At 59.9% G+C, this 48,260-nt stretch carries 47 protein-coding genes, 2 pseudogenes and 1 other annotated feature; of the genes and pseudogenes, 35 read left to right on the forward strand and 14 right to left on the reverse strand.

Annotated elements, in window-relative coordinates; all coding sequences use genetic code 11:
* Positions 1–424: 424 nt before the first annotated feature.
* Positions 425–480, forward strand: a sequence feature (sul1 is cis-regulatory element that is thought to sense ions involved in sulfur or methionine metabolism; They are found in Alphaproteobacteria).
* 75 nt (positions 481–555) lie between these two features.
* Together GTK01_RS18060 and GTK01_RS18065 are read left to right on the forward strand one after the other, a co-directional pair.
* Positions 556–2,040: a SulP family inorganic anion transporter gene (locus GTK01_RS18060; RefSeq protein ID WP_024587315.1), complete on the forward strand. Its 1,485-nt coding sequence runs from the start codon at positions 556–558 to the stop codon at positions 2,038–2,040.
* 16 nt (positions 2,041–2,056) lie between these two features.
* Positions 2,057–2,908: a universal stress protein gene (locus GTK01_RS18065; protein ID WP_024587316.1), complete on the forward strand. Its 852-nt coding sequence runs from the start codon at positions 2,057–2,059 to the stop codon at positions 2,906–2,908.
* A gap of 302 nt (positions 2,909–3,210) precedes the next feature.
* Here the strand turns inward: GTK01_RS18065 and arsJ are convergent, their stop codons facing one another.
* The 3 genes from arsJ to GTK01_RS18080 are packed head-to-tail and all read right to left on the reverse strand — an operon-like array spanning position 3,211 to position 5,950.
* On the reverse strand, positions 3,211–4,467 hold the full coding sequence (arsJ, locus tag GTK01_RS18070; protein ID WP_029660409.1) for an organoarsenical effux MFS transporter ArsJ: 1,257 nt from the start codon (positions 4,465–4,467) through the stop codon (positions 3,211–3,213).
* A gap of 14 nt (positions 4,468–4,481) precedes the next feature.
* Positions 4,482–5,492 carry an ArsJ-associated glyceraldehyde-3-phosphate dehydrogenase gene (locus tag GTK01_RS18075; RefSeq protein ID WP_024587318.1) on the reverse strand — a complete coding sequence of 337 codons (1,011 nt, stop codon included), beginning with the start codon at positions 5,490–5,492 and terminating at the stop codon, positions 4,482–4,484.
* A complete protein-coding gene (locus GTK01_RS18080) occupies positions 5,489–5,950 on the reverse strand; it encodes a low molecular weight phosphatase family protein (RefSeq protein ID WP_244437420.1) in 462 nt (153 codons plus the stop codon). The genes GTK01_RS18075 and GTK01_RS18080 overlap by 4 nt, the downstream gene beginning before the upstream one ends.
* Positions 5,951–6,428: 478 nt before the next feature.
* Here GTK01_RS18080 and arsH point away from each other — a divergent pair, with 478 nt between their 5' ends.
* The 17 genes from arsH (at position 6,429) to phoB (ending at position 25,013) form a co-directional block, all read left to right on the forward strand.
* Entirely contained in the window at positions 6,429–7,160 is a 732-nt protein-coding gene (gene arsH / locus GTK01_RS18085) for an arsenical resistance protein ArsH (RefSeq protein WP_256483952.1), read from the forward strand.
* Between the two features lie 67 nt (positions 7,161–7,227).
* Positions 7,228–7,560 (forward strand): helix-turn-helix transcriptional regulator, encoded by a 333-nt coding sequence (locus GTK01_RS18090; RefSeq protein WP_024587321.1) that lies wholly within the window; start codon positions 7,228–7,230, stop codon positions 7,558–7,560.
* A gap of 55 nt (positions 7,561–7,615) precedes the next feature.
* Positions 7,616–9,019 carry an FAD-dependent oxidoreductase gene (locus GTK01_RS18095; RefSeq protein WP_024587322.1) on the forward strand — a complete coding sequence of 468 codons (1,404 nt, stop codon included), beginning with the start codon at positions 7,616–7,618 and terminating at the stop codon, positions 9,017–9,019.
* Positions 9,016–10,230 (forward strand): MFS transporter, encoded by a 1,215-nt coding sequence (locus tag GTK01_RS18100; RefSeq protein ID WP_029660412.1) that lies wholly within the window; start codon positions 9,016–9,018, stop codon positions 10,228–10,230. The genes GTK01_RS18095 and GTK01_RS18100 overlap by 4 nt, the downstream gene beginning before the upstream one ends.
* 50 nt (positions 10,231–10,280) lie before the next feature.
* Positions 10,281–11,129 carry a PhnD/SsuA/transferrin family substrate-binding protein gene (locus GTK01_RS18105; protein WP_024587323.1) on the forward strand — a complete coding sequence of 283 codons (849 nt, stop codon included), beginning with the start codon at positions 10,281–10,283 and terminating at the stop codon, positions 11,127–11,129.
* The gene (locus GTK01_RS18110) at positions 11,126–12,574 is read left to right on the forward strand and encodes a sensor histidine kinase (RefSeq protein ID WP_252928726.1); all 1,449 of its coding nucleotides are present in this window, start codon (positions 11,126–11,128) and stop codon (positions 12,572–12,574) included. The genes GTK01_RS18105 and GTK01_RS18110 overlap by 4 nt, the downstream gene beginning before the upstream one ends.
* Positions 12,564–13,895 (forward strand): sigma-54 dependent transcriptional regulator, encoded by a 1,332-nt coding sequence (locus GTK01_RS18115; protein ID WP_024587325.1) that lies wholly within the window; start codon positions 12,564–12,566, stop codon positions 13,893–13,895. Before GTK01_RS18110 ends, GTK01_RS18115 begins: the two co-directional genes overlap by 11 nt.
* Before the next feature lie 139 nt (positions 13,896–14,034).
* Entirely contained in the window at positions 14,035–14,565 is a 531-nt protein-coding gene (locus GTK01_RS18120; RefSeq protein ID WP_024587326.1) for an arsenate reductase (azurin) small subunit, read from the forward strand.
* Positions 14,566–14,576: 11 nt separating this feature from the next.
* The gene (locus GTK01_RS18125; RefSeq protein WP_024587327.1) at positions 14,577–17,096 is read left to right on the forward strand and encodes an arsenate reductase (azurin) large subunit; all 2,520 of its coding nucleotides are present in this window, start codon (positions 14,577–14,579) and stop codon (positions 17,094–17,096) included.
* A 68-nt stretch (positions 17,097–17,164) separates the two neighbouring features.
* A complete protein-coding gene (locus GTK01_RS18130) occupies positions 17,165–17,551 on the forward strand; it encodes a cytochrome c family protein (RefSeq protein WP_024587328.1) in 387 nt (128 codons plus the stop codon).
* On the forward strand, positions 17,548–18,819 hold the full coding sequence (gene glp, locus GTK01_RS18135; RefSeq protein ID WP_024587329.1) for a gephyrin-like molybdotransferase Glp: 1,272 nt from the start codon (positions 17,548–17,550) through the stop codon (positions 18,817–18,819). Before GTK01_RS18130 ends, glp begins: the two co-directional genes overlap by 4 nt.
* Positions 18,820–18,959: 140 nt before the next feature.
* Complete coding sequence (locus GTK01_RS18140) at positions 18,960–19,997, forward strand: substrate-binding domain-containing protein (protein ID WP_024587330.1); 1,038 nt, start codon at positions 18,960–18,962, stop codon at positions 19,995–19,997.
* Positions 19,998–20,078: 81 nt separating this feature from the next.
* Positions 20,079–21,461 (forward strand): phosphate ABC transporter permease subunit PstC, encoded by a 1,383-nt coding sequence (gene pstC, locus GTK01_RS18145; protein WP_252928728.1) that lies wholly within the window; start codon positions 20,079–20,081, stop codon positions 21,459–21,461.
* A gap of 4 nt (positions 21,462–21,465) precedes the next feature.
* Positions 21,466–22,764, forward strand: coding sequence for a phosphate ABC transporter permease PstA (pstA, locus tag GTK01_RS18150; RefSeq protein ID WP_024587332.1), 1,299 nt, complete (start codon positions 21,466–21,468; stop codon positions 22,762–22,764).
* Between the two features lie 22 nt (positions 22,765–22,786).
* Positions 22,787–23,593, forward strand: a complete 807-nt coding sequence (pstB, locus tag GTK01_RS18155) for a phosphate ABC transporter ATP-binding protein PstB (protein ID WP_371924392.1) — start codon at positions 22,787–22,789, stop codon at positions 23,591–23,593.
* Between the two features lie 19 nt (positions 23,594–23,612).
* The gene (gene phoU, locus GTK01_RS18160; RefSeq protein WP_024587334.1) at positions 23,613–24,314 is read left to right on the forward strand and encodes a phosphate signaling complex protein PhoU; all 702 of its coding nucleotides are present in this window, start codon (positions 23,613–23,615) and stop codon (positions 24,312–24,314) included.
* 12 nt (positions 24,315–24,326) lie between these two features.
* On the forward strand, positions 24,327–25,013 hold the full coding sequence (phoB, locus tag GTK01_RS18165) for a phosphate regulon transcriptional regulator PhoB (protein ID WP_024587335.1): 687 nt from the start codon (positions 24,327–24,329) through the stop codon (positions 25,011–25,013).
* 530 nt (positions 25,014–25,543) lie between these two features.
* Here phoB and GTK01_RS18170 read toward each other — a convergent pair.
* Positions 25,544–25,876, reverse strand: coding sequence for a four-helix bundle copper-binding protein (locus tag GTK01_RS18170; protein ID WP_024587337.1), 333 nt, complete (start codon positions 25,874–25,876; stop codon positions 25,544–25,546).
* 390 nt (positions 25,877–26,266) lie between these two features.
* Here GTK01_RS18170 and GTK01_RS18175 point away from each other — a divergent pair.
* Positions 26,267–26,557 (forward strand): annotated as a pseudogene (locus GTK01_RS18175) (iron dependent repressor, metal binding and dimerization domain protein); the annotation flags it as partial.
* Between the two features lie 13 nt (positions 26,558–26,570).
* Here the strand turns inward: GTK01_RS18175 and GTK01_RS18180 are convergent.
* A complete protein-coding gene (locus tag GTK01_RS18180; protein ID WP_152529594.1) occupies positions 26,571–26,924 on the reverse strand; it encodes a hypothetical protein in 354 nt (117 codons plus the stop codon).
* A 209-nt stretch (positions 26,925–27,133) separates the two neighbouring features.
* Between GTK01_RS18180 and GTK01_RS18185 the strand changes: the two genes are divergently transcribed.
* From GTK01_RS18185 to GTK01_RS18205, 5 genes are read left to right on the forward strand one after another with little or no spacing between them, the layout of a single operon-like run.
* Positions 27,134–27,625, forward strand: a complete 492-nt coding sequence (locus tag GTK01_RS18185; protein WP_024587339.1) for a copper chaperone PCu(A)C — start codon at positions 27,134–27,136, stop codon at positions 27,623–27,625.
* Positions 27,622–28,257 (forward strand): SCO family protein, encoded by a 636-nt coding sequence (locus tag GTK01_RS18190; protein WP_024587340.1) that lies wholly within the window; start codon positions 27,622–27,624, stop codon positions 28,255–28,257. The genes GTK01_RS18185 and GTK01_RS18190 overlap by 4 nt, the downstream gene beginning before the upstream one ends.
* Positions 28,254–28,712, forward strand: a complete 459-nt coding sequence (locus GTK01_RS18195; protein WP_024587341.1) for a DUF411 domain-containing protein — start codon at positions 28,254–28,256, stop codon at positions 28,710–28,712. The genes GTK01_RS18190 and GTK01_RS18195 overlap by 4 nt, the downstream gene beginning before the upstream one ends.
* A gap of 17 nt (positions 28,713–28,729) precedes the next feature.
* Positions 28,730–28,867: a hypothetical protein gene (locus GTK01_RS18200; protein WP_162531379.1), complete on the forward strand. Its 138-nt coding sequence runs from the start codon at positions 28,730–28,732 to the stop codon at positions 28,865–28,867.
* An 8-nt stretch (positions 28,868–28,875) separates the two neighbouring features.
* Entirely contained in the window at positions 28,876–29,787 is a 912-nt protein-coding gene (locus GTK01_RS18205) for a cation diffusion facilitator family transporter (protein WP_024587342.1), read from the forward strand.
* Between the two features lie 21 nt (positions 29,788–29,808).
* Here the strand turns inward: GTK01_RS18205 and GTK01_RS18210 are convergent, their stop codons facing one another.
* Positions 29,809–31,980 (reverse strand): heavy metal translocating P-type ATPase, encoded by a 2,172-nt coding sequence (locus GTK01_RS18210; protein WP_029660417.1) that lies wholly within the window; start codon positions 31,978–31,980, stop codon positions 29,809–29,811.
* 105 nt (positions 31,981–32,085) lie between these two features.
* Between GTK01_RS18210 and GTK01_RS18215 the strand changes: the two genes are divergently transcribed.
* Positions 32,086–32,598: a hypothetical protein gene (locus tag GTK01_RS18215; protein ID WP_024587344.1), complete on the forward strand. Its 513-nt coding sequence runs from the start codon at positions 32,086–32,088 to the stop codon at positions 32,596–32,598.
* 13 nt (positions 32,599–32,611) lie between these two features.
* Here GTK01_RS18215 and GTK01_RS18220 read toward each other — a convergent pair whose 3' ends face one another.
* Together GTK01_RS18220 and GTK01_RS18225 are read right to left on the reverse strand one after the other, a co-directional pair.
* Positions 32,612–33,025: a helix-turn-helix domain-containing protein gene (locus tag GTK01_RS18220; RefSeq protein WP_024587345.1), complete on the reverse strand. Its 414-nt coding sequence runs from the start codon at positions 33,023–33,025 to the stop codon at positions 32,612–32,614.
* 34 nt (positions 33,026–33,059) lie between these two features.
* Entirely contained in the window at positions 33,060–33,440 is a 381-nt protein-coding gene (locus GTK01_RS18225) for a hypothetical protein (RefSeq protein ID WP_252928730.1), read from the reverse strand.
* Between GTK01_RS18225 and GTK01_RS18230 the strand changes: the two genes are divergently transcribed.
* The 8 genes from GTK01_RS18230 (at position 33,424) to GTK01_RS18265 (ending at position 39,488) form a co-directional block, all read left to right on the forward strand.
* Positions 33,424–34,416, forward strand: coding sequence for a murein L,D-transpeptidase family protein (locus tag GTK01_RS18230; protein WP_024587347.1), 993 nt, complete (start codon positions 33,424–33,426; stop codon positions 34,414–34,416). The two genes, GTK01_RS18225 and GTK01_RS18230, sit on opposite strands and share 17 nt — an antisense overlap.
* 7 nt (positions 34,417–34,423) lie before the next feature.
* Positions 34,424–34,744 carry a hypothetical protein gene (locus GTK01_RS18235; RefSeq protein ID WP_252928732.1) on the forward strand — a complete coding sequence of 107 codons (321 nt, stop codon included), beginning with the start codon at positions 34,424–34,426 and terminating at the stop codon, positions 34,742–34,744.
* Positions 34,745–35,024: 280 nt separating this feature from the next.
* Positions 35,025–35,576 carry a L,D-transpeptidase gene (locus tag GTK01_RS18240; protein WP_152529596.1) on the forward strand — a complete coding sequence of 184 codons (552 nt, stop codon included), beginning with the start codon at positions 35,025–35,027 and terminating at the stop codon, positions 35,574–35,576.
* Between the two features lie 71 nt (positions 35,577–35,647).
* A complete protein-coding gene (locus tag GTK01_RS18245) occupies positions 35,648–36,280 on the forward strand; it encodes a DsbA family protein (RefSeq protein ID WP_024587350.1) in 633 nt (210 codons plus the stop codon).
* A 4-nt stretch (positions 36,281–36,284) separates the two neighbouring features.
* Complete coding sequence (locus tag GTK01_RS21130) at positions 36,285–37,166, forward strand: peptidylprolyl isomerase (RefSeq protein ID WP_252928742.1); 882 nt, start codon at positions 36,285–36,287, stop codon at positions 37,164–37,166.
* A gap of 9 nt (positions 37,167–37,175) precedes the next feature.
* Positions 37,176–38,279, forward strand: coding sequence for an NAD(P)/FAD-dependent oxidoreductase (locus GTK01_RS18255; protein ID WP_024587352.1), 1,104 nt, complete (start codon positions 37,176–37,178; stop codon positions 38,277–38,279).
* Entirely contained in the window at positions 38,276–38,779 is a 504-nt protein-coding gene (lspA, locus tag GTK01_RS18260) for a signal peptidase II (RefSeq protein ID WP_024587353.1), read from the forward strand. Before GTK01_RS18255 ends, lspA begins: the two co-directional genes overlap by 4 nt.
* Positions 38,772–39,488, forward strand: coding sequence for a heparan-alpha-glucosaminide N-acetyltransferase (locus GTK01_RS18265; RefSeq protein ID WP_024587354.1), 717 nt, complete (start codon positions 38,772–38,774; stop codon positions 39,486–39,488). Before lspA ends, GTK01_RS18265 begins: the two co-directional genes overlap by 8 nt.
* A gap of 436 nt (positions 39,489–39,924) precedes the next feature.
* Here the strand turns inward: GTK01_RS18265 and GTK01_RS18270 are convergent, their stop codons facing one another.
* The 3 genes from GTK01_RS18270 to GTK01_RS18280 form a co-directional block, all read right to left on the reverse strand.
* Entirely contained in the window at positions 39,925–40,338 is a 414-nt protein-coding gene (locus GTK01_RS18270; RefSeq protein WP_024587356.1) for a hypothetical protein, read from the reverse strand.
* A 628-nt stretch (positions 40,339–40,966) separates the two neighbouring features.
* Positions 40,967–42,364, reverse strand: a complete 1,398-nt coding sequence (locus GTK01_RS18275; protein WP_252928752.1) for an AAA family ATPase — start codon at positions 42,362–42,364, stop codon at positions 40,967–40,969.
* 95 nt (positions 42,365–42,459) lie between these two features.
* On the reverse strand, positions 42,460–42,990 hold the full coding sequence (locus tag GTK01_RS18280) for a DUF6634 family protein (RefSeq protein WP_024587358.1): 531 nt from the start codon (positions 42,988–42,990) through the stop codon (positions 42,460–42,462).
* Between the two features lie 91 nt (positions 42,991–43,081).
* On the opposite strand from GTK01_RS18280, the gene GTK01_RS21135 reads away from it, so the two are divergent.
* The gene (locus GTK01_RS21135; RefSeq protein WP_024587359.1) at positions 43,082–43,342 is read left to right on the forward strand and encodes a helix-turn-helix transcriptional regulator; all 261 of its coding nucleotides are present in this window, start codon (positions 43,082–43,084) and stop codon (positions 43,340–43,342) included.
* A gap of 419 nt (positions 43,343–43,761) precedes the next feature.
* Here GTK01_RS21135 and GTK01_RS18285 read toward each other — a convergent pair.
* The 3 genes and pseudogenes from GTK01_RS18285 to GTK01_RS18295 all read right to left on the reverse strand — a co-directional run.
* Positions 43,762–43,875 (reverse strand): annotated as a pseudogene (locus GTK01_RS18285) (DUF2312 domain-containing protein); the annotation flags it as partial.
* 250 nt (positions 43,876–44,125) lie between these two features.
* On the reverse strand, positions 44,126–44,905 hold the full coding sequence (locus GTK01_RS18290; RefSeq protein WP_252928754.1) for a hypothetical protein: 780 nt from the start codon (positions 44,903–44,905) through the stop codon (positions 44,126–44,128).
* A complete protein-coding gene (locus GTK01_RS18295; protein WP_252928756.1) occupies positions 44,895–48,161 on the reverse strand; it encodes a VPA1269 family protein in 3,267 nt (1,088 codons plus the stop codon). Before GTK01_RS18295 ends, GTK01_RS18290 begins: the two co-directional genes overlap by 11 nt.
* Between the last annotated feature and the right edge of the window lie 99 nt (positions 48,162–48,260).

Genomic DNA, 48,260 nt, shown 5'->3' on the forward strand with positions numbered 1-48,260 from the left:
TGCTGGAGCCTATCGGCAACATCCCGCCGGCCGAAGCCGAGGAACGCTACTACGCCATGCTGGAGCAGCCAGACATGGCAGCGTAACTTAATTCAAACGGCCTCCGGCAAACCCGGGGCGATTCAGCTTCATTCCCGAGGCAACCACCAAGTAGACCTCTACTGGGGCGTGTTGCTGCCCAGATTCGGGGGCGAATGAACGACCGTTTTACCAGATTGATCGTCCAGAAGCGGGCAAGCAAAAAACCACCCCGGTCTAGCCGTTCGCAGCTCACGAAGGGGACGCATAGCTGTTTGGCTGGAAGCGACCCCCTTCGCGACATAGCCGACAACGTTACCGTCAACCGACAGCAGACCTCTCGCTTCACGGCCCGCCACGCGGGTGTTGCGTGTTTCCTTGGTCATAGGCTAAAGAGCGCCATCCATCAGGACCCGGTGCAAATCCGGGTGGCTCTTCCGGCCGCCGATCCGCCGGACAACTGAATCAAATACCGTTCTCCCGGTGCGACCCTCCTATGTCAGGGCCGCTGGTTTGGTTTTTCTCATCTGGAACTTCATGACCTCCTTGTCCGCTTACCGCGCGCAATGGTTCGGGAATGTGCGCGGTGACCTGCTCTCCGGGCTGGTCGTTGCACTTGCGCTCATTCCCGAAGCCATCGCATTTTCGATCATCGCCGGCGTTGATCCCAAGGTCGGCCTTTATGCCTCCTTCTCGATCGCCGTCCTCATCGCCTTCGTGGGCGGTCGCCCCGGCATGATCTCGGCAGCAACAGCCGCAACCGCCGTTCTCATGATCACGCTGGTCCGCGATCACGGCCTGGAATATCTGCTCGCCGCAACGGTGCTAGCGGGGCTTCTGCAGATCGCCGCAGGCTTCCTGAGACTGGGCTCGGTAATGCGCTTCGTTTCGCGCTCGGTGTTGACAGGCTTCGTCAACGCCTTGGCGATCCTGATCTTCATGGCGCAGATTCCCGAACTCGTCGGCGTGCCGAACCTGACCTATGTGATGGTCGCAGCCGGCCTCGTGATCATCTATCTCTTTCCCTATGTGACAAAGGCGGTCCCGTCGCCACTCGTCTGCATCATCGTCCTAACCTCGGTCGCCATCCTGTTCGGCTTCGACGTCCGCACGGTCGGTGACATGGGCGAGTTGCCGTCCACTCTTCCCATCTTCCTGATCCCGGACATTCCACTGACCGTCGATACCTTGCTGATCATCTTGCCCTATTCGGCAGCGGTCGCCGTCGTGGGCCTACTCGAATCCTTGATGACGGCACAGATCGTTGATGACCTCACCGACACGCCATCGGACCGGCATCAGGAATGCATCGGCCAGGGCATCGCCAACACGGCGACTGGCTTCATCGGCGGCATGGCCGGCTGCGCGATGATCGGTCAGTCGATCATCAACGTGAAGTCGGGCGGACGCGGACGACTGTCGACCTTTGCCGCTGGCGTCTTCCTCCTGTTCATGATCCTGGTTCTGGGCGATCTCGTAAGTCGGATTCCGATGGCTGCGCTCGTGGCGATTATGATCATGGTTTCGATCGGCACATTTTCATGGTCTTCGATCCTCAACCTGAGGGATCATCCCCGGTCCTCCTCCATCGTCATGCTGGCGACGGTCGTCACCGTCGTCGTCACCCACAATCTGGCCTATGGCGTGCTGAACGGCGTTCTTCTGTCAGGCATCTTCTTTGCCTGGAAGATCGCGCAGCTCTTTCGCGTCTCATCCAGCCTCAGCGCCGACGCGCGTCATCGGATCTACGTCGTCGAAGGCCAGCTCTTTTTCGCATCGGCGGAAGATTTTATGGCCGCTTTCGATTTCAAGGAGGTGCTCGAAAAGGTCACCATCGACGTGTCGGGCGCGCATATCTGGGACATTTCCAGCGTGGCCGCGCTCGACATGGCGGTACTGAAGTTCCGCCGGGATGGAGCCGAGGTGGAAATCGTCGGCATGAATGCGGCGAGCGAGACCATCGTCGACCAGCTCGCCATTCACGACAAGCCCGGCGCGCTCGACAAACTGATGGCGCATTGAGGAAAGGGACATACGAATGACCGAAAAACTCATCGCCCTGATCGACGGCTCGATCTATTCCAAGAGCGTTTGCGACAACGCCGCTTGGATTTCGCGGCGCACTGGTGCGCCCATCGAACTCCTACACGTTCTCGGCCGGAGGGAAACGGCGAGTTCGGACCTGTCCGGCTCGATCGCACTTGGCGCTCGCACGGCCCTGCTGGAAGAACTGTCGAGCCTCGACGAGCAGCGTTCCAAGCTGGCTCGGAAGCGTGGCCGTGCCATCCTCGAAGACGCCGAAGAAATTCTCCGCTCCGCTGGCGTCGAGAACGTAACTTCACGGCTTCGCCATGGCGATCTCCTGGAAGAGGTCGCGGCAGCCGAGTCGGATTCGCGCGGCATCGTCATAGGCAAGCGCGGGGAGGCTGCAGATTTCGCCAAATTGCACCTGGGCTCCAATCTTGAGCGCATCGCGCGATCTGCGACGAAACCGGTCTTTGTCGCCGCACGAGCATTCCGCCCGATCGAAAAGGTTCTCATTGCTTATGATGGTGGGCCGAGTGCGATGAAGGCGGTCGATCATATTGCGCGAGCGCCGCTGTTCTCGGGACTCGATATCCGACTGCTGACCGTGGGAAGCGAGAGCACCGACCTGGGTCGGCGGCTGGAGGACGCGAAGGCCATCCTCAAGGCAGGCGGGCATAACGCATCGGCCGAAATAGTTCCTGGCCAAGTTGAAAAAGCGATCTCGGGCTTTGTGGATCGCGACAGCATCGACCTTCTCGTCATGGGAGCTTACGGTCACTCACGCATCCGCGCGATGATTATCGGTTCCACGACAGCGGAGATGATCCGCTTATGCAAAGTGCCGGTTGCGCTGTTTCGGTGAGTGAGGCGTCCGCCTTCTGCAATATGACCCTTGAAGCTGCTGGTCCGCTTCCCACCCCGCCGAGCCATTCCGGCGTGCGCAGCGCACACTGCCCGTGGACCGACAGGAGTCGACCCCATTGTGGTCATTTAGCTCGCATCGGCGGCGTCCCGAAAGCTGCCCTTAAACACCTAAGTCTGCGCTGAGGGCACGAGTCCCCAAATCTGCAACTGTTTATCCCGTATGGGCGGACGTAGCGTTGGCAACCGAGGAAATGCAAACCGTAGCGTCTGCAGCTACCTTCAGCATAAATCCAGCGTTTGCTATGCCACCCCCAGCTCAGTTTTCCGCCCGGAATCAACGTCCAATCGCCGAGCCGCCCACCAGCTTAGGCCCGCCATGGTGCCTGCCGTTGCCAGGCATAAAGTCAGTCCGCCCATCTGATAGCTGATGCCAGACAAAAGCGTCCCAAGAAGGCGTCCGGCGGCGTTAGCCATGTAGTAGAATCCGACATCGCGGGTGATCCGACTGGCGTCGCCGTAGGCGAGGATCAGGAACGAGTGAACGGCCGAGTTGATAGCGAACACGAAGCCGAACACGAACAGTCCGCCGATAAGGAAGGCCGTCAACCAAGGAGACGGATTGCCCGAAGCAAACGCGGTCGCAGCCAAAATGAATGGGATAGGAACCAGCACACCGGCCCACCAGATGGCTTTCCTGGCAACTGCATTTTCATCGAGACTCGCGGCCTTCAGAATGCGGGGAGCCGAAGCCTGGACCGCTCCGTATATAATGATCCACGCAGCGAGGAAGCCACCGATCACGAAAAAGGCCCAACGTCGCCCTTCCTCGGTGCCGTCCGACAGGACGGCTTGGAAATAGATCGGCACGCCAACCACGAACCAGACGTCGCGGGCCGCGAACAGGAACATGCGGGCGAGGGAAAGTCGGTTGACGCGCTGATCCGGCGAACGCCAGGCAGAGAACTTCGCTCCTTTGTCCTTGGCGGGCAGCCCTGCCGGCAGGAAGAGGGCGACCGCAATCAAAATGGCGAGCAAAATCGCGGCCATTCCCCATATGGCCGTTTCGAACCCCGCCAGAGCCAGCAAAGCAGCACCTAGAAAAAATCCTAGACCCTTTACCGCATTCTTCGAGCCGGTCAGCAGTGCAACCCAGCGGAATAACGTGCCATCCCCTTGGGGCGCGAGCAGCTTGACCGCGGATTTCGAGGACATTTTGGCAAGGTCCTTCGCGACGCCGGAAATACCTTGGACTGCCATGACAAACACAACGGATGCGACGACACTCCATGTCGGATCGAGTTGCGCAAGCGCCGCCAATGCCGCGATTTGCAACGCAAGCCCGCCGTAGAGCGTAGCGGCTAATCCGAACCGCGCGGCCAGCCAGCCCGCGTATAGATTGGTCACGATCCCGGCTACTTCGTATAAGAGGAACAGCCAGGCGAGCTGGATCGGCGTGAAGCCGAGGCCATTGAAATGAAGCAACACCAGCATGCGCAATGCGCCGTCCGACAGCATGAATGCCCAGTAGGAGGCCGTGACGGCAACATAGGCGCGCATAGGGCGGGTGGCACTCACAGCGCACCCGCTATCATGCGGACGATATCGGCAAGACGGCAGGCATAGCCCCATTCATTGTCGTACCATGCATAGATTTTAAGCTGCGTGCCGTTGATCACCATGGTCGATGGGCCGTCGATCACAGCCGAGCGGGGATCGTTGGTGAAGTCGCTGCTTACAAGGGGACGCTCTTCGAAGCCCAAGATGTTCTTCAGCGGCCCTCTAGCCGCAGCCTTGAACAATTCATTGACCTCTTCTGCCGTCGTGGCTCGCTCAAGCTCGAAGACGCAATCAGTCAGTGAAGCGTTCAGCAAGGGTACGCGAACAGCGTGGCCGTTGAGACGGCCCTTCAGCTCGGGGTAGATAAGCGTGATTGCCGTTGCGCTGCCGGTCGTCGTCGGAATGAGATTCGTCAAGGCGGAGCGGGCGCGCCGCATGTCCTTGGCCGGACGGTCAACTATCGTCTGGGTGTTTGTGACGTCGTGGATCGTCGTGATCGATCCGTGACGGATCCCGAGATTTTCGTGAACGACCTTCACCACTGGGGCAAGGCAGTTGGTCGTACAACTCGCCGCCGTCACCAGCCAGTGGCGGTCAGGTTCGTAGAGCTCATGATTGATTCCGTAAACGAGATTGAGTGCGCCGCCGTCTTTGACCGGGGCTGATACAATCACCTTCTTCGCACCGCCGGTTCTATATGGTTGCACCTTCGCGGCGGTCTTGAATACGCCAGTGCAGTCGATCACCACGTCGACGCCGAGTTCAGCCAGTGGAAGCGCCTCGATCGTTCGTTCGCGAGCGAGGCGAATGCGTTTGCCGCCGAAGGTCAAGCTGTCGGCATCATGGCCGATTTCACGTTGCCATCTTCCGTGGATGCTGTCGAATTCCATGAGCAGCGCATGTTGCTCCGCATCTCCAGTTGCATCGTTCAGAAGAACGATGTCGCCTCCGGAGCCGTTGTCGATCAAATCCCTCAGAACGAGCTTCCCGATCCGGCCAAGACCGTTCAATGCGATGCGTGTCATGAGGATAGGGTTCCGATCCGGTCAAGTTGTCGTTGGAGGTCACGCGCTTCGAGCGCGTCAAAGGGGAGGTCTGAAAAAACTTCTATTCGTCGCCGTAGTGTCGCGTAGGTTTCCCGGAAAGCCTCGTTCTCATCGGGGCGGCCGACCGGGTCCGGTACGCCCCAATAGGAAGCAACAGGTCGACCTTTGTGGGGGATGCTGTCCGCGACTGCCGCGCGGTCGCAAACGGTCAGCACGATGTCCATAGGCGGGCCGTCGACCAGCGTCCTCACACTCTTGGAGGCCAATCCCGACGTTTCGTGTCCGTTGCGGCCAAGGATAGCGAGCGTTCCGGAATGGATACGGCCCGTAGGCGAGGTGCCGGCCGAGAATGACCGAAACCGCTTTCCGCCAATGTCGCGCAGAAGCACTTCCGCGCAGATCGAGCGGGCGGAGTTCCCCGAGCACAGAAACAGCACATTCAACCTGTCATCCGATCGCCGCCGCTTCCCTTTCGTAATCGGTCCGCACAAATCCGGCCGTCCTCGACAACAATCGTCGACGAGAAATTGGACCAGGTTCTCGGTTGCCGCGAGATCTACGGAGTAGAATAGCGACCGGCCGCTTCTTTCAACCGACACCAGGCCTTGTTCGAAGAGTTCGGAAAGGTAGTGCGACAACGTGTTGGGCTTGAGACCCAGTTCAGCCCCGATCTCCGTAGGCCGCATTCCGTGTGGGACGAACCGCATGAGGAGGCGGAATACCCCCATACGGCCGGGATGGCCCAACGCGGCAAAACGCGAGACTGCTCGACTCGTTTCCATATTTCCCGAATATGGGAAATGTTATGCCGGGTCAACCATCTGACGTATGGCCTCGCGGAAGTTGCTGGGGTTGACGGCACGGCGATGCATGAATATCTATAATTCTAGTTATATCGAATAATAGGAATCAGTGTTGCCCCGCAACCATATCGAAATTGACGATCTGCCCAACATCTCCGCCGCTGAGTTCAAGGGCATCGACCGGGATGCCCTGTTCGGCGGGGGAGCATCAAGTCATGCCCCTCGTATCCTGATGCTCTATGGGTCCTTGCGTGAGAGATCCTTCTCGCGGCTTGCGACTGAAGAGGCTGCCCGCATCTTGAGACGCCTCGGCGCTGAGGTTCGGATCTTCAATCCATCCGGACTACCGCTCCCGGATTCGACCTCGCCCGATCATCCCAAGGTAAAGGAACTGCGTGACCTGTCACTTTGGTCGGAGGGCCAGGTCTGGTGCTCGCCCGAACGTCACGGCTCCATGACGGGAATAATGAAAGCCCAGATCGACTGGCTTCCGCTCTCGTTGGGTGGCGTCCGGCCAACTCAGGGCCGAACGCTGGCGGTCATGCAGGTATGCGGCGGCTCGCAGAGCTTCAACGCGGTCAACCAACTGCGCGTTCTCGGCCGGTGGATGCGGATGTTTACCATCCCCAATCAGTCCTCGGTCGCAAAAGCTTTCAATGAGTTCGACGATAGCGGCCGCATGAAACCATCTGCCTATTACAACCGCATCGTCGACGTCATGGAGGAACTGGTGAAGTTCACGCTCCTCTTGCGGGATCGTACCGACTATCTGACGGATCGTTATTCCGAGCGCGTTGAAACCGCCGCCGAGGTTTCTAGGCGGGTTAATCAAGGATCGCATTGACGAATGCTAATTCGATGATAATCGAAATTCATTTGACGGTGCCATTTTGCCCGCATAGGCTTTGGCCATGAACCTCGATCAAGCAGCACGGCAACTGGAGGCGCTCGGCAATCCGACGCGTCTCAACATCTACCGGATCCTCGTCAGGGCGGGGGCCGAAGGACTGCCCGTAGGCAGCATCCAGGATAAGATCAAGATCCCGGCATCGACGCTTTCGCATCACTGCAAGAGGCTTGTCGATACCGGTCTGGTCACGCAAGAACGGCAGGCAACGACACTCATCTGTCGCGCGCAATATCCGGCAATGCAGGCTTTGATAGGGTATCTGGCGGATGAATGCTGCGCAGATGGATCATGTCCTCCGGTATTGGCGTCGCGACGATTGAAATCCGAGGCTTAATTTTTTTACCGTGCTATTTCGAAATTTCGAGAATAACCAAATGAGGACGGCCGCTATGTTGGATTTTCCAGTCGCGATCATCGGTGCCGGACCGGTCGGGCTTGCGGCCGCTGCCCATCTCGTCGAGCGCGGATTGAAACCGGTCATCTTCGAGCGCGGCGAGGATGTCGGGGCGTCGATGCTTGAGTGGGGCCATGTGAGGGTGTTTTCGCCTTGGCGGTACAATATCGACCAAGCTGCGAAGCGTTTGCTGGAAAATGAAGGCTGGGTCCATCCTGATCCCGATGCCTATCCCACCGGTCGGGAGATCGTCGACTGCTACCTGCGCCCGATCGCACTGACGGCACCAATCGCCGCGGGCCTTCACCGGGGTTCCGAAGTCACCGGAATAACGCGGCGCGGCCACGATCTGATGTCCAGCAGTGGACGCGAAGCCGCCCCGTTCGTCGTCCGCTACACTTCGCAGGGTGGGGCGCGTTCGTTCCTCGCACAGGCCGTTATCGATGCGTCGGGTACGTGGAGCCGTCCCAATCCGATCGGCGTCGATGGGCTCCCGGTCGATGGGGAACTCGAGAACGCAAACCGCATCGCCTACGGAATTCCAGATGTGCTTGGGCGGAATCGCCAAGCGTATGCCGGACGCCGGGTCCTGATTGTCGGAAACGGCCATTCGGCCATCAGCACCGCGATGTCCCTTGTCGAACTCCAGAATCACGCTCCGAATACGGAAATCTTCTGGGCCCTTCGCCGCAATCGCGTCGAAAAGTTGATTGGCGGCGGATTGAACGATCAGCTGCCTGAACGAGGCGCTCTTGGTCTGGCCGCAAAACGGGCAATCGATGCTGGGCGGGTTACCTTGTTGGCTCCGTTCTCGGCCGAGCGTATCGCACGCATCGGCAATGGGCTGCAGTTAGAAGCGATACTTGGGGGCAAGCCCTATACCCTCGTCGTCGATCAGATCGTCGTCGCGACCGGGTTCCGTCCCGACTTCTCGTTGCTGCGTGAACTGCGCATCGGGCTCGACCCTGTCGTGGAGGCCCCGCCCGCACTGGCTCCATTGATCGATCCCAACGTTCATTCCTGCGGAACCGTCCGTCCCCATGGGGTCGCGGAACTGCGCCATCCCGAACTCGGCCTTACGATCGTCGGGTCGAAGTCCTATGGTCGGGCACCAACATTTCTAATGACTACGGGATATGAGCAGGTTCGGTCCGTGGTTGCAGACCTGGTGGGAGATCACGAGGCGGCACGCGATGTCAGGCTTATCTTGCCCGAAACCGGGGTTTGCGGCGTGCCTGCCGACAACCCGGCGTCCACGCAGTGCTGTGGTGAACCCGCCGTAGCCGTGGATACTTGTTGTGCGGACGACGCCGCCGCGAAAGCGGCAGGTCAGTCGGGCTGCGGCTGCAGTATCGCAATACCGTCCCGCACCAAAAATGCGGTCGGTTGCTGCCCATGAAGGGCGCGCCAGTGCCGGAACCGACCGGCTGGTTCATCAGCGCGCTCGGTATTGCGCAAATCTGCTCATGGGGCACGCTCTTCTACGGTTTCCCCCTGATCGCGGAAGCCATGCGCGCCGATCTGGGATGGTCCAAGCCGACGCTCTACGGTGCCGCGACGGTGGGAATGCTGCTCGCCGGGTTGGCCGCATATCCCGTCGGTGCCGCAATTGACCGCGGCCACGGACGTAGCCTGATGGCCGGTGCTTCGGTGGCGGCAGGGATTCTCATGGTGGCTTGGTCGCAGGTGCAGGGCCTGACGATGTTCTATCTGGTCCTGGCGGCACTGGGATGCATGCAGGCCGCGACGCTCTACGAGCCCGCCTTCGCAGTGATCGCGCGCCGCGTCGGACCGCTCAACGCCCGCAAGGGAATCACGGCACTCACCTTGTGGGGCGGCTTCGCGAGCACTGTATTCATTCCCGCAATCCAGATGACCATCGAGTGGTATGGATGGCGGGGCGCGCTGCTGGCGATGGCGGCGGTCAACGTCGTTGTCTGTGGCGGGCTCTACTTCCTCGCTATCGATCCGTCCCGCGATGCCATAATCCGTGCCGTCGATCCGGAAGGCCAATCGCCGCCGACCGGCAGGTCGGCCGTTGCAGCGGCGATGAGGAAGCCTGCATACTGGGGATTGTTGATCGCATGGGTATCCTATGCGGCCGCTTTCGCCTCGCTCACCTACCACTTGTTCCCGCTGCTGCTTGAGAGAGGGCTGGATTCCGCTGGCACAGTGATCGTTCTGGCGGTCATCGGTCCCGCGCAGGTTGTCGGGCGCATTCTCGTCCGCGCATTCGCAGCCGAGGCACCAGTTCGCAGACTGGGCTCGATCATCGTCGTCGTCTTCCCGCTCGCTGTGATCGGCTTCGCGTTCGCACCTCCGGAGGTTACGACTATTGCTGCCGTGGCGGCCTTTTACGGCGCTGCGAACGGGATGATTACAATCGTGCGCGGAATGGCCGTGCCGGAGATGATTTCGCGGGAGGGATATGGCGCAGTCAACGGCTCCCTGGTCGGGCCGATGAACATCATGACGGCGCTGGCACCCTTGACTGCTGCGCTCATCTGGCAGGCGAGCGGCGGATACGGGACCGTTCTGGTCGCAATCTTCGCAGGTTCAGTGACCCTGTGCGCGGGATTCTGGTTCGCGGCTTGGCAAACCCGAGGATGAGCCTTGGCGCGCGACGTTCCTAAGCGGTAATCTGCAAGCTGGAGGTCCGAATGAAGCGTCGCGAGTTCCTGCAAATGACGAGCGCTGCGGCGCTATTTCCTCGCACGGCCCACGCGGGTTCGACGCCGTTCCGCTTCGGCCTGACGCCCGTCTTCTTGTCGAACGATCTCGAGGTCACGGAACGCCTCCGCAGCTACTTTGCGGCGAGGCTCGGGACTGACGTGGAGCTCGTCACCCGCCGCACCTATCAGGAGATCACGGCACTCGTCGTTTCCGGGCAGATCGATGCAGCCTGGATTTGCGGCTATCCTTACGTCCAGTATCGCGAAGAACTCGAGCTTCTTGCGGCTCCGGTATGGCGCGGCCGGTCACTTTATCAGTCCTATCTGATCGTGCCGGCCGGTCGCCCGGTTGATGACTGGACGGACCTGCGCGGCGACGTCCATGCCTTCTCGGATCCGGATTCCAATTCCGGCTACCTCGTCACCCAAGCCCTGCTCGCCGAGAGCGGCCTTCGCGAACAGGACTTCTTCCCGCGGACAATCTTCACTTACGGCCATCGCAACGTGATCCGCGCTGTCGCTGCAGGCCTTTGCACGTCGGGGAGCGTCGACGGTTATGTCTGGGAGGTCATGCGGGCAACCGAACCGGCGCTGGTCGACCAGACGCAGGTCTTGCGCAAATCGGAGTGGCTTGCTTTCCCTCCGCTGGCAACTTCGAGGGGATTGCAAGACGACAAACGGGTTCGTGACTTTCGCGATGTACTCCTGGCCATGGCTGACGACCCTGAAGCGGCGTCGATCCTGTCCCAACTCCAACTCGATGGATTCGCCCATTGCGATCCTGCGGAGTTTGACGCGATCGCAACGAAGTTCGCAACCTACCGGAGGTTCGGTTGATCGCTCGTTGGCGAGAGATACCTGTCACCTACAAAGTGCCGTTCATCGTGGCGCTGTTGATGGTCGCGATCAGCGCCGTCCTGTCGGAGCGTGTTCTCGATCGTTTGTCGAGAACGCAGGAAAGCCACATTCAAGGACTGGCCAGCACCTACCTGGATGGTCTGTCGTCGACGGTTTTGCCTGCGGTGTTGCGGCAGGACGTCTGGGAAACGTTCGACGCGCTCGACCGGTCCGCCGATGCCTACGAGGCTTTGAGGCCGATCGACGCCGTCGTGACCGGCACCGACGGCAATGTCCTTGCTTCCAGCGACCCGGCGATGATCCCCTCGTTCCAACCACCGCCCGAAGGCTTTTTGGATCGGTATGTCGGCACGGGAATCCAGATCGAAAAGTCTCAGGAAGTCGGCTACGCCAGGCGGGATCTCGTGTACCAGGGACTCCCGGTGGGCGCGATACACGTCTCTTTCGACGTTTCTCATCTGTTCGAGGAACGTCGCGAGATCCTCATGACCTTGTTGCTCACCAATGGCGTTCTGGCGCTTCTCTTCGGGGTGGCCGGCTTCCTCATCGTTCGTCAGATGATCGGGCCCATGCGGATTCTGGAAGACCATATGCGTGCTGCCGCATCCGGAATCGCCAAGCCAATTTCCGAGGGACTGGCAGGTCGCACGCCGTCAGAGGCCCGGAGACTCTTCGAGGGTTACAACGCACTGGTCGAAGCCGAGCGCGAGCGCAAGAATCTCGCGATGCGGCTTGTCGAAGAAGAGAAGGTGGCTGGTCTCGGGCGGCTCGCCTCTGGCATGGCGCATGAGGTCAACAACCCCCTCGGGGGGCTCCTGAACGCAGTCGACACACTCAAGACCCATGGAGAGAGCGAAAAGGTTCGCCGTACGTCGATCAGCCTGATCGAACGCGGGCTGCAAGGGATTCAGGCGGTGGTCGAAGCGATGCTGTCCACCTATCGTCCGGAACGACAGGGCCGATCGCTCTCCCGTATAGATTTCGATGACATCGCCCTTTTGGTGGCACCGGAGCTGCGTCGGCGACAGCAGCGTATCGAATGGAGCTTCAACTGGGCCGGGCACCCTGAGTTAGACATTCCGAGCGGGCCTGTCCGCCAAGCTCTGTTGAACCTCGTGCTGAATGCCATTGCCGCCTCGCCTGAACGCTCCGAGGTGCAGATCAACATTGGCGTGGATACCAGACGGATCCACATCGAGGTGATCGATGCCGGGGAAGGCATTCCGGCCGACATGGCCGTGATCCTGACCGACAGGAATCCTGATCCTATTCTGCAGTCCGGCAGGGGGCTGGGGCTCTGGATGGTGCGCCGCATGGTTGACGAGGTCGAAGGATCGGTCTCAATTTCGTTTTCGCAGGAAGGACACACGACAGTGTCGCTGGAATTGCCGTTTGGACGGGAGGAGAAAGCCGATGCAGCCTGACCGGCCGTTGATCGGCCTTGTCGAGGATGACGCGGTCATGGGCGGATCGCTTGTCCAGCGGCTTGATATCGAAGGTTATCGAACGGTCTGGTGGCAGAGCGGCGCAGACGCTTTGGCAGCATTGTTGGCGAGAGCCAGAGAGTTCGATCTTGTCGTGTGCGACATTCGCCTCCCTGACATGACGGGTGAAGACGTCTTCGAACGCCTCGCCAAGGAGCCGGAAGCGCCTCCAGTCATGTTCGTTACGGGATTTGCGGAACTGGATCAGGCCGTCCGGCTGATGCGCGCGGGGGCTGTTGACTTCATGACGAAGCCCTTTGCGACGCCAGACTTCCTGCAACGGCTTTCGAACAACCGCCGGAACAAAGTCCAACGCGAGCCGACCTCCTACGTGCTTGGCGAGTCGCCTGCAATTCGACGTGTCGAAGATCTGGTGCGCAAGTTCGCGGCGCACGACCTTCCGGTCCTCGTTACAGGTGAAACCGGGTCTGGCAAGGAAGTGGCGGCCCGTCTATTGCATGACCTGTCTCCGCGTGCAAATGCGCCCTTCATTGCCGTCAACTGCGCCGCCATTCCCGCAGAGCTGCTCGAGAGCGAACTGTTCGGCCACGAAAAAGGCGCGTTCACGGGCGCGGTCCAGCGACACCTGGGGTACGCCGAGCGTGCGGGAGACGGAACGCTTTTCTTGGACGAGATCGGAGATATGCCGCCCTTGATGCAGGCTAAGCTCCTGCGACTGATCGAGGCCGGTTCCTTCTCGCGCGTCGGCGGAGAGGTGGAACTTCCCTTCCGCGCACGCGTGGTCGCAGCGAGCCATCGCGATCTTTCCATTGGCGGCGGATTCCGTGAGGACCTCTACTTCAGGATCGCCGTCTTGCCGGTCTCGATCCCGCCGCTGCGATCCCGCCCCGAGGACATCACCTGGCTGATGGATCGGTTTCTAGACGCAGCGGCAAGTCGGAGTGGCGGGCCCGGGTTTCGTATCAGTGCGCTCGCGGAGGACATGGCCCTGGAGCACGACTGGCGGGGAAATGTCCGTGAGCTAAGGAACCGGTGCGAACGGGCGGCCGCCTTGGCAGTGGATGACTGGATTATGCCGGGCGACCTCTTTCCCGAAAAGTCCTCAATCCAGGGAGCAGGCGACTTCCTGCCATTGGCGGACGCTCGTGAGGCCGCAGAACGAAGGCAGATCGAACGCGCCTTGCGTGAGACATCCGGCCACATATCCAAGGCTGCGACCTTGCTCGACGTGTCCCGAACGACACTGTTCAACAAGATGTCGAGGCACGGTATCGGAGAGCGTGAACGTTCAGAAACGTGAACATCGCCGGTCACGGACTGTTAAGTTTCTTGCACATTAGGATCGACAAAAAGCTTCGCGAACCGTTGGATCTCCGGGCTTTCACTATCTGGCATGCAGGATGCAGTGATCTTCCCGACGAACAGTGTGGGAGGACACCATGTCAGGTTGCGAAAGACTCATCGACGCTGGGCGACGGCAATTCCTGCGGGGCAGCGCTTTTGCTGCCGCGGGCGCGGCCGCCTCGGCAACTCTTCCGGGCAATGCTGTCGCGCAGACTGCATCTCCCGCCATGGCACGGGTGGTTTACCCGTCGAACCGTCTCGCAAACGTCGCCGATCTGACGGTCAACGAACCGTTGGACGTCGCCTACCCGGACGATACGGCCACGGGCGTCCTGTTGAAGCTGGGAACCAAAGTCGAAGGCGGCGCGGGTCCGGACGAAGATATCGTCGGGTTCTCAACGGTGTGCCCGCACAAGGGCTATCCGCTGGTGTACAGCGCCGATGACCGGACCCTCAATTGCCCCGGCCACTATTCCCGCTTCGACTGTGAGGCTGGCGGCCAACAGATATGGGGCCAGGCAACCCAGAACCTGCCGCAATACGCACTGCGAGTGGACGAGAAGGGCGACATCTATGCCGAGGGCGTGGATGAACTCATCTACGGCCGCTTGTCCAACGTGCTCTGAGGGAGGAAGTCATGGCATACAAGAGACAGATCGATCGCCTGCCGATCATCCCGGCCGATGCGACCCGGCAGAATGTCACCTGCCACTATTGCATCGTCGGTTGCGGCTACAACGCCTACTCGTGGCCGATCAACAAGCAGGGCGGCACGGCTGCGGCGGATAATGTTTTCGGGGTTGACCTCGCGGAGCAGCAGTACGCCGATTCAGACGCTTGGTATTCGCCGTCGATGTACAACATCGTTAAGCAGAACGGGCGCGACGTCCACCTCGTGATCAAGCCTGACCAGGAATGCGTGGTCAACTCGGGACTGGGATCCGTGCGCGGCGCGCGCATGGCCGAAATGAGCTACTCGCGTGCGAGGTCCACCCAGCAGCAGCGTCTGACTGATCCGCTTGTCTGGCGGTATGGCCAGATGCAGCCGACATCCTGGGACGATGCCCTCGATCTGGTAGCGCGCGTCACTGCCCGCGTCGTCGCCGACAAGGGTGAGGACGCGCTTTTTGTTTCCGCCTTCGACCATGGCGGAGCAGGCGGCGGTTACGAAAACACCTGGGGCACCGGCAAGCTCTATTTCGGCGCGATGAAGGTGAAGAACATCCGGATTCATAATCGTCCGGCCTACAATTCCGAGGTCCATGGAACGCGCGACATGGGCGTGGGCGAACTCAACAACTGCTACGAGGATGCCGAACTCGCGGACACGATCATGGTTGTGGGCGCGAACCCGCTTGAGACCCAGACCAACTATTTCCTGAACCACTGGGTACCGAACCTTCGTGGCACATCCCTGGACAAGAAGGACGAGCAACTCGGGGGCGAGCCTCACGACCGCGGACGCATCATCATCGTCGATCCGCGCCGCACCGTCACCGTCGCGGCCTGTGAGGCCGAGGCTGGAGCCGAGAACGTCCTTCATCTCCAGATCAATTCCGGCACCGACCTCGCCTTGTTCAACGCGATATTCACTGAAATCGCAGAACGCGGGTGGGTCGATCATGAATTCATCGATGCGAGCACGGCGACGGAGCTAGGCACAGGGGACGGCACCGATCCCGCCCGCCCGGCAGTATTGACGAACTTCGCCTCGGCGCGCGACGGCAACCGGATGACAGTGGAAGAAGCGGCAGAGATAACCGGCATTTCCGCCGACGAAATCCGCAAGGCCGCAAGCTGGATTGCCGAGCCCAAGGAAGGTGGTGCGAGACGCCGCACCATGTTCGCCTACGAGAAGGGGTTGATCTGGGGCAACGACAACTACCGCACTAACGGAGCGCTGGTGAACATTGCGCTGGCGACAGGCAATGTCGGTCGTCCGGGAGGCGGCGTAGTGCGGCTTGGCGGCCATCAGGAAGGATATGTCCGTCCGGCCGATGGTCACGTGGGACGTCCGGCCGCTTATGTCGATCGCCTCCTGATAGAAGGCCAGGGCGGCGTCCATCACATCTGGGGTTGCGACCACTACAAGACGACGCTCAATGCTGCCGAATTCAAGCGGGTCTACAAGCAGCGCACCGACAAGGTGAAGGACGCCATGAACGCGGTCCCCTATGGCGACCGGGAGGCAATGGTTGACGCCATCGTCACTGCGATCGACGACGGCGGTCTCTTCGCGGTGGACGTGGACATCGTCCCGACGAAGATCGGCGAGGCATGCCATGTGGTCCTTCCGGCGGCGACTTCGGGAGAAATGAACCTGACTTCGATGAATGGCGAGCGCCGAATGCGTTTGACCGAACGCTATATGGACCCGCCCGGACAGGCCATGCCGGATTGCCTGATCGCGGCACGCATCGCCAACAACATGCAGCGCGTGTTCGGGGAGATCGGGAAATCGGAGATCGCTGGGAACTTCAATGGCTTCGACTGGCGGACCGAGGAAGACGCGTTCATGGACGGATACAACGCCAACGCAAACGGCGGCGAATTCGTCACCTATGAGCGCCTTCGCGAGATGGGCAACAACGGCTTCCAGGAGCCCGCGACAGCGTATGAGAACGGCCGGATCGTCGGAACGCAGCGGTTGTACGCCGACGGCAAATTCGGGACGGAAGACGGCAAGGCTCGCTTCATGCTGGCTGAATGGCGCGGACTGCAGGCACCTGGCAAGCAGGAACAGAAGGACCGGTTCCCGTTCCTCATCAACAACGGGCGGGCAAACCTGGTCTGGCAGTCGGCATATCTCGACGTCGAGAATGATCTAGTGATGGATCGTTGGCCGTTCCCCTTCATCGAAATGCATCCCGACGACATGTCGAAGGTCGGGGTCAAGGAAGGTGATCTCGTGGAAGTCTTCAATGAGGCCGGATCAACGCAGGCGATGGTCTATCCGACGCCCTCGGCCCGGCCGGGGGAAACCTTTATGCTGTTCGGCTATCCGACGGGCGTGCAGGGCAACGTTGTCAATGCCGGAACCAATGAACTGCACATCCCGAACTACAAGCAGACCTGGGGCGACATTCGGAAGATTTCGGATGCCCCCGCTTCGGTTGCCCACCTCTCATTCAAATCCAAGGAATACAGGGCGGGCTGAGGGCCGATTTTCGGACCGCCGTCATCATCCGGCGGCGGTTTCCCTTTCGACAGCATTTCGGAGAGATGATGAAATACCTTATCAAGTTTTTCGCCCCGGCGATTTTCGCAGCAGGTATCGGTCAAGCGACGGCCCAAGATGTGGAAGCAGGCAAGAAGCTCTTTGCCCGCTGTGTCGCGTGCCACAACATCGATACTACAGCCAACAAGATGGGACCTCATCTTCAAGGGATTCTGGACCGCCCGGCGGCCTCCGTCGAGAGCTTCAAATATTCACCCGCCATGACCGAGGCTGCCGACGCGGGACTTGTCTGGGACGAGGCATCCTTGCGCGAGTATCTTGCTGATCCGAAAAAGAAGGTTCCAGGGACACGGATGGTTTTCCCGGGATTGAAGAAGGATGACGAGTTGTCGAACATCATCGCTTACCTCGAAAGTGTTCCGGCAACCGAATGAATACGCGGGCGGCAATCGCTTCCCACGATTGCGAAGCAGCCGCTGGAAAAGCGCCGGCGGTCAGCGTGGATGCTGCTCGAAGAATGGCTGTGGAGGCTGCCGACGCGGTCGCGCAGACGACAACGCTCGACCTGGGTTCGGCGATCGGGCGCGTGATCGCCGCTGATTATTCGTCGCGTCTGGATTTGCCTCCGTTCAACGCTTCCGCAATGGATGGCTACGCCGTTCGCGGCCCCTACGGGTCGAACGAAGGACCAAGTCGGTACCGTATCGTTGCGGAGACCCGCGCAGGCGATGCTGCCGCTTCCTGCATCGATAGCGGAGAGACCGTACGCATCTTCACCGGCGCGTCGGTGCCGACGGGCTGCGACGCCGTCCTGGTGCAGGAGCAGTGCATTCAGGTCGAGGATTCGATCGAGCATTTCGGTCGGGTTCGTGCTGGGCAAAATGTTCGGAGGCGCGGCGAAGACGTCAGGCTTGGCCAGAGCCTCGCACAGTCCGGCATCACCCTGACGGCAGGTCGAGCGGCATTGCTGGCGGCTGGCGGCCACTCTGCGGTCTCTGTCTTTCGAAGGATAAAGGTCGGGCTGCTCTCCACCGGAAACGAGCTGCGCGAACCTGGAGCGGACTTGTCGTTCGGCCAGATTTACAACTCGAACCGCATGTTCCTGTCCGGAATGCTGGCAACCCATGCCTGGGTCGAGATCGTCGATCTTGGAACCGTCCCGGACGATCCTGCATTGCTGCATCGCGTCTTCCGCGAAGCGGAAGACTCCTGCGACGCCCTGCTCACGACGGGCGGTGTCTCCGCCGGATCGGCTGACCATGTGACACGCGTCATGCGAGAAGCAGGCGCACGATTCGACGTGATGAAGGTTGCCATGCGTCCGGGAAAGCCTTTGAAGATCGGGCGGCTCCGGAAGCTCATGGTGCTGGGGCTTCCCGGTAATCCGGTAGCTGCCTTGGTCGGGTTCCGCCAATTTGCACTGCCGGCCCTTAGAAAGATTGCCGGGCATGTATCTACCGGGCCTGTATGGAGAACAGGTGTTGCCGCCTTTTCCTATGCCAAGCGAACGGGACGGACAGAATTCTTACCGATCAATTTGGTCGGCGAGGACGATGACGGACGGCCGCTAGCGCACTTGGCAGGCAGCGGATCGTCGGCCAGCGTTTTTGGTTTGGGCAGCGCGGAGGCGATCTGCATGCTGCCTTCGGGTACCGACCGTCTTGTGCCGGGGGATCGTGTATCCTTCGAAGCGCTGTACTGAAGGTTTGGCCCGTCCACTGCTGGCTGAAGGCGCTCGGACCGCAATCTAACTGTCATCCACTTGTTACATGGACTCGGTACTCCAAGACCGTCGCCTCGCAAGGCGTCAGCAGAAGAAAATTCTGAACAGGAGTGGGCTCCATGAACAAATTCGTCTTGACGGCCTCTGTGGCCGCCATCGCAATCGGCGCGGCCGCTGGCATCGCCAACGCTCAATCGCGCGACCAGATCCGCATCGTCGGCTCGTCGACAGTGTTTCCCTATACGCAGGCGGTTGCCGAAGAATTCGCCAACATGGGCAACACGGCACCGGTCCTGGAATCGACTGGCACGGGCGGTGGCATGCAGATTTTCTGCGGCGGAGTCGGCACGGAACATCCGGACATCACGGGTGCCTCGCGTGCCATGACCGAGGGCGAGTACGAGACCTGCGTCGCAAACGGCGTCGACAACATCACCGAAGTCCTTATTGGCAATGACGGCCTCGCAATCGCCATCTCGCAGGATGGTCCGGACATGGACCTGACCAAGGCCCAGATTTTCCAGGCGCTCGCGGCTGAAGTCGAGGTCGATGGCGAAGTCGTCGCCAACCCCTATACGCGCTGGAACGAGATCGACGCGTCGCTCCCCGACACCGCCATCAACGTTTTCGGCCCACCGCCCACATCCGGCACGCGCGACGCATTCGTCGAGCTTGTGATGGAAGAAGGCTGTGAATCCTTCGAGGCCATCGCCGCTCTGGAAGAAGAGCGGATGGAAGAGGTCTGCCAGCGCATGCGTACCGACGGTCCGTTCGTCGAAGCTGGCGAAAACGACAATCTCATTGTCCAGCGTCTCCAGGCCGACGACAATGCGGTCGGCATCTTCGGGTACTCGTTCCTGTTCGAGAACCAGGACACGCTGAAGGCGGTCGCCGTAGATGGCGTCGAGCCGAATGCCGACACCATTGCCGACGAATCCTACGGTGTCGCGCGCCCGCTGTTCTTCTACATCAAGAATGCCCACCGGGGGGTGATCCCGGGTCTGCAGGAGTTCGCGGAAGAGTACGTCTCGGAAGAGTCGTTCGGCCCGGGCGGCTATCTGGAAGAACGGGGCCTGATCCCGCTCGCGGACGAACAGCGTGAAACTACGCGGACGACCGTGGCAGAAGGTGCGCATTTCGACCGCTACACGCAGTAACCGTATCCCTGGGTTATCCGGGCCGCGTTTCGCTATGCGGCCCGGATAACAACCTTTGCTGGCGACATCTCGAGGGGTGCCATGACCGGATATCTCTCCCTGACGATCATCTTGTTTTCGCTGGCCGCGTTCTATGTCGGAAGATCCGCCGCAACCCGCTTTGCCGTTGCCGGAGACCGCCTGGCCGTCCATTCCAGACCAATCTATCACGGTGCGTTTGCCGCCATTTGGGTCGGCTTGCCCGCTCTCGTCCTTGTCTTGGTATGGTTGCTATTCCAGGACGGAGTGGTGCGGACCCTAGTCGTGCAATCGCTGCCACCCTCACTGACGGAAGGGGCGAGCTCGTCCCAGATTTCCCTGTTCGTCAGCGAAATCCGCAACGTTGCGGCCGGTCGTATTTTCGCCGAGCCGCGACCGGAAATCGCAGCCGCTGCCGAACGCTATGCAAGTTGGACCGTCCTTGCCAATTGGGCGATGGTCGTTGTCGCGTTATGCATGATGGCCTTGGCCCTCTTCCTGGCGCGGGTTCGGATTTCCCCGCGCTACCGTGCCCGTCAGAGCTTCGAGCGCGCGCTCGACATCATCATGATCTCCTCGGCTGCGCTCGCCATTCTCGTGACGTTCGGGATCATCGTTTCCCTGACCTATGAAGCGATCCAGTTCTTCCGGCTCGTTCCGCCGACCGAATTCTTCTTCGGTCTGAATTGGGAGCCCCAGATCGCCATCCGCGCCGACCAGGTCGCTGGGACCGGTGCATTCGGTGCCGTTCCGGTCTTTACGGGTACATTGCTGATTGCCGCGATCGCGCTGATCGTCGCCATACCGGTAGGGCTCCTGTCCGCAATCTACCTCGTGGAATTCGCAAACCGCCGAGTTCGCGGCATCGTCAAGCCGATCCTGGAAATCCTCGCTGGCGTCCCGACGGTTGTCTACGGCTTCTTCGCAGTCCTGACCGTCGCGCCGGCAGTCCGACAGACTGGCTCGCTGTTCGGTATTGCCATTTCCCCCAACAGTGCGCTCGTTGCAGGCGGGGTGATGGGCATCATGATCATTCCCTTCATCTCATCCCTTGCGGACGACGCTCTCAAGGCTGTGCCGCAGTCCATGCGCGACGGTTCGCTTGCATTAGGCGCTACGCCCGCGGAAACTATCACTAAGGTTCTGGTGCCGGCAGCCTTGCCCGGAATCATGGGCGGCATCCTCCTGGCGGCCAGTCGGGCAATCGGCGAGACGATGATCGTCGTCATGGCGGCCGGACTGACTGCCAACCTTACAGCAAATCCGCTGGAGGGCGTTACGACCGTCACGGTCCAGATCGTCACTCTGCTGATCGGCGACACTGCCTTCGACAACCCAAAGACCCTATCGGCCTTCGCACTCGGTCTCGTGCTGTTCGTCGTCACGCTTTGTTTGAATGTCGCGGCCCTAAAAATCGTCCAGCGATATCGCGAGAAATATGAGTAATCCGATGATAGAGCCAACGACGACGACCCGCGCGGCAGCCAGGATTGACTGGAACTCCGGCACGGCACGCTCCCTGCGCAAGAAGCGATACGCGGCCGATCGACGGCTGCGGTTCTACGGCATCGCGGCGATCTCCATCGCGGTTCTCCTGTTGGGCATCTTGCTCACCTCGCTCGTATCCACAGGCTATCTTGCCTTCGTACAGACACACGTGACGATGGACGTGGCCATCGATCCGGAACAAGTGCCGGTCGACAATCCGGCCGAAGGCAATTACCGAGCGATCGTCGCGGACGCTGTCCAGCGGCTGTTTCCAGACATCGATGGTCGTTCCGAGCTTCGGAACGCGGTAGGGATCGTCACGAACGGCGCACAGGTGATGTTGCGCAACCAAGTGATCTCCGACCCTTCCTTGATCGGCAAGACGTTCTCAATCCAGGTCCCCGTGTCGGATCCGTACGACCAGCTATACAAGGACGTTATCGACAGGGATTTGCCTGAGAACCGGAGGCGTTTGAACGACGAGCAAATTGCTCTCTTCGAGACGCTGGAAGACCGCGGGCTGATCGAGGCCAAGGCGAACTGGGCACTTCTGTTCAATGCCGACAGCCGCTTCCCCGAACTGGCCGGTCTGGCGGGGGCGATCGTTGGCTCGTTCTACGCGTTGCTACTGTGCTTCGTGATCTCGTTTCCGGTCGGCATCGCGGCCGCTATCTATCTGGAGGAATTCGCGCCCAAGAACCGCTGGACGGACCTGATCGAGGTCAACATCAACAACCTCGCAGCGGTGCCATCGATCATTTTCGGCCTGCTCGGACTCGCCGTCTTCATTCAAGTCTTCGGCCTCCCGCGTTCGGCCCCACTGGTCGGCGGCCTGGTCTTGGCATTGATGACACTCCCGACCATCATCATCGTCACGCGCAACTCCCTCAAAGCAGTGCCGCCCTCGATCCGCGAGGCCGCCCTGGGCATCGGCGCATCCCGGCATGAAGTGATCCTGCATCACCTTCTGCCGCTTGCTATCCCAGGTATCCTTACGGGAACCATCATCGGAATGGCCCAGGCATTGGGTGAGACCGCTCCGCTGCTCCTGATCGGCATGAACGCCTTTCTTACCTCTCCGCCTGGCGGAATCATGGAGCCGGCGACATCTCTGCCGACGCAAATTTTTATCTGGGCTGACAGTCCCGAACGCGGATTTGTTTCCCGCACCTCGGCGGCAATCCTCGTCCTGCTCGGCTTCCTGATCCTCATGAATGCCATCGCCATTTACCTGCGATCGAAACTAGAGAGAAAATGGTAGGGGGCTTCGAGGAATGAATCGCATGACCCAGTGGACTCTTGATCCTGAAACCAGAACGACCGAGCCGGCTTCCCTGCCGAAGATGCGGGGGGAGAACGTCAACGTCTTCTACGGTACGAAGCAGGCTCTCTTCGACGTCAATCTCGCCGTGCCGGAGCACCAGGTCACGGCTTTGATTGGGCCGTCCGGCTGCGGCAAGTCTACGTTTCTGCGCTGTCTCAACAGAATGAACGACACGATCGACATCGCTCGCGTCGAGGGCGAGATCACGCTCGATGGCCGTAGCATCTACGACCCGAAGATCGATGTCGTGGAACTTCGCGCCCAAGTGGGGATGGCATTCCAAAAACCGAACCCGTTTCCCAAATCGATCTTCGAGAACGTCGCCTACGGCCCTACAATCCACGGCCGCGCCTCCGCAAAGGCGGATCTGGAGCAGATTGTGGTCGACAGCCTTCGAAAGGCCGGTCTGTACGAGGAAGTCAAAGAGAGGCTTCACGAGCCCGGAACCGGTCTTTCCGGCGGACAGCAGCAACGACTCTGCATTGCACGCGCGATCGCCGTCGCGCCCGAAGTGATCCTAATGGACGAGCCTTGTTCCGCACTCGATCCCATCGCAACGGCGAAGATCGAAGAGCTCATCGACGAACTGCGCGAAAACTTCACCATCGTCATCGTTACACACTCGATGCAGCAGGCGGCACGCGTCTCCCAACGCACGGCCTTCTTTCACCTCGGCGTACTCGTGGAGGAAGGTCCGACGAGCGAGATATTCACGTCACCGAACGACAAGCGGACGCAGGACTACGTCACCGGACGGTTTGGCTGACCGCTAGGGAGCACCGATGATGACCGCGCATATTGTAGCTTCGTTCGACGACGAACTCGCCAAAATCGACCTTCTGATAACCGACATGGGAGACTTAGCGCAAACGATGCTTGCTGACGCCACGCGTGCTTTGGTCGAGGCTGACCTGCCGTTAGCGCAACGCGTTATATCCGACGATGTCGTCATGGATGCAAGACAGAGAGAAATAGACGAACGGTGCGTCGCTCTCATCGCCAAGAGGCAACCTATGGCGCAAGACTTGCGGGCAGTGATCGGCTCAATCCGAATAGCAAGCGACCTTGAACGGATCGGCGATCTCTCGAAAAACATCGCTAAACGTGTGGGGGCTGTCGGCGCAGGTCCGATGCAACGTCGGTTTTCACATTCGTTATCCGGCATGACGGGGATGGTCGGCGACCAGCTTGAAGGCGTCGTTCGAAGCCACGTCACCAAAGACGTTGATGCGCTCGTCACACTGAGAGCGGACGACAAACGGATCGACATTCAGTACACCGCCGTTTTCCGCGAGCTCCTCACTTACATGATGGAGGATCCGCGCAACATCACGGCCTGCACTCACCTTCTATTCTGCGCCAAAAACCTCGAACGCATCGGCGACCACGCGACGAACATCGCCGAGAACGCTTTCTACATGACTACGGGACGCCAGCTTCCCGCAGATCGTCCCAAGACCGACGAAACCACTCATACCGGGAGCTGAACAATGGCGGCGATGGCACCAAAGATCATGGTAGTCGAGGACGAAGAGCCGCTATGCGAATTGATCCGATATAATCTTGAAGCCGAAAACTACGCCGTGGAAATCGTCAATCGCGGCGATGAAGCTGAGCTGAGGCTGCTCGAATCCGTTCCGGATCTCCTCGTATTGGACTGGATGCTGCCGTCGCTTTCGGGAATCGAACTCTGCCGCCGTTTGCGCATCCGACCGGTGACTGAGCGGTTGCCCATCATCATGCTGACGGCGCGTGGCGAAGAGATGGATCGAGTACGGGGACTGTCGACGGGTGCCGACGATTACATGGTCAAGCCGTTTTCCGTTCCCGAATTGGTTGCCCGCGTTCGGGCGCTCCTACGTCGAGCCAACCCTGCAGTCATCGCGAGCATTCTGACGGTGGACGACTTGATGCTGGACCGGGAACAGCACCAAGTCTTTCGTGCCGGTGCGAAGGTGCATGTGGGCCCAACGGAATATCGACTGCTCGAGTTTCTGATGCTCGCCCCGGGTCGCGTCTTCTCACGCGAACAACTGCTCGACAGCATTTGGGGCAATACGGTCTATATCGACGAAAGGACCGTCGACGTCCATATCGGTAGGTTGAGGAAATGCCTGAACCCTGAGGGAACTCGGGACGTAATTCGAACCGTGCGCGGCGCGGGTTATGCCTTGGGTGGCAACTAGCGCAGATTGGGAATGCCTCGGCAGTCCGACTGGTCTTGATACTGAATTGGCGGCACCTCAGCTTACGAGTAAATGCACCGTTTGCCTGAACCCCCGAGTTGGGTATCGCATTGCGTTGCGAGCCCGGCGACCACTGAAGGGCCGCTTTCCAACTCCATTGCCCGTAAGCGGACAGACCGGAAGCCATCCCATTTCGGTCGTTGCCGAGTCAAAAATGGAATCTCAAAAGCGGATCGCAGTGCCCATGCTCGGTGGCATGGTGTCATCGTTGCTGTTGACGTTGATCGTCATCCCAGCGGTCTACGCGATCGTGAAGGGCTGGGGCTTGAAGGAAGGCGCTCCATCCGAGGCCGATACAAGGCTCCGGATTTCCGTCGAGCCCCAACCGGTTGGATGAGCGACGAGACTCGACCATGCAGGCTCCATCCCCGGGGTGTCATGAAAGTTGGCCGAAAGCTTCACTGATGCCGGATGAATCGTCTGCGGCCCCGGCTCGTTGCCGCAGACGCTAAGGCCTTATGGAGTGCTAATCAGGCAGCCATGCTGCGGCAGGATTCGGCGCAGCGGCGGCAGGCCTCGACACATTCGTCCATTTCGCCGACCCGCTCGCAATCATCTGCGCATTGCGTACATATTTCTGCGCATTCGGCACATAGATGTTTGTGATGCTCGGAGCCAATCAACATGAAATGAGCCGCGGTCCGGCAAATTTCGGCGCACGCCATCATGAGCTTGAAGTGCTTCTTTTCGGTGTGCTGGCCGCCCATTTCCAAGCAGTGCCCCATCGCGTTCGACAGGCAGACACCGTAGCAATTCAGGCACTCATCGATGCAACGTTTCAACTCTGGGTCCATGTGATGCATGCAGGTTTCTCCGTAGATCCGTGATCGTGCAGGCAAGCTCTTGCAGCCTGGCCGCGCGCTTTCCAATCGATGGAGGCACAGGTTGTTCCCGCCCACATCTGGCTTCGTCTTGTTGACGAGCAAGCGAGTCTCCAGGCTTTTCGCCGCGCGAGAGCTAGACGGAGATCGTGGTAAAGGCGTAGCCCTCGTAGGCTGCATCACCTTCGTTCTGCCGTCGGCGGCTGATCCAGTCCTGAAACTCGAATGTCACGGGGAATTTCCCTCGTTTGCTCGCGTTCGCTCGCGACGTCGTATCGATGAGGATGTCATATCGCTGTGCGGTTGACAGGTAGATGGTCTCGCCCGCGGGAATCACGACGCTTTCGTTCCAAGGCTGGTTGAGCGCCCTTCCGTCGACCGATACCACAGCCTACCGTAGCCAAGATGCTAAAGCGTCTGGCCGCCGAGGGCCTGGTCCAGCAGAAGCGCTATCGCGGCATTTTTCTAACCGAGGAAGGTGCCGGGCTCGCCGCGATGTGCCGCGACCGCCACCAGGTGGTGGAATCCTTCCTTCGTGCCCTTGGCATCAGCCCCGAGACGGCACGGCTCGATTCGGAAGGAATCGAACATCACGTCAGCGTTGAAACGCTGGATGCGTTCCGGCGCTTTGCAGCGGGGAAGCCAATCGGTGACGATCGATAGCGGTCTTCGTCCGCTAGAGGAGATCTTTCAGTACGCAATGCCCATTATCGACGATGGTTACGATTCCGGCATCTACCGAATTTATCGAAACCGCTCCCGAGTCGAGGTCGATCACCAAGCGGTGCTCCGGGGTAGCCGCTGTCTCCGATCGGCAGGCAAGGGTTGCCTTGCGATCGCCAATTTCCGTCGTCATCGCTCGCTGACCGCATTCGGCAAGACGCGATCCGTTGAAGGTGCCGTCCGACTCGCGGCGGATAACGATCTTCAAATTGACGCCTGACGTCAGATTACAGGTCGCTAGCGTGCCGCCTGCATGCGGCAAGGCGACTGACGGGATCAGCAGGAACAACGCGACGTATCGAAGCATGGCCAACTCCCAGGTCAAAGAATGCGCCTTGCTCTTCGGCGCGTCAACGACCTCAAAACAGTGCACGCCACACGTTCGAAGCAGCCGTACCAGTTTCAGAACAGGCAGTTCGGGACGGTGGTTTTCGAAAGCACACGTACCGGGACTTGAACCTCACCCTGCTAGAGGTCTTAAGAGCATTTTCAAGATACCGGATCAGGAACCCTTTGATGCTTTTTCTCCGTTTAGGACTGACCGCCGCCATCATCGCCTCCGGGTCGATCGCTCGACTCGATTTCGCCTTCGCAGCCGAGAGCGAAGTTGTCATCGAAGAGGCGAAGATTGCGATGCCTCCCCGGGGGGCACCCTCGATGGCCGGCTATCTCGTCATCAGGAACGGTTCGGACGAGGCCGTTGCCGTCGAGGCGGTCGAAAGCGAGATGTTCGGTTCGATTTCGATCCATGTCACGACAATCGAAAACGGTGTCGCCTCGATGCGACCCGCGCCCATACCGTTTCAAATCCCCGGTCATAGCGAATTGCAGATGAAGCCGGGCGGCGTCCATCTCATGATCGCGGACCCCAGCGCCGGACTTGAAGCCGGTGGCAGCGTCGGCCTCGACGTGCGGTTCACCGACGGAAGCGTCGTTAGAGCTGAGGCCGAGTTAGTCCCGTTCGGCGGGCGTCCCGCCGACCACCACCACGGAGCCTCGCACGAATGAGCGCCATGGGCATTTTCCGCGCCGCGGTATGGGGCCTGATTGCCGGATGCGTCGCGATCATCGTCTATTTCGGCGCGTTGCAACCGCGAATGACGAATGAACTGCCGCCCGCAGCTGCGGCAGGCGCGGATTCAACGTCGGGAATTGGCGGGCCGTTCACCATGACGGCGCATACGGGTGAAACGGTCACCGAAGCCACCTATTCCGGAAAGCCCTGGCTGATGTTCATGGGCTTCACCCATTGTCCCGACATCTGTCCCACGACACTCGCCGAAATGACGTCCTGGTTCGAGGAACTCGGATCGGATGCCGATCTCATCCAAGCCTTCCTTGTGACCGTAGACCCTGAGCGCGATACCGTCGATGTCCTCGCGCAATACATGACCTCCTTCGACGAACGGATTCTCGCTCTGAGGCCCGCGCCGGAGGAACTGGAACGGTTCGCCAAGGCTTTCAAGATCCACTACGAGAAAGTACCGTTCGGGGAAGACGACTACACGATGGACCATACTGCTGGCGTCCTGATGTTCGACAGCGAAGGAGAGTTCTCCGGAACGCTTGATCTCCACGAACCGCGCGACACCACGATCTCCAAACTGCGCCGCCTCATCGGAAAGGACCGAACGACATGAGCATATTCCGCATTCCGTTGGCCGCTGCCGCTCTTTTCGCCCTGACGGGCATCGCTGCAGCCGAAGCCTTGACGTTCGACCTGGCCAGGACGCAATCCTGCGGTTGCTGCCTCGCCTACGCCAAAAGGCTGGAGGACAGCGGTCACGTTGTCCAAGTCTCCGACCTGCCCATGGCGTCTCTCATGCAAATGAAGAACGAACTCGGTGTCCCGGCCGAACTGGCAGGATGCCATACGTCAAAGGTCGGCAACTACGTCATTGAAGGCCATGTGCCGGCGGCAGACGTCGAGCGGCTCGTCAGCGAAGCACCCGATGCGGTCGGCCTCGCAGTGGCCGGAATGCCGGTCGGGTCACCCGGCATGGAATATGGCGACAGACGCGACGCCTACGATGTCACCTTGATCCACCGCGATGGCTCGACATCCGTCTACAACAGCTATCCGGCAAAAGACTGAACGGACCGGTCGGCCAAATGAAGGGAACGCCAACCATGATGGACGGAATGGGCACCATGATGTGGGGTATGGGATTTGCCGGTCTGCTCGGGCTGGTCGTCCTGATCCTTATGGTTGCCGCCTTGATCAAGTACCTGTTCTTCCATCGGCCTTAGGATTCGCTATGTCGGCGCATTCGCACGGGCACGCGAGCGGGGCTTCCGGGGACCGACGGGTAATTTGGGCCATCGGGGTCAACCTTTTGCTGACGATCGCGCAAGTGGTGGGCGGTATCGTTTCGGGCAGCCTTTCGCTCGTCGCCGATGCCATCCACAACCTCAGCGACGCCATGGCCTTGGTGATCGCCTTCGTAGCTAGGCGGGTTGCCCGCAAGCCTGCCGACGAATTCATGACGTGGGGGTACGGCCGCGCCGAAGCGGTAGCCGCGCTCGTCAATTACACGACGCTCATCGTCATCGGCCTCTATCTCGTCTACGAAGGCGTTTTCCGACTTTTTGAACCCCAACCGGTGGGAGGCTGGATCGTGGTCGCGGTCGCGGGATTGGCCTTGGCGGTCGACACCGCGACAGCGGTTCTGACCTATGCGCTTTCGAAACGCAGCATGAATATCCGCGCGGCCTTCCTGCACAACGTATCCGACGCGCTCGGCTCCGTCGGCGTTATCGTGGCGGGCACGCTCATCATCCTCTATGACTGGCGCATCGTCGATCCGATCGTAACGCTGATGATCGCGGCCTACGTGCTGTGGCAATCGTTCCGGGAGATAGGCGCGTCCATCCGCCTGCTCATGATGGGAGCGCCGGCGGGCCTTGATCTTCGAAGCCTGGTCGCTGACATTTCAGCGATTGAAGGTGTTCGCGCCGTCTATCACATCCATGCCTGGACGGTGACCGAGGAGACAAGCGCGTTCGAGGCCCGCATCGTCATTTCCGACGACCACTCGCCCAAGGATGTGCGCGAACAGGTCGATTCGCTGCTTAAGGAAAGGCATGGCATCACACATGTCAGCCTCGCGATCGAGCGCGGCCAAGGCAGCCACGGCGAACATCCTGTCGTGGGTCACCGCCAAGAGTGAAGGTCCGTGGCCGGGTTGCGGCTAGTCACTGCCCCGCCACGACAGCAGCCGCATCGCGTTCGCTGTGACAAGCACGGTCGCGCCCGTATCCGCCAGGATTGCTGGCCAGAGGCCCGTGACGCCAATGACGGTCGTGACGAGGAACACGGCTTTCAGCCCGAGCGCTATCGTGATGTTCTGGTAGATGTTCCGCAAAGTCAGTCGAGACAGAAGGACCATGTCGGCGACGTCCCTCACGCGTCCGTGCAGGACGGCGGCGTCGGCCGTTTCGAGCGCGACGTCCGTGCCGCTTCCCATGGCGATACCGATGTCGGCCGCAGCGAGAGCAGGCGCATCGTTGATGCCGTCGCCGACTTTCGCGACGAAGCTTCCCGACTGCCGCATCTCCGCGACGATGCGTTGCTTGTCCTCCGGCAGCAGTTCTGCGCGTGCCTCGATGCCGAGCGTTTGCGCGATCGCCTTGGCGGTTCGCGCGTTGTCGCCGGTCAGCATGATCGCATCCGCGCCGATTGCGCGAAGAGCCGCCACACCCTCCGCCGCGTCGTCTCGCGGTTCATCCCGCATGCCTATAAGGCCTGCAACCGTGTCGCCGACCATCAGAACCGAAACTGTCTTGCCTTGGTCGTTGAGGGCTTCGATCTGCATGGACAGATCGTTGTCCATGGCGATGCGCTGGGCTGCGGCACCGGGCGAACCGAGGAACAGCCTTTCCCCGGCCAGCGTCCCCTGGACACCCTTGCCGCCGAGCGCCGAGGCCTCTTGCGCAGCGGTGATCTGGATGCCGTCATCTTTGGCCCGGGCAAGGATAGCTGTAGCGAGCGGATGGCTCGAGCCGACTTCGAGCGACGCCGCCAACCGAAGAACCTCGCCGCCCAAACGGCCAACGGCCACGATGTCCGTGACCACTGGTTTGCCTTCGGTCAGCGTTCCCGTCTTGTCGAACGCGACGCGATCGACCTTTCCCAAGCCTTCCAGAACCGCACCGCCCTTCATCAAAAGCCCGCGCCGGGCCCCCGCCGAGAGTGCCGCCGCGATCGCCGCAGGCGTGGAGATGACAAGGGCGCAGGGGCACCCAATCAGCAGAACCGCGAGCCCGCGATAGACCCACGTCGCCCAATCCTCCCCAGCAAAGAGCGGCGGCATCACTGCGACGAGAGCCGCCACCACCATCACGCCGGGCGTATAGTATTTGGAGAACTTGTCGATGAAGCGCTCGGTCGGAGCCTTCGATTCCTGCGCCTCTTCGACGAGTGCAATGATGCGGGCGATCGTGTTGTCGGCGGCACCCGCCGTCACCTCGACGCGCAGCACGCCGTCGTGGTTGACCGTTCCAGCATAGACCCTGTCGCCTTCTTCCTTTCGCTTGGGCACCGATTCACCGGTTACCGGAGCCTCGTCGACCGTGCTTTCTCCCGAGGCGACCGTTCCGTCCGCCGGGAGCCTGTCGCCAGGCCGCACGATCACGATGTTGCCGATCGCAAGGCTATCGGCGGGTACTGTTTTCGTGGAATCTCCGTCCTCGAGGAGGGCCGTCCGGGGCATCAGCTTTGCGAGGGCACGGATGCCCGCGCGCGCCCTGCCGGCAGCGACGCCTTCGAGCATTTCACCGACGAGGAAAAGGACGACGACGACCGCCGCCTCTTCGGCCGCATTGATGAACACGGCACCGACCGCCGCGACCGTCATGAGGGTTTCTATGGAGAACGGACTGCCGTTGACCGCGCCTGCGACCGCCCGACGCGCGATGGGCACCAGTCCCACCGACATGGCCAGGATAAAGCCCCAGGGTTGCGTGGCCGGAACGAGATACGAGAAGACGAAAGCCACAGCCAGAGCGAGGCCGCAGGCAATCGTCAGCCGCGCCTTGCGTCCCGACCACCAAGCTCCTTCCGGGTCGATTTCCGCATGATGGGAGACATTGGCCGCGCTGCCGGTCACTGCGTCCGGATCGCGGGTACTCTTGCCCTCGGCTCCCGCCAGAAGAGCAGCTTCGTAGCCCAGCGATTTCACCTTCGTTGCGATCTCTCCAAGGTTCGCGCCGGGCCCGTGCAGGACTGTCATCGAACCCGACACCACCGAGACCTGAACGTCTTCGACCTCCGCCATCCGGCGCACTGCGGTATCGACCTTCGACGCGCAAGCGGCACAATCCATTCCGGATACACGGAAGCGGGTCGTCGTTTGTCGTTGCATGGCTTGGCTCCTGATAGCGAGAGCATAGCCATAGGACCTCTAGTACCTATAGGATCAAGCGTAATTCGTCAGAGGGGCGGATGATTGCACGATGGACAAAAAACTATGTCCGGATACTCACTCGCGTTGATCCGCTGCGTTGCGGCCGCATTTCTGGCCAGTCAGGCTCCCGACGTAGCGGCAACCGGTAGCGAAAGCCCGCGCGCATATCTCTACCATCCAGACCAGCAGGAAGCGCCTACGGAAGCGGACTGCGTAGCTGCCGTGTCGCGAACACGCGCATCGACCGAGAAGGCCTTGGCGTCGCTCTGGGGACGAAATCCCTACGGGGCCGAGCTCGAATTCTATCTGGTGATATCGGACGGTCGAATGGATACGACGTTCGCCGCCGAGGGCGACTATGATTCCGGAACGGTGAATTTCGGTCCGACGATTCTCGACCGAACGCCGTTCCTGCTTGTACCCGACGACCATCCGAATCTCCGCCTGCGCGGCGAGATTGCCTCAAGTCCCGGAAGTCCCGTCGTGACGGTCATTCTTCGCGACGTCCCGTCGGTTTCGGGCGCTGCGGACCGCACGAGCTACTATTGCAGCTTGGACGACGGGACCGTGACCTGAAACCCGGCCTTGGCTAGTGGTCCGTTTGGCAAAGGTCGTGGTTCGATAGCGATTGGATGACGTAGCAATCCCGCACCTGTTCGCCGTGACAGCACGAGGAGATGCGGCCCAGTTCCCGTTCGAGACTCTGAAGCTGGACAATCTTGGCGCGGACAGCTTCGAGTTGGCGTGCGGCGATCTGGTCTGCATCGGCGCACGGCTTCTCCGGATGCGCGGACAGTTCCAGGAGTTCCCGGATCGCTTCGATGGTGAAGCCGAGATCCCTGGCATGTTTGATGAACGCGAGCCGATTCCTGTCTGCCGATTCATAGCGGCGCTGGTTTCCGCGCGATCGTCCCGCCTCGTGCAAGAGGCCCATTTGTTCGTAGTAGCGGATCGTGGGCACCTTGACCCCGGTGTCGCGCGCCAGATCACCGATTGTCAGCATTGCTCACCCCCGAGCTTGACCGTGCTGGACCGCCTCATCTATTCAAGCCTTCATACGTGATATCGGCCGAAACACCCATCTCGCGCTGCGCATGATCAATGCTAAAGGCGTACATCGCGCCGGTTACGGCAATTAGAGCGGCCCCGATCCACAGGTTCGATCTGGACCTTGTCCGGCCTATCTGTCTGGTATCGTCGACACTCAATTGCTTCTCGATTTCCATGTATGGCTCCCTTGGATCATTCGGCTGTTCGATCAGATAGAAGGTGATGGTGGTTTCCCAGAGGCGCGCAAAGTGCGGTCGATTGCCGCTGGCGCTGTCGGTATACGCCATGTTAACCAAACCGGTGCGCAGATGTGCTGTCGATCCGAAAGCGACGACAGACGGGACGGAGACGATGAAGCGACTGATCACGTTGGCGGCCTTCGGTTCGCTCCTGTTTCTCGCGGGATGCGTGACGAGCGTTCTGGACGTGGAGTCCCGTGGCACCCAACCGGTTCCTTCGCGCCTCCTCGCCGAGATGTCGGCGAAGTCGATGCAGCCGGCGAGCCCGGTCCTTGTCCGCATCTTCAAGCAGGAAAGCGAACTCGAGGTCTGGAAAACGGACCGCAGCGGCCGATACGCCCTCCTCAAGACATATCCGATGTGCCGCTGGTCGGGAAAGCTCGGACCGAAAACCCGCGATGGGGACAGGCAAGCGCCTGAAGGATTTTACCACGTCTCCTCCGCGATGCTGAACCCGACCTCGCAATACTACCTGTCTTTCAACCTCGGGTATCCCAACCGCCTGGAATCGGCGCTTGGCTATACGGGCGAGGCGTTGATGGTCCACGGCGCATGTTCGTCCTCCGGTTGCTTCGCCCTTACAGACGAGGGCGTCGCCGAAATCTACGCCGTCGCGCGAGACGCGCTGAAAGGCGGCCAGGCATCCTTCCAGGTCCAGTCATTTCCATTCCGGATGACGGCGACCAACATGGCCAAACACAGGCAAGACCCGAACTTCGCCTTCTGGACCGATCTCAAGCGTGGCCACGACCTGTTCGAAACCACACGCCGCCAGCCAAAGGTGTCTTATTGCGGCGGCCGCTACGCATTCGACGTAGCCTTTGCCGGAACCGACCCGCTCGCTGCTTGTCCTCCGGAGGCAGACACACCGCCGCCCGCGATCGCCGCGAAATTCGAGGCCGACCGGATCAAGGCGGATGCGTTGATCAGCACGGGGACGGCGCTCTCGGCCCATGCCTATTCCGATGGCGGAATGCACCCCGTGTTCCGCAAATTGCTCGCGCGCGATGGTGAGAAGTCGCTGGCGAAGCGGGTGTCGACTTCCTCCGTTCCCATCAGCAGACCGGCGGCGGCGCTCGCCGATCCGCATTCGCCGCGCGAGTAGACAAGCAGTGAAACTATTGGCCGCGCTCATTGCCTGTCTCGTCTGCCTGCATCTTGCGGCACCTTCGAGTGCCAGCGAGGAAGTCAGGCTAAGACCGCAAGTGGATGCGCAGGAAATCGGCTTCGATACCGCTATCGCGGTCAATAGCACGCCTGACACCGCCCACTTCAAGGGAGGCAAGGTCGCCGCGGCTTGCGGCGACCATTGCCATGCCACGGCGCAATCTTTCGACCCGTCCGTAGGCGACATGACTGCTGCTCCGGCGATGTCCTCGATGCACGCCTTCAGGCCGACGCCGGTCCGTCTGCTCGTTCCCCCTCCACAATAGATCGACTTCGCCGGACGGACAGCCAACTTCGCCTCCCGCATCCGCGCGGGCTGGAGTGCTGTCGCCGTTCAAGACAATCCGTCCGCGACGCGCGGACGTGACCCAAGCGAGCGATCCATTGAAAAGCAGAATCCTTGAGACTCGACACTCCCGACGCACGTTCCTGTCGCTGGCGGCAACGTCCGCGGCGGCGCTAACTTTGCCAGGGTGTACGACGGCCGGCGATGCCCCATCGGAACCCGCAACAAGCGCGCCGACCATAGATCCGTCCTACGTTGCCATGTATCGGGCGATGCCGGAGGAGGAATACCCGCTTCCCGCCGTCGATTTGACACGCCTGGACGAGCGGTTCTTCCGCCAGATCGTCGACGACCCCACAGGCGAGCGCCCGGGCACCATCGTCGTCGATACGGAAGCTTATTTCCTCTATCTGGTCCAGCCCGGCGGAAAGGCGCTACGCTACGGCGTCGGCCTCGGCCGCCAGGGGTTCACCTGGTCGGGTAACGGGGTCATCCAGTACAAGCGGGCGTGGCCCACGTGGACTCCTCCCTCCGAGATGATCGAGAGGCAACCGGAACTGGCAAAGTTCAGCGCCGAGAACGGCGGCCAGCCACCGGGGCTGGACAACCCGCTCGGCGCGCGTGCGCTCTACATCTTCCAGGACGGCGAGGACACGCTTTACCGCCTTCACGGCACGCCGGAATTCTGGACGATCGGCAAAGCCGTCTCCAGTGGCTGCGTGCGCCTCATCAACCAGGATATTATCGATCTCTACGGCCGCGTCTCCGTGCCGTCTCCGCTTGTGGTCAGGGGCGGCCCGCGATCCGCGTGATCCCTCACAATTCGGCCTTGCCCCTCAAGGGGCTAGAGGTTGCATTCAGAAAGAAAGCGAAAGGAAAAGCGATGAAACGTCGTGAATTTATCATGCTGATGGCAAGCGCCGCGGCCTCGTGTTCGATACCCTTGGCAGCGAATGCGCAGCCGACCGCACAGGATCTTCTAGAGTCCGGCGATCTTCCCGAAATGACGCTTGGCTCTGCCGACGCTCCGGTGACGGTCATTGAATACGCATCGATGACCTGCGGACATTGTCGGACCTTTCACCTCAAGACCTGGCCGAAATTCAAGGAGAAGTACGTCGATACCGGCAAGGTTCGGTTCATCGTCCGGGAGTTCCCCTTCGACCCGCGCGCATCGGCCGCCTTCATGCTGGCCCGGTGCTCGGGCGACGACAAATGGTACCCCACCATCGACCTCCTATTCCGCACCCAGGATCGATGGGCGCGCGCGCCCGAAGGTGGCGAAGCGTTGAAGACCGTCATGGGCATGACGGGGATGAACGCGGCGGCCTTCGAAGCCTGTCTGGCCGATGAGGACCTGCTCGCCAAGATTACCGCCGTGGCGGATCGCGGCAAGTCGTTCGGGGTGGATTCCACGCCGACGTTTTTCGTCAACGGCGAGATGCACAAGGGAGCGCTCTCGATCGAGCAGTTCTCGCAGATCGTCGACCCCCTGCTCGCCGCCGTGAAGGGTTAGAACCGTGACTGTTGAACTCATTTCCAAAAGCACCCTACGGGGTGTGCAGACGACCTTCGCCACGATCCTTTTCGGCGTGTCGCTGTTCTGCGGGCAACCCGCAAGTGCGCAGGACGACAGGGCGGTCGCTCGTGTCAACGGCGACGAAATCACGGAAGCCGATCTGGCGTTGGCCGAAGAAGCGTTCGCGCCACAGCTCGGCGAAATGCCGGAGGACGCCAAACGCTCGATCCTCGTGGACGCCCTTATCGATATGCGCCTCGCAGCGGATGCCGCGAAGGCGGACGGCGTTCTCGAGCGCCCCGAGGTCAAGCGCCGCCTGGCGTTCATGGAGCAGCAGACGTTGCGGTCGATCTATGCCGACGAAGCCTTGGCCGACGCTGTACCCGATGACGCCGTCCGCGCCCTTTACGACGAGCAGATGGCCTCGATCCCGGCGCAAGAGGAAACGCGGCTGCGTCACGTCCTTGTTGGCACTGCAGCCGAAGCCAGAGCCGTCATCGACGGAATTGCGGCGGGCGAGCCATTCGAGGATGTCGCCCGGAATAAGTCTCTCGACGAAATCTCAAAATCGGAAGGCGGTGACCTTGGGTACCTGACCGAAGACGAAATGCTGCCGGAGATCGCTTCGGCTGTCGCCGGTCTCAAGAAGGGCGAGCATACGGTCGAGCCCGTCGAGACGGCTTTCGGCTTCCACGTCGTCAAGGTGGAGGACATTCGCGACCAGCCGGGTCCGGCTTTCGAAGAACTCGCGCTGCGGATCAGGCAAGCGCTCGAGGCTCGCGCGCAGAGAGAACTGATTGCGGGCCTGCGCGAAAGCGCGGAAATCGAGAAACTCGTGCCCGACGTCGCGCCACCGCCGCCCGATGACGGTCATCAGCACTGAGGCGGCGGTATGGATACGGGAACGGTTCTCGTCGTGGGGGCGGGTCAGGCGGGCCTCGCCGCCGGATATTACCTCCGTGCTTCCGGAACGGCTTTTGCGATCGTCGAGGCATACGATCGCGTAGGCGACGGCTGGCGAAGGCGCTACGACGGGCTCACTTTGTTCACGCCCAGGCGGTTCAGCCGTTTGCCGGGATTGGCCATGCCGGGCGATCCTGCTGGCTACCCGACGAAAGACGAGTTCGCGGATTACCTCGAAGCCTATGTGCAGAAGTTTCGGTTGCCGGTCCGGACGGGCAAGCGCCTTGTGCGTTTGGTAAAGGAGGACGAGCTCTTCTCGGCCTCCTTCGAAGACGGAACAGTCCGACGCGCCGAAAGAGTCATCGTCGCGACGGGAGGTTTCCAGAAGCCGGTCGTGCCTCACCTCGCGTCCGGGTTCGGCTCCGAAGTTTTGCAACTGACGGCCGAGGACTACCGTAATCCGCTCGACCTCCCGTCCGGCACCATCCTCGTCGTCGGCGACGGCGCGAGCGGCCGCGACATCGCCACCGAGTGCGTCGGGCGGGGCCGGGTCCTACTAGCCGTCGGAAACCCTCGCAGGTTGCTGCCGGAGCGCGTGCTCGGCCAGCCCATCTGGTGGTGGCTCGACGCGAGCGGCCTGCTGCGTGCAGGCCCCCAGTCCATCGTTGGCCGAATGTTGCGCAAAGCCGATGCGTTTCCCGATCGCGGCAACAGTCTCGACGCGCTGGCGGCAGCGGGTGTCGAGATCATGCCGCGCTTGGTGGGCGCTGATGGGAATCTGGCGACATTCGAGGACTGCCGTTCATCCGACATTAGCGCCATCGTTTGGTGCGTCGGCTACAGGGACGAGACTGGCTGGATGCAGATCGAAGGAGCCACGGACGGGAACGGAGCGCTTCTGCACGAGGAAGGCGTCTCTCCGGTCCCGGGTCTCTACTTCGTAGGCAAACCGTGGCAGCGGAACCGCTCTTCCGCCCTGGTCATGGGAGCAGGACCGGATGCGCGGGCAGTGACGGAAAGCATTCGTCGTGCGGCGGAGAATCCAGCAATCCGGAGCCGGTCTTATGGTGCTCCAAGATGGAGCCGCCAGTGAGAACCGGAGCCGTGCCGTCATCCGCAATCATCGGCCTCCTGTGCCTGGCAACAACGTTCACGCTGGACTTCTTTTCGAAGACGCTGATCGTCGAACTGGTGATGCAGCCGCCACGCAACATTCCGCTCGCGAGCTTCATGAACCTCACGCTCGGATTTAACGAGGGGATCAGCTTCGGCCTCTTCGCCGATTTCTTCCGGTCGTTTCCCACACTGCTCGTGGCCATCACCATCGCCCTGACGACAGGAATCCTGGTCTGGATGATGCGGTCGACCAGCAGGCTCGAAGCAGCAGGCTTGGGAGCGATCGCAGGGGGTGCGATAGGCAACATCGTTGACCGCGTGTCCCGCGGTGCGGTCGTCGACTATCTCGATCTGCACGTGGCAGGGTGGCACTGGCCAGCGTTTAATCTCGCAGACGTCGGCATCGTCATCGGCGCGCTCGCCGTCACTGCCGCATCGCTGCTGGAATGGCGCACCCGCGAGCGTCGTGGTGGATAGGCGCGGAAGAATCGACCTGGTCGATTCCGCCAGGGGTCTCGCGATCCTGGGCGTCGTGCTGTTTCATGTCGTGTGGGACCTGGAATATGTGGGATTGATTTCGGGCATCGTCCGGAACGAATGGTGGCTACTGTTCGGCAGGTTCCTGGCGATGTCCTTCATGTTCCTCGTCGGCGTCAGTCTGGTACTGGCCCACCGAGCAGGTTCACGGCCTGGCGCATTCTCGAAGCGAGTCTTCGTCATCATGGCGGCTGCCGCAGCCATTACGGCTGTCACATACGTCGTGTTTCCGCAGACCTTCATCTACTTCGGCATCCTGCACGCCATCGCAGCCGCCAGTTTCATCGGACGCCCGTTCGTCACGATCCGGCTCCGGATATGTGCGGCTTCGATCGTGCTCATGTTCGCAGCGCCCTTCGTGTTCGACATGGCATCTTTCGACACGAGGTGGCTAGCATGGACCGGTCTTGCGGCGAACCCGCCTGCCAGCAATGACTTTGTACCGGTTCTACCGTCGGTGGCCTTTACGCTGCTGGGTATCGTTGCAGCGCGCCTTTTGCGCAAACACACATTGGCGGAAGGCCGCATTCGATCGGTTGCCAATTGGGCATTTCTCATATGGATGGGAAGAAACAGCTTGGCGATCTATCTGCTCCATCAGCCAATCCTGTTGGGGGTCATTGTCTCTGCGGCGACCCTTGCGAACTGATTGCGCTCATGGACCGCCTGCCGGAACAGACAGCGGCCAGAATTGTCTCGCTCAGGCGCGAAGGTAGGCGGGTCGTGACGGTTGGTGACGGCGTGAACGAAGCGCCCGGGATAGTCGAGTCCGATCTCGGCATCGGACCGAAGTTGGAACGGATGTCGTCCTCAATTCCATGCAGCGACCTAAGGGATGTCGCTACGGTACTCGGTCTGTTCCGCGCAACGTATCGACGCAGCTGCCATTCCGATGGCAGCGTGGACACGTTCGCCACCTGACTCCCAATGACCAGTCGTAGGGGAACCTTTCATGTCGTTCAGCACGGTCAAAGTCATCGTGCGCGCAGTTGCTTATATTTATCGAATGCAGCGCAACCACGATCGACGATCGTCGCGATGATAGGGAGCGAAGCGGACACCGCAGGGTGCCCGCCCCGAATGAATTACATGCCGACCTTGAAGGGCAATGCATAAGGCGTGTTGTCGGGACGCATTCCGGGCGTGTCGACATCGGTCATGCCCTCGGCGAAGTCGTACGTGTCGTTGTCGTTGGTCTCGTAGTGGATCATCGCAACGTAGTCGGTGCCTTCCATAGCTCCGCCTTCGATCTCGACGGAAACGTTTTCGCTATCTCCAGCGGATACGGCAGTATGTCCGATCGACGCCGGGATGACAGGTTCGCCGCTCTCTACTGCATGGATCACAACGTAGCCGTCCTGGTCGATCTTGACGGCCGGAAAGACCACCGAATTGCCTTCGATCGTCGCGCCCTCGACATCGATATTCAGATGGTCGGCGTGAGCGACGGCCGGAACGGCCGCAATCGCGGTGACGAGTGCAATCTTGATAAGGTTCATGGAACTCACTCTCTTCTCGTTTGACCGCGCAGGTACGAGCGGCATACGCAACAAGTTTCAGAGGCGGAAGGTTGAGAACAGCGGGCGAAGCTTATGCAAATCGTTTTGCCGCGCTTGCCGATACCGATAATGTCAGCTTCTTGGGCATTGCGACGTGAAAGCCGACTGGCAGGAAACCACCCCTTTGCCGAAGTTAGCTCGCACCGAGGTCATCATTTGCGAGGGATCCATTTCCGTGGTTTTCGGCGTGTCTGCGAACGACGCGATTCTGGGATATGCGTCGCTGTAAGCGGCCGATAGTCCCGCGAAAATGCCTTACTAAGTTCCGCTTGATCCATGGCGGCGTTCCCAGCGCTGTCCTCGTCTCCAGTCGTCGCCACGGGCCCGGCCGGTTGAGATTCGCTCTGCGCCGGATTTAAGGCGACCCAGTGTTTGCCGGGAATTCAAGCTGGCGCTGAGAAACTTCAGCCACGCCCTCCAGAGCCCCTGGCAGTGCCGAGCTCTGGAGGCGGCAGCGACGGCACCGGTCTCACCAACTGTCGTGCTCGCTGCCATCCCGCCCCCCTGAGGGGATGAATGACCGGGATGGGGGCGCAAAGCAGCCGGATTAATCGCGGCGATAGCGCACCTATTGTCGGGAAAGCATCTGCTCTCTCGCTTCAATCACGCACTCCATCAGCCTGTTCAATTGGCGCAATGATCCACCGTCCCAGACACTTAAAATGGCTTGGCGTTCGATCTCATCGAGAGGAATCGCCCATCGGTGATCGAAGCCACGTTCGCTATAGATTCGGCTCAAGATGCTGCCGCTGAGCGCAGCCAAGTGACTCCGGTTAGGTCGCGGAAAGCGGACGACGCGACATCGGTCAAGCAGCGGTTTTGGAACACCTTCTAGGTCGTTCGCTGTCAGTATCCACGAAACCAAAGAGAGATCGCATTCCATCTGAAGGTATGGGTCATACCACCGCCGCGCCGTTTCATCCTCAAAAAGACCAATGAGGACGGCATGTATACTTCCACCATGACCACCCGTCGCGACCTTTTCGAATTCATCAAGAATGACGCCCGGGCCACAGCTGTTCGCGCGACATGCAGCGCTTATCGCGATACATGGCGCGCCAGTCTTCCATCGTCGGGGCGTTCCGCCAATGGCGCTGTCGCTCGTCCCTCCACAGGAAACGAGAGTGTAGGCCATCCCCAATTCTTCAAAAAGGCGTCGTGCAAATCTGGTCTTCCCGCTGCCCGGTTCGCCAACCAGAACCGTTGGTCGTACGCGAGGCCTGTTTAGACCCGACAGTTGTGCGAGAATACCTTCGATTGCTTCAGACGCATAGGGAAACTCCATCACGAGGTTTTGACGGACATGGGTCGAATTCACCATCGCCGGATAAGGCAGGCGAGTTCCTACAAACGCGCTGAAGCTTGCCGAAATGTCCCGTCCTTCCGATGTCAGCTTGTTGCCAATTGCCGGGATTACGACGACCCCACCTTCGTCAGAATGGTTTGCGGGCTTTTCCTTTGCATGCTGCGGGTCGGCCAGGCGGGCCGTCGAGGGTAGCGCCACTTTAAAGACCCCATCGAGCAATTCATCGCCATTGCGGATGATCTCTTTCATCATGTTGGGCGACATTGAAAACTTAAGGAACTCGCTGTCGAGCGACACCGCAAGATGACTCCACGCCAGCGCCCGTTTGAACATGCTTGGGCATTCTGCGGAAGGCGGTATCTCCAACGCGTCTTGTGTCAAACGTCTTGAGACAGCCCACGCGGAGTCTGGGTCTCCAAAATAAGCAAGGTAGATCTGACACCTCAACATCGGATTGGCGACGTGCCGCGACTCTGTAGGCGGCATCTCGATCAAGGCATGGCGGAGGTGATCGACTAATTCTTGCCGAGGAGAAATAGCCAAGGCACCTGCCAATTCTGCCAACGGCTGGTATTTACCGCCGACTTTGGCCCACGCCGAAGAGTATCTGGTTGCAGATTCACGGATGTCGCTCGCGAGCAATGCCTCGAAGAAGTTCATTCCATATGCCAGCTCGCGCTCGGACGGCAAATAAGTTCCTTGAGTAGCTTTCCGATCGCGCGCTTGAAATCGCGCAGAATTAGGATCTAGCAACTTCACGCGGAGCGCCCATCGCAACGAGTTCCGCGTCTTCGTCCAAGGCGGTAGTAGCGGGACAACGTGCGCGCGTATCCTTGTCCCTCATCGATATGAAGCAACAGCGACGTGCAAATGGGACGCGCGTATCCCGTCAGCTGCGGATGCCCGTAGACGAGGCCCTCCAGCCGCGGGGAGGAGAGTTCGTCACAGAATATCTCCCACTCGGTCAAGATCGGCATTGATGCGGGCTGCTGCTCGACAATGCATTCGAACCTCCCTTCAACAATTAACAAGCGATGGAGGGAATCCCTGGCTAATCGAAATTTTTCGAGATGCACATCCGCCCCGGCTATATTTTCGGCGGCGATTTCACTGATCGAAAGGTCAAGCTGCCTTACCAGTTCGTCGAGCGTCCACTTTGTCGAACCACGAAAGCGCTCGTACCCCTGAAATCGGCTCGTCCCGATCTTTGAGTTCAACATTTCGTCGGCTCCAGGCAACGATTTTCGGAGGGCGGGGACACGGCTGAAAAACTTGAAAAGAAGCATAATGCCTCTTTTATAGAGCCTATTTGCCTCAGTTCAAGGTGTGGGTCGACAAATTGTTGACACCGTGCCCGGTACTGGACACCTCGGACCAATGGGTCCACGTTTTAGCTCCGACAGTATTCGCGCCGCGCGCGTCCTCGCCGATTTGAGCCAAACCGATTTGGCCAAGCTAGCGCGCGTTTCTCGTGTCACCGTTCAACGAATTGAACAGGAACCGAACGATATTAGGAAGAATTCTTATGATCGCGTGATTGCAACTCTGGAGAGCCGCGGGGTTAGGTTGAGACGCGATCAAGACGATCCAAAGCTAGAGTGGCTTGGTAAACGGACCGACTGGGATGGTTCTGCTTAAATGTCATATAGGGTCAAATCATACCCTGAGCCATCGATGAAGCGCGAGATCAATCTCGCGAGCTTGCTGACGCTCGAGTGAAATGCGGGCATGGAAACGCCGAACCATCGCGAATCGGCAGCTGCCCGCAATCCAATCAGTGATTATCGACAAGCGGATTCGGCCCCTTCCCTGAAAGGAGACACATCTCAAGGCTCTAAGGCCAGCACTAAATCAGCGGCCTTTTTTTTGCGCCGTCATGACTGGCCGCAAACCAGCTGCAGACGACGAGTCGCCGAGAAAGCCCCTCCTTTCAGTCGGGGTCCAACAGCCAGGATGGATTCGGGGGCGGGCTGCGGCTTGCAGTTGAAGGCCTCCCCAGCCCGCCCCCTGATCGGCAACGCAGGCGTTATCCAATGCAACACCCGCTCACACTAGACCTACATGCCGAGTGCGTTCATATAGAGCTCGACCAGCGCTTCTTCTTCCTGGCGCTCGTTCGGGTCTTTCTTGCGCAGGCGGATGATGGTGCGGATCGCCTTGGTGTCGTAGCCTTATCCCCCCTACTCAGAATTGTCGTTTGCGATAGTAGGCGGTGCGGCGAGGCTTCCACAGCGCAAGCGTCGCACCGCCTACGGGTCCAGCTTGGCAATTGGACCCGGCCGCAGGCCGGGCTTTCTCATCCCGATCGAACGGAGCCTTCAGAGCTACACTTACAGTAAGTGGTGTTCGGCTTAGGAATAGAGATTCCGTGCAGGCAAAGTTCGGCTGCTGTCGTCGAACACTAGCCTTTTCTACAGTCGGCTACCCGCCCACCGCGCCGGGATCGCCCAGCCCAGCCATCTTTTCCAGTAGCCTGAGTTCCTCCGCAACAACGAGATCAGACCCAGGCGCATAGTCCATCTTGATCCGGTCGCCACTATAAGTGAGCCCGAACTCCGCAAGCGTCTTGGCGTCTTTAAGCCGACACACAAAATGCTGTAGAATCTCCTGTTCACGCGACGAGAGACTCGAAATGTCCGTGATACTCAGCCGTCCCTTTCGGAGGCCTTCGATGTCGGCGACAGGTCCTTGGCGCAAGGCGGCGCTCAGTATGTCAAACTGCCGCTTCCATTGCCGTCCCTCGGCAAGAGCTTGGCGCAACATTGCCTGACCGGTGAGCCCAGGTACGGTGTTGACGATTTCCTCCAACTGGTGCGCGCGGTTGCTGCGAGCCTTGGACCGTTTGGGTGCGCTCACCTCGGCGAAACGGAGCTTGACGTAGTCCCTAAGTTCTCTATCGGCGCGGATCGTGGTGCCAACAGGTCCTGTCCACTCCGACGAACCTTTCTCAGTTCGTTTGCGCAAACGGACGTACGTTTCAATTATTCGCGGATTGAGCTTGGGAAACTGAGGGTTAAAAGACTCTGGATTTTCGCCCACGGATTTCGCCCTGTGGTACGCCGCTCCCGACAAAATTTCGTCACATGCCTCGACCAAGCGGGCCAACGTACCAAGTCTGCGCCTGTCGCCGGCCATCCTCGCCGCAGACCGCAGGCGGTCCATCAGCTGTTCGGCGAGGGAATTCTGGTCACTACTGCTCATGCCGGACATCCCTCTTGGAACCGGCCGATAAGCTGGGGACCACTGTTGCGATTTCTGCACGGATGCTGTCGAGAACGCGTTCGTCCAAACGAACAATTCCTTCGAGCAACTGTTGAAATCGATCAGCGTCCGGAGAATCATCGAGTAACGCGTCGCCGATTCTTAAACAGGCGTCCGTTTCATCCTTCATTGGAATTCTGATCATCAGATCACCCAAGTCGTTGACGCGCATTATCTCTCGCACCATAGCAATCATGTTTGCCTCTGCCCCATGCGGGATTTCCATGATTACTGATGGAAGTAGTCGCATGTCCCTCACTAAGGAGTGTAGCAACTCAAAGTGATGGACTTCGACCAAGCTGCACGAAATAGCACTTGGATCGAAACCAGGTACGGATGGAATGAGGATGTTATCGGCCGTTTTTCCTTCTGACTTCGCTGCCCGCTCGACCTGCCTGATTATCTCGCTGACTTGCAGTTCTCTTGACAGCTCGAACGTGAGATTGTCTTTGAGGCTGCTGTCTGCGTGCCGCAATTTACGGAGCCTGTGTGCCGTCTTGCCGGTCCGTTGCTCCTCGGCCTCTATTTGCTCGGCCAGTTGTCGCATCCGAACGCCGGTCAGTCGAAGCTCGGCCATGAGAATATTGATTCGACGCTTGATTCCGTCCTTGAACCTAGGCCCGGTTGCTCGGAAGCGGCATCCTGAGCATGCTCGATCTCTCCAAACAGGGCGAAACTTGCCCTCCATGTATTTCTGTCCGCCGATTGAACAGGTTCCTCCGGGACAGATGCCGTGATCGAATACATCCAGCAATGAGGCGCTCTTGTCTTCCGCGTGACGCCGCAGCAAGCCCGCCCCCACATGATCTTCGACGAATGGCGGCGTGATGGTTTGATCGGCGTAATCCCGGATTAGATCGCTATTGCCTGAGACCAACTGGTCAAGTGCTTCGCTACGCATCGCCATAGCCTGCGCCACGGCAGTATTTAGCCGCGCACTGCGCAGCCCGTTGTAATGCCAGGTCATTATCCAAGTGGCATGCCCGACCAAATCCTTTACTATCTCAATATTGACCCCAGCAGACAGGAGGTTCGAGACCATGGTCACGCGCAATGAGTGGATGTCGAATAGTGGCCCGTTTTCATCCACCAGCGGGTACTCGTGACCAAGGAGCTTGTTCACGCCGTCTTGGCACGCATGCAGCAGTTCTTTCCAATACCCGCGGACCTTTTCCTCACTGATAGCAAGATTCAGAGCCACCCCGGGGTCGCGGAAGAGAGGATAAATATCGGGAAATAGATTTGCGTCCGCCCTGGATGCTCTCGTTGTCTCTAATCGCTGGGTTACCGGCGACGTGATCGGATTGTATTTTTGCTGCAGGGCAAGCATCCTCTGTGTCGCTTGCACTATCGCGGGGTCCGTCCACGGAATGACGAATGGCTTTCCCGTTTTGTTCAGCCCCACACGCATTCCTATGGTCTTGGACGCTTCCCTTCCGGGTAGCGTGACCAATTGAAGAAAGCCCTCGTTTCGATCGACGGTTGCGCAGACATGCTGGTTTGGGACGGGTCTTCGCCCCTCAACGTCGAGGACGTATTGATCTCCTTCCCCGCTGTCGAGCCAGCGCGCACTGACAAGGCGCATTCCGGAATTCAGCAAAATATCCACGATGATCGCCTCAGCTGGCCAGAATACGACTTCGAACTCACCCGTTTGGCGGTTACGAAGCCTGTATTGGAAGCGCCCGGGAGCGAGACTTCGTGCAAACGCAAAATCGCCTTCCCGGTTCATTCGAACAATGAACTCCCACACTTCCTGCTCCAGCGGCTTGCGAGGAGTCACATCGCTACGCTTTGCGCGCGACCTTCCTAGGCGGTCGTGTTCGAGGTCAAACGGGCTTGTCTCGCTTACGAATTCGTCCCGTACGGATGCTAGGTAAAAAGCCTTTGCCATCGCGGAAATCGCACGATTTGCCCAGTCGGCTGCCTTCCCTGAAAAGTTCGCGACGAGAAACGTACGGAAGCCGGTTTTGTTGACGCCGCTCAAGTCGTGAACGTGCTTCGGGCGCGAGATCGATCGGAAGTCCGGCGGGGCATCGGCCGCGTCCAGCGTCAGTAGATATATGAGCCATATATTAAGATCATTTTCGATCTGGCGGATGTCCTTGACACCGAAGTGCGGCAGTAACTCCCTCAATTGACCTGCCCACGATTTGACGTGCGCCGGAATAGCCGTGACTGGCGATCCGGTAATTCGCGCTGCTCGCTGGGTGTTTCGGGGCGTCGGTCTAGCTGTCCAGTCGAAGGCATCGACGCCGATCACGCCAATCCGGGCGGATGTCAGGAATAACCTAGCCTCGGGACCGCGGGGAGTGGCGTCTCCGAACCACTCGGTCGCCAGTTTGTAGACGGCATTGATCGACGTCGAGACTTGCACCTTGGACGAGAATTGGCCGGAGCATTCTTTGAAGGCAGCGAGTGGATACCAACGAAACGGGCTGTCTTCTGACAGCCAAGTATTGCCTGCCAATGCTGACATTGCGAAGGCCTGTATGGTCATCGAGGCCGTTTGGTGTCGCTTGGTCTGATGAAAGCGGTAGACGAAATCGGCAAATTCACGCCGATCCCGACCGACCGACATCCGAGTGGCGAGCGGTAGATAACGACTGGGGTACAGGTAAATTATCCGCCCGACGTATCGTGCCGGCCATATCCAAATGCCTCGTCTGGCTAGATACTGTGCGAACCAGCCATGGGCAAATTCCACAGCCTCTTCCGGTTTGAGGGATCTCCTGACCCGAACGGCAGTGTCGCCCATCCAACGGTCAACCTTTCCGGCCAAGTAGCTGAGAAAGCTGAAGACGTCATCCGCCCGCGCGACCTTCTCGCGGAGCTCGCGCCATCCGACAGTGGAACCCTGCGACACCACCATCCAATCGTCGATGTCGCCCTGATTCACGATCGCTTCTATAAGGCACAGCTGTTGTTGACGGCTCAGAGTGAGCGTGAAGTCGACGATTGATCCCGTGCCTCTAGGCGAGTTTGTTCGTCGCTTGCCGTGCGGAGTCTTGTCGGACAGATATCCGAGCGCCACCGCAGCTTGAGTTAGCGCACTTTTCTTGAAATGCACTGATTTTGCCGGTTTGGCATACGAAATCATGCCGAATGGCAGATTCGCACGGGCCTCAAGGTTTACCGCCCGGAAGTTCAGACCGCCGAGATTATCGGCCAGTTGGACACTTCGAACTACCGGCATTTAGTAGACCGTAGGGCCGCGATTTGAGTTCTGCACGGCCTGACATGTGGCTGCGGCTTCGGCATCGGTCATCTGGGTTGGTGCGGGGCACCGATTTTC

It is taken from the genome of Aliihoeflea sp. 40Bstr573, from assembly GCF_024105655.1.
Classification (GTDB): Bacteria; Pseudomonadota; Alphaproteobacteria; order Rhizobiales; family Rhizobiaceae; genus Aliihoeflea.

Coding starts and splice junctions, on each gene's coding strand:
- GTK01_RS18245 (WP_024587350.1), top strand. CDS start 35,648: ATGAAACGTCGTGAATTTATCATGCTGATGGCAAGCGCCGCGGCCTCG.
- GTK01_RS18190 (WP_024587340.1), top strand. CDS start 27,622: ATGAGCGCCATGGGCATTTTCCGCGCCGCGGTATGGGGCCTGATTGCC.
- pstA (WP_024587332.1), top strand. CDS start 21,466: ATGATAGAGCCAACGACGACGACCCGCGCGGCAGCCAGGATTGACTGG.
- GTK01_RS18240 (WP_152529596.1), top strand. CDS start 35,025: ATGTATCGGGCGATGCCGGAGGAGGAATACCCGCTTCCCGCCGTCGAT.
- GTK01_RS21135 (WP_024587359.1), top strand. CDS start 43,082: ATGGGTCCACGTTTTAGCTCCGACAGTATTCGCGCCGCGCGCGTCCTC.
- GTK01_RS18220 (WP_024587345.1), bottom strand. CDS start 33,025: ATGCTGACAATCGGTGATCTGGCGCGCGACACCGGGGTCAAGGTGCCC.
- GTK01_RS18100 (WP_029660412.1), top strand. CDS start 9,016: ATGAAGGGCGCGCCAGTGCCGGAACCGACCGGCTGGTTCATCAGCGCG.
- GTK01_RS18275 (WP_252928752.1), bottom strand. CDS start 42,364: ATGAACTTCTTCGAGGCATTGCTCGCGAGCGACATCCGTGAATCTGCA.
- GTK01_RS18130 (WP_024587328.1), top strand. CDS start 17,165: ATGAAATACCTTATCAAGTTTTTCGCCCCGGCGATTTTCGCAGCAGGT.
- GTK01_RS18065 (WP_024587316.1), top strand. CDS start 2,057: ATGACCGAAAAACTCATCGCCCTGATCGACGGCTCGATCTATTCCAAG.
- GTK01_RS18095 (WP_024587322.1), top strand. CDS start 7,616: ATGTTGGATTTTCCAGTCGCGATCATCGGTGCCGGACCGGTCGGGCTT.
- GTK01_RS18105 (WP_024587323.1), top strand. CDS start 10,281: ATGAAGCGTCGCGAGTTCCTGCAAATGACGAGCGCTGCGGCGCTATTT.
- GTK01_RS18205 (WP_024587342.1), top strand. CDS start 28,876: ATGTCGGCGCATTCGCACGGGCACGCGAGCGGGGCTTCCGGGGACCGA.
- phoU (WP_024587334.1), top strand. CDS start 23,613: ATGACCGCGCATATTGTAGCTTCGTTCGACGACGAACTCGCCAAAATC.
- GTK01_RS18230 (WP_024587347.1), top strand. CDS start 33,424: ATGAAGCGACTGATCACGTTGGCGGCCTTCGGTTCGCTCCTGTTTCTC.
- GTK01_RS18180 (WP_152529594.1), bottom strand. CDS start 26,924: ATGCTTCGATACGTCGCGTTGTTCCTGCTGATCCCGTCAGTCGCCTTG.
- GTK01_RS18090 (WP_024587321.1), top strand. CDS start 7,228: ATGAACCTCGATCAAGCAGCACGGCAACTGGAGGCGCTCGGCAATCCG.
- GTK01_RS18115 (WP_024587325.1), top strand. CDS start 12,564: ATGCAGCCTGACCGGCCGTTGATCGGCCTTGTCGAGGATGACGCGGTC.
- GTK01_RS18255 (WP_024587352.1), top strand. CDS start 37,176: ATGGATACGGGAACGGTTCTCGTCGTGGGGGCGGGTCAGGCGGGCCTC.
- GTK01_RS18210 (WP_029660417.1), bottom strand. CDS start 31,980: ATGCAACGACAAACGACGACCCGCTTCCGTGTATCCGGAATGGATTGT.
- arsJ (WP_029660409.1), bottom strand. CDS start 4,467: ATGCGCGCCTATGTTGCCGTCACGGCCTCCTACTGGGCATTCATGCTG.
- GTK01_RS18125 (WP_024587327.1), top strand. CDS start 14,577: ATGGCATACAAGAGACAGATCGATCGCCTGCCGATCATCCCGGCCGAT.
- GTK01_RS18170 (WP_024587337.1), bottom strand. CDS start 25,876: ATGCATCACATGGACCCAGAGTTGAAACGTTGCATCGATGAGTGCCTG.
- GTK01_RS18295 (WP_252928756.1), bottom strand. CDS start 48,161: ATGCCGGTAGTTCGAAGTGTCCAACTGGCCGATAATCTCGGCGGTCTG.
- GTK01_RS18215 (WP_024587344.1), top strand. CDS start 32,086: ATGTCCGGATACTCACTCGCGTTGATCCGCTGCGTTGCGGCCGCATTT.
- GTK01_RS18060 (WP_024587315.1), top strand. CDS start 556: ATGACCTCCTTGTCCGCTTACCGCGCGCAATGGTTCGGGAATGTGCGC.
- GTK01_RS18290 (WP_252928754.1), bottom strand. CDS start 44,905: ATGAGCAGTAGTGACCAGAATTCCCTCGCCGAACAGCTGATGGACCGC.
- GTK01_RS18140 (WP_024587330.1), top strand. CDS start 18,960: ATGAACAAATTCGTCTTGACGGCCTCTGTGGCCGCCATCGCAATCGGC.
- GTK01_RS18075 (WP_024587318.1), bottom strand. CDS start 5,492: ATGACACGCATCGCATTGAACGGTCTTGGCCGGATCGGGAAGCTCGTT.
- GTK01_RS18270 (WP_024587356.1), bottom strand. CDS start 40,338: ATGAACCTTATCAAGATTGCACTCGTCACCGCGATTGCGGCCGTTCCG.
- glp (WP_024587329.1), top strand. CDS start 17,548: ATGAATACGCGGGCGGCAATCGCTTCCCACGATTGCGAAGCAGCCGCT.
- GTK01_RS18185 (WP_024587339.1), top strand. CDS start 27,134: ATGCTTTTTCTCCGTTTAGGACTGACCGCCGCCATCATCGCCTCCGGG.
- GTK01_RS18120 (WP_024587326.1), top strand. CDS start 14,035: ATGTCAGGTTGCGAAAGACTCATCGACGCTGGGCGACGGCAATTCCTG.
- phoB (WP_024587335.1), top strand. CDS start 24,327: ATGGCACCAAAGATCATGGTAGTCGAGGACGAAGAGCCGCTATGCGAA.
- GTK01_RS18280 (WP_024587358.1), bottom strand. CDS start 42,990: ATGCTTCTTTTCAAGTTTTTCAGCCGTGTCCCCGCCCTCCGAAAATCG.
- pstC (WP_252928728.1), top strand. CDS start 20,079: ATGACCGGATATCTCTCCCTGACGATCATCTTGTTTTCGCTGGCCGCG.
- GTK01_RS18200 (WP_162531379.1), top strand. CDS start 28,730: ATGAAGGGAACGCCAACCATGATGGACGGAATGGGCACCATGATGTGG.
- pstB (WP_371924392.1), top strand. CDS start 22,787: ATGACCCAGTGGACTCTTGATCCTGAAACCAGAACGACCGAGCCGGCT.
- GTK01_RS18195 (WP_024587341.1), top strand. CDS start 28,254: ATGAGCATATTCCGCATTCCGTTGGCCGCTGCCGCTCTTTTCGCCCTG.